At 71.8% G+C, this 57,008-nt stretch carries 52 protein-coding genes and 5 tRNA genes (2 of these 57 running past the window's edge); 37 read left to right on the forward strand and 20 right to left on the reverse strand.

All coding sequences use genetic code 11. The annotated features are described in order from the left end of the window. The 6 genes from ABZ956_RS03380 to ABZ956_RS03405 form a co-directional block, all read left to right on the forward strand. Window positions 1–1,288: the 3' portion of an acetolactate synthase large subunit gene (locus ABZ956_RS03380; RefSeq protein WP_361886165.1), read on the forward strand. 596 nt of this gene lie to the left of the window's left edge; the window shows 1,288 of its 1,884 coding nt (coding positions 597–1,884); the start codon falls outside the window, past its left edge; its stop codon occupies window positions 1,286–1,288. 34 nt (window positions 1,289–1,322) lie between these two features. Then, window positions 1,323–1,847: an acetolactate synthase small subunit gene (ilvN, locus tag ABZ956_RS03385; protein WP_361886168.1), complete on the forward strand. Its 525-nt coding sequence runs from the start codon at window positions 1,323–1,325 to the stop codon at window positions 1,845–1,847. Window positions 1,848–1,958: 111 nt separating this feature from the next. Next, window positions 1,959–2,960 (forward strand): ketol-acid reductoisomerase, encoded by a 1,002-nt coding sequence (gene ilvC / locus ABZ956_RS03390; protein ID WP_361886171.1) that lies wholly within the window; start codon window positions 1,959–1,961, stop codon window positions 2,958–2,960. Between the two features lie 266 nt (window positions 2,961–3,226). Beyond that, window positions 3,227–4,831, forward strand: a complete 1,605-nt coding sequence (serA, locus tag ABZ956_RS03395) for a phosphoglycerate dehydrogenase (RefSeq protein WP_361886174.1) — start codon at window positions 3,227–3,229, stop codon at window positions 4,829–4,831. A gap of 243 nt (window positions 4,832–5,074) precedes the next feature. After that, on the forward strand, window positions 5,075–6,295 hold the full coding sequence (locus tag ABZ956_RS03400; protein ID WP_361886177.1) for a cytochrome P450: 1,221 nt from the start codon (window positions 5,075–5,077) through the stop codon (window positions 6,293–6,295). 20 nt (window positions 6,296–6,315) lie between these two features. Then, a complete protein-coding gene (locus ABZ956_RS03405; RefSeq protein WP_361886179.1) occupies window positions 6,316–6,507 on the forward strand; it encodes a ferredoxin in 192 nt (63 codons plus the stop codon). 3 nt (window positions 6,508–6,510) lie between these two features. Here the strand turns inward: ABZ956_RS03405 and ABZ956_RS03410 are convergent, their stop codons facing one another. After that, window positions 6,511–7,755, reverse strand: coding sequence for a helix-turn-helix domain-containing protein (locus ABZ956_RS03410; RefSeq protein ID WP_361886182.1), 1,245 nt, complete (start codon window positions 7,753–7,755; stop codon window positions 6,511–6,513). Window positions 7,756–7,932: 177 nt separating this feature from the next. Here ABZ956_RS03410 and ABZ956_RS03415 point away from each other — a divergent pair, with 177 nt between their 5' ends. Both ABZ956_RS03415 and pruA read left to right on the forward strand, forming a co-directional pair. Then, the gene (locus tag ABZ956_RS03415) at window positions 7,933–8,859 is read left to right on the forward strand and encodes a proline dehydrogenase family protein (RefSeq protein ID WP_361886690.1); all 927 of its coding nucleotides are present in this window, start codon (window positions 7,933–7,935) and stop codon (window positions 8,857–8,859) included. Window positions 8,860–8,904: 45 nt separating this feature from the next. After that, on the forward strand, window positions 8,905–10,536 hold the full coding sequence (gene pruA / locus ABZ956_RS03420; protein ID WP_361886184.1) for an L-glutamate gamma-semialdehyde dehydrogenase: 1,632 nt from the start codon (window positions 8,905–8,907) through the stop codon (window positions 10,534–10,536). A 77-nt stretch (window positions 10,537–10,613) separates the two neighbouring features. On the opposite strand, the gene ABZ956_RS03425 is transcribed toward pruA, so the two are convergent. The 3 genes from ABZ956_RS03425 to ABZ956_RS03435 form a co-directional block, all read right to left on the reverse strand. Next, window positions 10,614–11,780: a lysophospholipid acyltransferase family protein gene (locus tag ABZ956_RS03425; protein ID WP_361886693.1), complete on the reverse strand. Its 1,167-nt coding sequence runs from the start codon at window positions 11,778–11,780 to the stop codon at window positions 10,614–10,616. A 464-nt stretch (window positions 11,781–12,244) separates the two neighbouring features. Continuing rightward, a complete protein-coding gene (locus ABZ956_RS03430; protein ID WP_361886187.1) occupies window positions 12,245–13,108 on the reverse strand; it encodes a phosphatidate cytidylyltransferase in 864 nt (287 codons plus the stop codon). Beyond that, complete coding sequence (locus ABZ956_RS03435) at window positions 13,105–13,686, reverse strand: CDP-alcohol phosphatidyltransferase family protein (protein WP_361886190.1); 582 nt, start codon at window positions 13,684–13,686, stop codon at window positions 13,105–13,107. Before ABZ956_RS03435 ends, ABZ956_RS03430 begins: the two co-directional genes overlap by 4 nt. 343 nt (window positions 13,687–14,029) lie before the next feature. Here ABZ956_RS03435 and ABZ956_RS03440 point away from each other — a divergent pair, with 343 nt between their 5' ends. After that, window positions 14,030–14,173, forward strand: a complete 144-nt coding sequence (locus ABZ956_RS03440) for a hypothetical protein (protein ID WP_104531542.1) — start codon at window positions 14,030–14,032, stop codon at window positions 14,171–14,173. Window positions 14,174–14,201: 28 nt separating this feature from the next. Here the strand turns inward: ABZ956_RS03440 and ABZ956_RS03445 are convergent, their stop codons facing one another. Beyond that, window positions 14,202–15,776: a metallophosphoesterase family protein gene (locus ABZ956_RS03445; RefSeq protein WP_361886193.1), complete on the reverse strand. Its 1,575-nt coding sequence runs from the start codon at window positions 15,774–15,776 to the stop codon at window positions 14,202–14,204. A gap of 129 nt (window positions 15,777–15,905) precedes the next feature. On the opposite strand from ABZ956_RS03445, the gene ABZ956_RS03450 reads away from it, so the two are divergent. The 4 genes from ABZ956_RS03450 to cimA all read left to right on the forward strand — a co-directional run bounded on the left by ABZ956_RS03450 (window position 15,906) and on the right by cimA (window position 21,614). Next, window positions 15,906–16,961 carry a 3-isopropylmalate dehydrogenase gene (locus tag ABZ956_RS03450; RefSeq protein WP_361886196.1) on the forward strand — a complete coding sequence of 352 codons (1,056 nt, stop codon included), beginning with the start codon at window positions 15,906–15,908 and terminating at the stop codon, window positions 16,959–16,961. A gap of 192 nt (window positions 16,962–17,153) precedes the next feature. Further along, the gene (locus tag ABZ956_RS03455) at window positions 17,154–18,239 is read left to right on the forward strand and encodes a branched-chain amino acid aminotransferase (protein WP_361886199.1); all 1,086 of its coding nucleotides are present in this window, start codon (window positions 17,154–17,156) and stop codon (window positions 18,237–18,239) included. Window positions 18,240–18,431: 192 nt separating this feature from the next. Then, window positions 18,432–19,712: an MFS transporter gene (locus ABZ956_RS03460; protein ID WP_361886696.1), complete on the forward strand. Its 1,281-nt coding sequence runs from the start codon at window positions 18,432–18,434 to the stop codon at window positions 19,710–19,712. 282 nt (window positions 19,713–19,994) lie between these two features. After that, window positions 19,995–21,614 (forward strand): citramalate synthase, encoded by a 1,620-nt coding sequence (gene cimA / locus ABZ956_RS03465; RefSeq protein ID WP_361886201.1) that lies wholly within the window; start codon window positions 19,995–19,997, stop codon window positions 21,612–21,614. A gap of 1 nt (window position 21,615) precedes the next feature. Here the strand turns inward: cimA and ABZ956_RS03470 are convergent, their stop codons facing one another. Then, entirely contained in the window at window positions 21,616–22,263 is a 648-nt protein-coding gene (locus tag ABZ956_RS03470; RefSeq protein WP_361886204.1) for a TetR family transcriptional regulator, read from the reverse strand. A gap of 106 nt (window positions 22,264–22,369) precedes the next feature. Between ABZ956_RS03470 and ABZ956_RS03475 the strand changes: the two genes are divergently transcribed. The 4 genes from ABZ956_RS03475 (at window position 22,370) to ABZ956_RS03490 (ending at window position 28,360) form a co-directional block, all read left to right on the forward strand. Next, on the forward strand, window positions 22,370–23,854 hold the full coding sequence (locus ABZ956_RS03475; protein WP_361886207.1) for an FAD-dependent monooxygenase: 1,485 nt from the start codon (window positions 22,370–22,372) through the stop codon (window positions 23,852–23,854). Window positions 23,855–23,947: 93 nt separating this feature from the next. Next, the gene (locus ABZ956_RS03480; RefSeq protein WP_361886209.1) at window positions 23,948–26,323 is read left to right on the forward strand and encodes a polysaccharide lyase 8 family protein; all 2,376 of its coding nucleotides are present in this window, start codon (window positions 23,948–23,950) and stop codon (window positions 26,321–26,323) included. Window positions 26,324–26,540: 217 nt separating this feature from the next. Beyond that, window positions 26,541–28,124, forward strand: a complete 1,584-nt coding sequence (locus tag ABZ956_RS03485) for an acyl-CoA carboxylase subunit beta (RefSeq protein ID WP_361886212.1) — start codon at window positions 26,541–26,543, stop codon at window positions 28,122–28,124. Window positions 28,125–28,159: 35 nt separating this feature from the next. Beyond that, window positions 28,160–28,360: an acyl-CoA carboxylase subunit epsilon gene (locus ABZ956_RS03490; protein WP_361886215.1), complete on the forward strand. Its 201-nt coding sequence runs from the start codon at window positions 28,160–28,162 to the stop codon at window positions 28,358–28,360. Window positions 28,361–28,436: 76 nt separating this feature from the next. On the opposite strand, the gene ABZ956_RS03495 is transcribed toward ABZ956_RS03490, so the two are convergent. The 8 genes from ABZ956_RS03495 to ABZ956_RS03530 all read right to left on the reverse strand — a co-directional run bounded on the left by ABZ956_RS03495 (window position 28,437) and on the right by ABZ956_RS03530 (window position 38,468). Continuing rightward, window positions 28,437–29,018: an ATP/GTP-binding protein gene (locus ABZ956_RS03495; protein WP_099201035.1), complete on the reverse strand. Its 582-nt coding sequence runs from the start codon at window positions 29,016–29,018 to the stop codon at window positions 28,437–28,439. Then, the gene (locus ABZ956_RS03500) at window positions 28,999–29,532 is read right to left on the reverse strand and encodes a DUF742 domain-containing protein (RefSeq protein ID WP_361886218.1); all 534 of its coding nucleotides are present in this window, start codon (window positions 29,530–29,532) and stop codon (window positions 28,999–29,001) included. Before ABZ956_RS03500 ends, ABZ956_RS03495 begins: the two co-directional genes overlap by 20 nt. An 84-nt stretch (window positions 29,533–29,616) precedes the next feature. After that, window positions 29,617–30,030 (reverse strand): roadblock/LC7 domain-containing protein, encoded by a 414-nt coding sequence (locus ABZ956_RS03505; RefSeq protein ID WP_078848005.1) that lies wholly within the window; start codon window positions 30,028–30,030, stop codon window positions 29,617–29,619. A 10-nt stretch (window positions 30,031–30,040) separates the two neighbouring features. Next, window positions 30,041–33,118 carry a nitrate- and nitrite sensing domain-containing protein gene (locus ABZ956_RS03510; RefSeq protein WP_361886221.1) on the reverse strand — a complete coding sequence of 1,026 codons (3,078 nt, stop codon included), beginning with the start codon at window positions 33,116–33,118 and terminating at the stop codon, window positions 30,041–30,043. Between the two features lie 326 nt (window positions 33,119–33,444). Beyond that, window positions 33,445–34,026, reverse strand: coding sequence for an ATP/GTP-binding protein (locus ABZ956_RS03515; protein WP_360916548.1), 582 nt, complete (start codon window positions 34,024–34,026; stop codon window positions 33,445–33,447). Next, window positions 34,007–34,414: a DUF742 domain-containing protein gene (locus ABZ956_RS03520; RefSeq protein ID WP_360916545.1), complete on the reverse strand. Its 408-nt coding sequence runs from the start codon at window positions 34,412–34,414 to the stop codon at window positions 34,007–34,009. The genes ABZ956_RS03515 and ABZ956_RS03520 overlap by 20 nt, the downstream gene beginning before the upstream one ends. A gap of 103 nt (window positions 34,415–34,517) precedes the next feature. After that, the gene (locus ABZ956_RS03525; protein ID WP_360916542.1) at window positions 34,518–34,940 is read right to left on the reverse strand and encodes a roadblock/LC7 domain-containing protein; all 423 of its coding nucleotides are present in this window, start codon (window positions 34,938–34,940) and stop codon (window positions 34,518–34,520) included. Continuing rightward, complete coding sequence (locus ABZ956_RS03530) at window positions 34,941–38,468, reverse strand: nitrate- and nitrite sensing domain-containing protein (protein ID WP_361886225.1); 3,528 nt, start codon at window positions 38,466–38,468, stop codon at window positions 34,941–34,943. 479 nt (window positions 38,469–38,947) lie between these two features. On the opposite strand from ABZ956_RS03530, the gene ABZ956_RS03535 reads away from it, so the two are divergent. The 10 genes from ABZ956_RS03535 to ABZ956_RS03580 all read left to right on the forward strand — a co-directional run bounded on the left by ABZ956_RS03535 (window position 38,948) and on the right by ABZ956_RS03580 (window position 44,271). After that, a complete protein-coding gene (locus ABZ956_RS03535; protein WP_361886228.1) occupies window positions 38,948–39,154 on the forward strand; it encodes a hypothetical protein in 207 nt (68 codons plus the stop codon). A gap of 87 nt (window positions 39,155–39,241) precedes the next feature. After that, window positions 39,242–40,024, forward strand: a complete 783-nt coding sequence (locus tag ABZ956_RS03540; protein WP_361886231.1) for a fumarylacetoacetate hydrolase family protein — start codon at window positions 39,242–39,244, stop codon at window positions 40,022–40,024. Beyond that, window positions 40,017–41,492, forward strand: a complete 1,476-nt coding sequence (gene gltX, locus ABZ956_RS03545) for a glutamate--tRNA ligase (protein WP_361886234.1) — start codon at window positions 40,017–40,019, stop codon at window positions 41,490–41,492. The genes ABZ956_RS03540 and gltX overlap by 8 nt, the downstream gene beginning before the upstream one ends. Before the next feature lie 198 nt (window positions 41,493–41,690). After that, window positions 41,691–41,762, forward strand: a tRNA-Gln gene (locus tag ABZ956_RS03550). A 58-nt stretch (window positions 41,763–41,820) separates the two neighbouring features. Next, window positions 41,821–41,893 (forward strand) — tRNA-Glu (locus ABZ956_RS03555). 42 nt (window positions 41,894–41,935) lie between these two features. Beyond that, window positions 41,936–42,008: transfer RNA gene (locus ABZ956_RS03560), tRNA-Glu, on the forward strand. 17 nt (window positions 42,009–42,025) lie between these two features. Further along, window positions 42,026–42,097, forward strand: a tRNA-Gln gene (locus ABZ956_RS03565). A 40-nt stretch (window positions 42,098–42,137) separates the two neighbouring features. Then, window positions 42,138–42,213, forward strand: a tRNA-Glu gene (locus ABZ956_RS03570). Between the two features lie 155 nt (window positions 42,214–42,368). After that, window positions 42,369–43,280, forward strand: a complete 912-nt coding sequence (locus ABZ956_RS03575) for an MEDS domain-containing protein (protein WP_361886237.1) — start codon at window positions 42,369–42,371, stop codon at window positions 43,278–43,280. Next, entirely contained in the window at window positions 43,270–44,271 is a 1,002-nt protein-coding gene (locus ABZ956_RS03580) for an MEDS domain-containing protein (protein ID WP_361886240.1), read from the forward strand. Before ABZ956_RS03575 ends, ABZ956_RS03580 begins: the two co-directional genes overlap by 11 nt. Before the next feature lie 86 nt (window positions 44,272–44,357). Here ABZ956_RS03580 and ndgR read toward each other — a convergent pair whose 3' ends face one another. After that, complete coding sequence (gene ndgR / locus ABZ956_RS03585; RefSeq protein WP_040889156.1) at window positions 44,358–45,086, reverse strand: IclR family transcriptional regulator NdgR; 729 nt, start codon at window positions 45,084–45,086, stop codon at window positions 44,358–44,360. A gap of 100 nt (window positions 45,087–45,186) precedes the next feature. Here ndgR and leuC point away from each other — a divergent pair, with 100 nt between their 5' ends. The 4 genes from leuC to ABZ956_RS03605 all read left to right on the forward strand — a co-directional run bounded on the left by leuC (window position 45,187) and on the right by ABZ956_RS03605 (window position 48,466). Beyond that, window positions 45,187–46,629, forward strand: coding sequence for a 3-isopropylmalate dehydratase large subunit (gene leuC / locus ABZ956_RS03590; protein ID WP_361886243.1), 1,443 nt, complete (start codon window positions 45,187–45,189; stop codon window positions 46,627–46,629). Between the two features lie 5 nt (window positions 46,630–46,634). Then, window positions 46,635–47,228: a 3-isopropylmalate dehydratase small subunit gene (gene leuD, locus ABZ956_RS03595; protein WP_361886246.1), complete on the forward strand. Its 594-nt coding sequence runs from the start codon at window positions 46,635–46,637 to the stop codon at window positions 47,226–47,228. Between the two features lie 179 nt (window positions 47,229–47,407). Then, window positions 47,408–47,653 carry a hypothetical protein gene (locus ABZ956_RS03600; protein ID WP_190109960.1) on the forward strand — a complete coding sequence of 82 codons (246 nt, stop codon included), beginning with the start codon at window positions 47,408–47,410 and terminating at the stop codon, window positions 47,651–47,653. A 123-nt stretch (window positions 47,654–47,776) separates the two neighbouring features. Next, a complete protein-coding gene (locus ABZ956_RS03605) occupies window positions 47,777–48,466 on the forward strand; it encodes an HU family DNA-binding protein (protein WP_361886249.1) in 690 nt (229 codons plus the stop codon). A gap of 87 nt (window positions 48,467–48,553) precedes the next feature. Here the strand turns inward: ABZ956_RS03605 and ABZ956_RS03610 are convergent, their stop codons facing one another. Then, window positions 48,554–48,805 carry a hypothetical protein gene (locus ABZ956_RS03610; protein WP_361886252.1) on the reverse strand — a complete coding sequence of 84 codons (252 nt, stop codon included), beginning with the start codon at window positions 48,803–48,805 and terminating at the stop codon, window positions 48,554–48,556. 10 nt (window positions 48,806–48,815) lie between these two features. Beyond that, the gene (gene cofC / locus ABZ956_RS03615; RefSeq protein WP_361886255.1) at window positions 48,816–49,466 is read right to left on the reverse strand and encodes a 2-phospho-L-lactate guanylyltransferase; all 651 of its coding nucleotides are present in this window, start codon (window positions 49,464–49,466) and stop codon (window positions 48,816–48,818) included. Window positions 49,467–49,639: 173 nt separating this feature from the next. Between cofC and ABZ956_RS03620 the strand changes: the two genes are divergently transcribed. The 3 genes from ABZ956_RS03620 to ABZ956_RS03630 are packed head-to-tail and all read left to right on the forward strand — an operon-like array spanning window position 49,640 to window position 52,582. Then, window positions 49,640–50,401, forward strand: coding sequence for a lysophospholipid acyltransferase family protein (locus tag ABZ956_RS03620; protein WP_361886258.1), 762 nt, complete (start codon window positions 49,640–49,642; stop codon window positions 50,399–50,401). Continuing rightward, on the forward strand, window positions 50,398–51,399 hold the full coding sequence (locus ABZ956_RS03625) for an NAD(P)H-dependent glycerol-3-phosphate dehydrogenase (RefSeq protein ID WP_361886261.1): 1,002 nt from the start codon (window positions 50,398–50,400) through the stop codon (window positions 51,397–51,399). The genes ABZ956_RS03620 and ABZ956_RS03625 overlap by 4 nt, the downstream gene beginning before the upstream one ends. 34 nt (window positions 51,400–51,433) lie before the next feature. Further along, the gene (locus ABZ956_RS03630; protein WP_361886263.1) at window positions 51,434–52,582 is read left to right on the forward strand and encodes a D-alanine--D-alanine ligase family protein; all 1,149 of its coding nucleotides are present in this window, start codon (window positions 51,434–51,436) and stop codon (window positions 52,580–52,582) included. Between the two features lie 21 nt (window positions 52,583–52,603). Here the strand turns inward: ABZ956_RS03630 and ABZ956_RS03635 are convergent, their stop codons facing one another. Both ABZ956_RS03635 and ABZ956_RS03640 read right to left on the reverse strand, forming a co-directional pair. Then, on the reverse strand, window positions 52,604–53,107 hold the full coding sequence (locus ABZ956_RS03635) for a DUF3515 domain-containing protein (RefSeq protein ID WP_361886266.1): 504 nt from the start codon (window positions 53,105–53,107) through the stop codon (window positions 52,604–52,606). Window positions 53,108–53,127: 20 nt separating this feature from the next. Continuing rightward, on the reverse strand, window positions 53,128–53,361 hold the full coding sequence (locus ABZ956_RS03640) for an Lrp/AsnC ligand binding domain-containing protein (protein WP_360917608.1): 234 nt from the start codon (window positions 53,359–53,361) through the stop codon (window positions 53,128–53,130). A 146-nt stretch (window positions 53,362–53,507) separates the two neighbouring features. Between ABZ956_RS03640 and ABZ956_RS03645 the strand changes: the two genes are divergently transcribed. Together ABZ956_RS03645 and thiD are read left to right on the forward strand one after the other, a co-directional pair. Next, window positions 53,508–54,479, forward strand: coding sequence for a thiamine-phosphate kinase (locus tag ABZ956_RS03645; RefSeq protein ID WP_361886269.1), 972 nt, complete (start codon window positions 53,508–53,510; stop codon window positions 54,477–54,479). 10 nt (window positions 54,480–54,489) lie between these two features. After that, window positions 54,490–55,326 (forward strand): bifunctional hydroxymethylpyrimidine kinase/phosphomethylpyrimidine kinase, encoded by an 837-nt coding sequence (thiD, locus tag ABZ956_RS03650; RefSeq protein ID WP_361886272.1) that lies wholly within the window; start codon window positions 54,490–54,492, stop codon window positions 55,324–55,326. A gap of 123 nt (window positions 55,327–55,449) precedes the next feature. Here the strand turns inward: thiD and rpmB are convergent, their stop codons facing one another. After that, the gene (gene rpmB, locus ABZ956_RS03655; protein ID WP_003957616.1) at window positions 55,450–55,635 is read right to left on the reverse strand and encodes a 50S ribosomal protein L28; all 186 of its coding nucleotides are present in this window, start codon (window positions 55,633–55,635) and stop codon (window positions 55,450–55,452) included. Window positions 55,636–55,881: 246 nt separating this feature from the next. On the opposite strand from rpmB, the gene ABZ956_RS03660 reads away from it, so the two are divergent. Then, on the forward strand, window positions 55,882–57,008 hold the 5' portion of the coding sequence (locus ABZ956_RS03660) for a DAK2 domain-containing protein (RefSeq protein WP_361886275.1). It continues 559 nt past the right edge of the window; the window shows 1,127 of its 1,686 coding nt (coding positions 1–1,127); the start codon lies at window positions 55,882–55,884; its stop codon lies off the right edge, out of view.

The raw sequence follows: 57,008 nt of genomic DNA on the forward strand, positions 1-57,008 counted from the left end.
GTGGCCGCCCCAGACCGACCTGCCCGGCTACCGCCCCGTCACCAAGCCGCACGCCAAGCAGATCCGCGAGGCCGCCAAGCTGATCGCCCAGGCCGAACGCCCGGTGCTCTACGTCGGCGGCGGCGTGCTGAAGGCCCGGGCCACCGCCGAGCTCAAGGTCTTCGCCGAACTGACCGGCGCCCCCGTGACCACCACCCTGATGGCGCTGGGCGCCTTCCCCGACAACCACCCGCAGCACCTGGGCATGCCCGGCATGCACGGCTCGGTCGCCGCCGTCACCGCGCTGCAGAAGGCCGACCTGATCGTCGCCCTCGGCGCCCGCTTCGACGACCGCGTCACCGGCAAGCTCGACTCCTTCGCCCCGTACGCCAAGATCGTCCACGCGGACATCGACCCGGCCGAGATCGGCAAGAACCGCACCGCCGACGTGCCGATCGTCGGCGATGCCCGCGAGGTGCTCGCCGACCTGATCGTCGCGGTCCAGCACGAGCACGCCGAGGGCCACGTCGGCGACTACGGCGACTGGTGGACGGACCTGAACCGCTGGCGCGAGACCTACCCCCTGGGCTACGACCAGCCCGAGGACGGCAGCCTCTCCCCGCAGCAGGTCATCCAGCGCATCGGGCAGCTCGCCCCCGAGGACACCATCTACACCGCGGGCGTGGGCCAGCACCAGATGTGGGCCGCGCACTTCATCGACTACGAGCAGCCCCGCACCTGGCTCAACTCCGGGGGCGCCGGGACGATGGGCTACGCCGTGCCCGCCGCGATGGGCGCCAAGGCGGGCATGCCGGACCGTACGGTCTGGGCCGTCGACGGCGACGGCTGCTTCCAGATGACCAATCAGGAACTGGTCACCTGCGCGCTGAACAACATCCCCATCAAGGTCGCCATCATCAACAACGGCGCGCTGGGGATGGTCCGTCAGTGGCAGACCCTCTTCTACAACGAGCGCTACTCCAACACCGTGCTGCACGCCGGTCCCGCCGTCTCCAACGGCGGCACCGCCACGGGCCCCGGCGCGGAGCCCTGCGCCGGCACCCGCGTCCCGGACTTCGTCAAACTCGCCGAAGCCATGGGCTGCGTGGGGCTGCGGTGCGAGGACCCGGCGGAGCTGGACTCGGTCATCGAGCAGGCCAACGCCATCAACGACCGCCCCGTCGTGGTGGACTTCATCGTCCACCAGGACGCCATGGTCTGGCCGATGGTCGCCGCCGGCACCTCCAACGACGAGATCCTCGCGGCCCGCGGCGTGCGCCCGGACTTCGACGGCATCGACGACGACTGACCGGCACCGACGACCGAGAGAGAACCCTCAGCTCATGACCAAGCACACGCTCTCCGTCCTGGTGGAGAACACCCCCGGCATCCTCGCCCGTGTCGCCGCGCTGTTCTCCCGCCGCGGCTTCAACATCGACTCCCTGGCCGTCGGGGTGACCGAGCACCCCGACATCTCCCGCATCACGATCGTCGTCAACGTCGAGACGCTGCCGCTGGAACAGGTCACCAAGCAGCTCAACAAGCTCGTCAACGTGCTGAAGATCGTCGAGCTGGAGGACAGCGCGGCCATCCAGCGGGAACTGGTCCTGGTGAAGGTCCGCGCCGACAACGAGACCCGCTCCCAGATCGTCGAGATCGTCCAGCTCTTCCGCGCCAAGACCGTCGACGTCTCCCCGGAGGCCGTCACCATCGAGGCCACCGGCGGCAGCGACAAGCTCGGCGCCATGCTCAAGATGCTGGAGCCGTTCGGCATCAAGGAGCTGGTCCAGTCCGGCACGATCGCCATAGGGCGCGGCGCGCGGTCCATCACGGACCGCAGCCTGCGCGCCCTGGACCGCTCGGCCTGACCCGGCCGTCCCGCACAGCGGTACCCGAAAACCTTTCCGCAACCGCCCGTCATACGGTGGGACATACCACCGGAACACACCGGACACCCCGGCAACAAGGAGATAACCCCAGTGGCTGCCGAGCTCTTCTACGACAACGACGCCGATCTCTCCATCATCCAGGGCCGCAAGGTCGCGGTCCTCGGCTACGGCAGCCAGGGCCACGCCCACGCGCTGTCCCTGCGCGACTCGGGCGTCGACGTCCGCGTGGGCCTCCACGAGGGTTCGAAGTCCAAGGTGAAGGCCGAGGAGCAGGGCCTGCGCGTCGTCACCCCGGCCGAGGCGGCGGCCGAGGCCGACGTCATCATGATCCTCGTGCCGGACCCGATCCAGGCCAAGGTCTACGAGGAGTCCGTCAAGGACCACCTCAAGGACGGCGACGCCCTCTTCTTCGGCCACGGCTTCAACATCCGCTTCGGCTTCATCAAGCCCCCGGCCGGCGTCGACGTCTGCATGGTCGCCCCCAAGGGCCCCGGCCACCTGGTGCGCCGCCAGTACGAGGAGGGTCGCGGCGTGCCCTGCATCGCCGCCGTCGAGCAGGACGCCTCCGGCAACGCCTTCGCGCTGGCGCTCTCGTACGCCAAGGCCATCGGCGGCACCCGCGCCGGCGTCATCAAGACGACCTTCACCGAGGAGACCGAGACCGACCTGTTCGGTGAGCAGGCCGTGCTGTGCGGCGGTGCCTCCGCGCTGGTGAAGGCCGGCTTCGAGACGCTGGTCGAGGCGGGCTACCAGCCGGAGATCGCCTACTTCGAGTGCCTGCACGAGCTCAAGCTCATCGTCGACCTCATGTACGAGGGCGGCCTGGAGAAGATGCGCTGGTCGATCTCCGAGACCGCCGAGTGGGGCGACTACGTCACCGGCCCGCGGATCGTCACCGACCAGACCAAGGCCGAGATGAAGAAGGTCCTCGGCGAGATCCAGGACGGCACCTTCGCCAACAACTGGATGAAGGAGTACCAGGCGGGTCTGCCGAAGTACAACGAGTACAAGAAGGCCGACGAGGACCACCTGCTGGAGACCACCGGCAAGCAGCTGCGCAAGCTGATGAGCTGGGTCGACGACAAGGAGTGAGCCGCGCTCCGCGCGCGCCGGGCGGGCACCGGGTGCCCGCCCGGCGCGCGGGGCCGGTCCGGCGCGCGCGGTGGTCTGCGCCGCGCTCCTTCCCCGATGGGTGACGTTTCCATATCGGCGCAGGCCCGGGCCGCTTCCCCCGATACACTGCGGAGCACAAACGCGTCAGGCTCACAGCGTCGTGCGTCTTCCACGCGGCTGCCCCCTTCACCGCCTTCGGCCGTCGGGACGGCCGTCCGCGAAGGACTAGTGAGGACTGAGACCACGTGAGCCCTGCTTCGTCTCGTAAACCCGTCGTACTCATCGCCGAAGAGCTCTCGCCCGCCACCGTCGAGGCGCTGGGTCCGGACTTCGAGATCCGGCACTGCAACGGCGCGGACCGTGCCGAGCTGCTGCCCGCCGTCGCCGACGTCGACGCGATCCTCGTACGGTCCGCCACGAAGATCGACGCCGAGGCGGTCGCCGCCGCGAAGAAGCTGCGGGTCGTCGCCCGCGCCGGGGTCGGCCTGGACAACGTCGACGTCTCCGCCGCCACGAAGGCCGGCGTGATGGTCGTCAACGCCCCGACGTCCAACATCGTCACCGCCGCCGAGCTGGCGTGCGGCCTCCTCATCGCCACCGCCCGCAACATCCCGCAGGCCAACTCCGCGCTGAAGAACGGCGAGTGGAAGCGGTCGAAGTACACCGGGGTCGAGCTCTCCGAGAAGGTCCTCGGCGTCGTCGGGCTCGGCCGCATCGGCGTCCTCGTCGCCCAGCGGATGTCCGCGTTCGGCATGAAGGTCGTCGCCTACGACCCGTACGTACAGCCCGCGCGGGCCGCCCAGATGGGCGTGAAGCTGCTGTCGCTGGACGAGCTGCTGGAGATCGCGGACTTCATCACCGTCCACCTGCCGAAGACCCCCGAGACGATCGGGCTCATCGGCGACGAGGCGCTGCACAAGGTCAAGCCGACGGTCCGCCTGGTCAACGCGGCGCGCGGCGGGATCGTCGACGAGGAGGCCCTGGCCACCGCGCTGAAGGAGGGCCGGGTCGCCGCCGCGGGCCTGGACGTCTACGCCTCCGAGCCGTGCACCGACTCCCCGCTCTTCGAGTTCGACAATGTGGTCGCCACCCCGCACCTGGGCGCCTCCACGGGCGAGGCCCAGGAGAAGGCGGGCATCGCCGTCGCCAAGTCCGTACGCCTCGCGCTCGCCGGCGAGCTGGTGCCGGACGCGGTCAACGTCCAGGGCGGCGTCATCGCCGAGGACGTCAAGCCGGGGCTGCCGCTGGCCGAGAAGCTCGGCCGGATCTTCACCGCGCTCGCGGGCGAGGTCGCGGTGCGCCTGGACGTCGAGGTCTACGGCGAGATCACCCAGCACGACGTGAAGGTGCTCGAACTGTCCGCGCTCAAGGGCGTGTTCGAGGACGTCGTCGACGAGACGGTCTCCTACGTCAACGCCCCGCTGTTCGCGCAGGAGCGCGGCGTCGAGGTGCGGCTGACCACGGGCTCGGAGTCGCCGGACCACCGCAACGTGGTGACGGTGCGCGGCACCCTCTCCGGCGGTGACGAGGTGTCCGTCTCGGGCACGCTGGCCGGCCCGAAGAACCTCCAGAAGATCGTCGCGGTGGGCGAGCACGACGTGGACCTGGCGATGGCCGACCACATGGTGTTCCTGCGGTACGGGGACCGGCCGGGCGTGGTCGGCACGGTGGGCCGCATCCTCGGCGAGGCGGGCATCAACATCGCCGGCATGCAGGTCTCGCGGGCGGCGGAGGGCGGCGAGGCGCTGGTCGCGCTGACGGTCGACGAGTCGATCCCGGCACCGGTGCTCGCGGAGATCGCCGAGGAGATCGGCGCGGCGTCGGCCCGTGCCGTGAACCTGACGGACTGACGGTCACGAACCCACCCGGGCCCGGCCGCCCCCCCGCGGGGTGCGGCCGGGCCCGTCGCGTGCGCGGCAGGGAGCTCGCCACGGGCATGTGGCGTGTCGTCGAGGGGACGGCACCGGATACCTTGCCCTCGGCGAAATAGCGTTGCGCGAGAGCGGTCTGACGGGGCGTACTGGACGTAACCGGGATGTATTCGCTGTACTGGTTGCCCGAGGACACCAGTACGCATGTCTGGGAGGTTTCTCATGACAGTGACCGGCACCCACTCCACCGCCTCGTCGGCGCCCGCCTTCCCCCAGGACCGCACCTGTCCGTACCAGCCGCCCGCCGGCTACCCCGAGCTCGCGGCGCGCGGGCCGGTGGGCCGCATGACCCTCTACGACGGCCGCGAGGTGTGGGCCGTGACCGGACACGCCGAGGCCCGCGCCCTGCTGGCCGACCCACGTCTCTCCTCCGACCGGAAGAATCCTTCCTTCCCCGTGATCGCGCCGCGCGCGGAGGACCAGGCGAGCGTCGACATCCCGCTCCTGGGCTTCGACGACCCCGAACACGCCCGCCAGCGCCGCATGCTGATCCCGCGGTTCAGCCTCAAGCGCGTCGCCGCCATGCGCCCGCACATCCAGGAGATCGTGGACGGCCGCATCGACGCCATGCTCGCCGGCGGTGACCAGGCCGAACTCGTCTCCGCCTTCGCCCTGCCCGTGCCCTCGATGGTCATCTGCCACCTCCTCGGCGTCCCCTACGCCGACCACGACTTCTTCGAGGCCCACTCCCGGGCCCTGCTCACCTCCGCCACCGTCGAAGAGGCCGCGGCCGCGCGCGAGGAGCTACGTGGGTACCTCCACCGCCTCGTCGACGCCAAACAGACGGCCGCCACCCCCGGCGACGGCCTCCTCGACGAACTCATCACCGAACAGCTCACCGAGGGCCGCCTCGACCGCGACGAACTCGTCATGACGGCCCTGATCCTGCTGGTCGCCGGCCACGAGACCACCGCGAGCATGATCTCCCTCGGCACGTTCACCCTCCTCGAACACCCCGCACAGCTGGCCGCGTTGCGCGCCGACCCCGCCCTGATGCCCGGCGCCGTCGAGGAACTGCTGCGCTACCTGTCCATAGCCGACGGCATGATCCGCGTCGCCACCGAGGACATCGAGCTCGCCGGCCACACCATCCGCGCGGGCGACGGCGTCCTGCTGACCACCTCCGTCATCAACCGCGACTCCGCCACCTACGAACACCCCGACACCCTCGACGTCCAGCGCTCCGCCCGGCACCACGTCGCCTTCGGCTACGGCGTCCACCAGTGCCTCGGCCAGAACCTGGCCCGCGCGGAGATGGAGATCGCCCTCACCACCCTTTTCGCCCGTATCCCCACCCTGCGCCTCGCCGTTGCTCCTGACGAGGTGCCCTTCAAGCCCGGCGACACCCTGCAGGGCCTCTACGCACTGCCGGTCACCTGGTGACCGGAGAAACGGAGTACCGCATGCGCGTCAGTATCGACTCCGACCTCTGCATCGGCTCGGGGATGTGCGCCCTGACCGCGCCGCAGGTCTTCACCCAGGACGACGACGGGTTCGGCACCGTACTGCCCGGGCGCGAGGACGGCGCCGGCGACCCGCTGGTGAAGGAGGCGGTCCGCGGCTGTCCGGTCCGGGCCGTCACCCTCGAGGAGTAGGGCTCACGGCCGCCGCAGCCGGGCCGCCTTGAGCGTCATGTGCAGCAGCAGGCGGTCCTCGCCGTCGTCCAGGTCCAGGCCCGTGAGCTGCTCGACGCGGCCCAGGCGGTAGTAGAGGGTCTGCCGGTGGATGCCGAGGGCCGCCGCCGCACGGCCGGCCTGGCCCGCGCAGTCGAGGTAGACCTCGGCCGTGCGGGCCAGCTCGGTGTGCGCCGGCGCCAGCAGCGGCAGCACCGCCGGGTCCGCCGTGCGCTCCGCCGACAGCCCGGTCAGCACCCGGTACGGGCCGATCCCCGCCCACTCTGCCACCGGCCCCAGCCTGCGCTCCGCCACCGCCGCCCGCGCCGCCGACAGGGCCTCCGCCCAGGCGTCCGGCAGCTCCGCCAGCCCCTTGCGGGGCGTGCCGATGCCGGCCGCGGCCAGTGCCGGCGCGCTCTCGGGGCGGCCGGCCCGCGGCGAGCGCAGCAGCCGGTCGGCCGCCGCCGTGGCCGGGGCGGGGGAGGAGACGGCACGCAGCCGGATCAGGGCCGCCAGGGCCGCCGAGCCGTCCGGCAGCGCCCCCGGCACCGCGCACATCGCGGCCACCCCCGACTGGGCGGCCAGCGCCGAGCCCCCGGCGTCCGGGCCCGGCTGGTCCGTATCGCCGTCCTCGCCCGCCGCCCGCCACGGCGCCACCGCGACCACGGCCAGCGGACCGTCCGCCGAGGAGCCCAGGGCCTCCCGCAGCGCGCCGCGCGCCACCTCGCGGGCGGCCGGCCGGGCGGTCAGCAGCTCCCGCAGCAGCTCGCCCAGCTCGGCGCCGGCCCGGGCCTCGGCCGCCAGCAGCGCCCCGATCCGCGCGGCGCTCTCCATGGCCTGCGCCAGGCGTGGATCGGCGAACGGCACGCTCAGGTCCAGCCCGGACAGATGGCCGTCGTCCAGCAGCCAGACGTAGCCGTGCACCACCCCGCGGTAGCGCACCGGCAGGCAGATCCGGCCCCGGAACACCCCGGCCGCCGGGTCCGGCGGGATCCGCAGCGGCGCCTGGGCCCCCGCGATGCCGAACGCCTCGAACCACGCCCGCACCGCCGCCGTCGAGCGCCGCTGCAGGATCGAGCGGGTCCGCACCGGGTCCATCATCAGGTCGAGATCCTCGTCCCCCTCGTGCGCGCCGAACGCGATGAGGACGAAGTCCCGGTCCTCCAGCGTCGCGGGAGCGCCGAGCGCCGCCGAGATCTCGTCCACGAGCTGCTGATACTCGCCACGCATGCGCGCCGTGCTCCCTTCTGTCGCCGCCGGCCCTCATTGTCATACATCTGTCTGAGATGCCGGCCACGAATGCGTGACAGCTGTCGATGGCCGCGCGGTGGCGTGAACCCTACCTTTCACGTTGAGTTACTTATGCCGTCTTCCCAGGTGGGGACGGCCGTCACCGTGGAGGTGCCCGTGCTGGGTCCCGTGATTCTCGCCGCGTCGCGCAGCGACAGGATGCGCCGCTTCGTGTCGGCCGCCCCGGGCACCAAGCAGGTCGTCGACCGCTTCATCGCCGGTGAGACGGTCGACCAGGTCATTCCGATCGTCGAGGACTCCACCGCCAAGGGCCTCGAGGTCACCCTCGACGTCGTGGGCGAGGACATCACCACGGTCGAGCAGTCCTACGCCGCGCGCGACGCCTACCTGGAGCTGATCGGACGTCTCAAGGAGCTCGGCCTGGGCGAGCGGGCCGAGATGTCGGTCAAGCTCTCCATGTTCGGCCAGGCCCTGGAGGGCGGCCACGAGCTGGCGCTCGCCAACGTCCGCCCCGTCGTCGAGGCCGCCGCCGCCATCGGCACCACGGTCACCCTGGACGCCGAGGACCACACGACCCTCGACTCGATGTTCGCCATCCACGAGGAGCTGCGGAAGGACTTCCCGCAGACCGGCTGCGTCATCCAGGCCTACCTCTTCCGTACCGAGGACGACGCCCGCCGCCTCGCCGCGGCCGGCAGCCGGGTGCGTATCGTGAAGGGTGCGTACAAGGAGCCCGCCTCCGTCGCATACCAGGACAAGGCAGAGATCGACAAGGCGTTCGTCCGCATCGTCAAGATCCTCATGGGTGGCCTGGGCTACCCGATGATCGGATCGCACGACCCGCGCCTGATCGCCATCACCCAGGAGCTCGCCCGGCAGGCAGGGCGCAAACTGGACGAGTACGAGTTCCAGATGCTCTACGGCATCCGCAGCGACGAGCACGTCCGCCTGGCGGCCGACGGCCACCGGATGCGCGTGTACACGGCGTACGGAACCGACTGGTACGGCTACTTCATGCGCCGCCTCGCCGAGAAGCCGGCGAACCTGCTGTTCTTCGCCCGCTCCATCCTCACCAAGGGCTGAGCCCCCCGACCCCCGTCAAGAGCCCCGAAGGAGACACGGAACCTCATGGACGCCGTAACCCAGGTCCCCGCCCCGGTCAACGAGCCGGTGCACAGCTACGCCCCCGGCTCCGCCGAGCGTGCCCGCCTCGAGGCCAAGCTCAAGGAGCTGGCGGCCAACCCGATCGACCTGCCGATGACCATCGGCGGCGAGAAGCGGATGGGCGGCGGCGAGCCGTTCAAGGTCGTCCAGCCGCACAACCACGCGGCCGTGCTCGGCACCTTCCACCACGCCACGCAGCAGGACGCGCAGGACGCCATCGACGCCGCGCTCGCCGCGGCCCCGGCCTGGCGCGCGATGTCCTTCGACGACCGCGCCGCGATCATCCTGCGCGCCGCCGAGCTGCTGGCCGGCCCCTGGCGCGAGACGCTGGCCGCCTCCACCATGCTGGGCCAGTCCAAGACCGCCCAGCAGGCCGAGATCGACACGCCCTGCGAGCTCGTCGACTTCTGGCGCTTCAACGTGCACTTCGCGCGCCAGATCCTCGCCGAGCAGCCGGTCGCCAACTCCGCCGGCGTGTGGAACCGCACCGACCACCGCCCGCTCGAGGGCTTCGTCTACGCGATCACGCCGTTCAACTTCACCGCCATCGCCGGCAACCTGCCGACCGCCCCGGCCCTCATGGGCAACGTGGTCGTCTGGAAGCCGTCCCCCACGCAGACCCACTCCGCCGTGCTGCTCATGCAGCTCCTGGAGGAGGCCGGCCTGCCCAAGGGCGTCATCAACCTGGTGACCGGCGACGGCATCGCCGTCTCCGAGGTGGCCCTGAACCACCCCGAGCTGGCGGGCATCCACTTCACCGGCTCGACCAAGACCTTCCAGTACCTGTGGAAGACGGTCGGCAACAACATCGAGAAGTACAAGTCCTACCCGCGCCTGGTCGGCGAGACCGGCGGCAAGGACTTCGTCGTCGCCCACCCCAGCGCCGACCGCGCCATCCTGAAGACCGCGCTGACCCGCGGCTCCTTCGAGTTCCAGGGCCAGAAGTGCTCGGCCTCCTCCCGCGCCTACATCCCCCGCTCCATCTGGGAGGACGGCTTCAAGGAGGAGTTCGCGGCCGAGGTCGACGGCATCACCATGGGTGACGTCACCGACCTGTCGAACTTCATCGGCGCCGTCATCGACGAGCGCTCGTTCGCCAAGAACAAGGCGGCCATCGACCGCGCCAAGTCCGACCCGACCTGCACGATCGTCGCGGGCGGCTCGTACGACGACTCGGTCGGCTACTTCGTCCGCCCGACCGTCATCGAGTGCACGGACCCGGAGAACGAGGTCTTCACGACCGAGTACTTCGGCCCGATCCTGGCCGTCCACGTCTACGAGGACGCGGACTTCGACGCGATGCTGGCCCAGATGGAGTCCGTCTCGGCGTACGCCCTGACCGGCTCGGTCATCGCGCAGGACCGTTACGCGGCCGCCGACGCGATGGACAAGCTCCGCTTCGCCGCGGGCAACTTCTACATCAACGACAAGTCGACCGGTGCCGTCGTGGGCCAGCAGCCCTTCGGCGGCGGCCGCGCCTCGGGTACGAACGACAAGGCCGGTGCCGCGTCGAACCTGACGCGCTGGACCTCGGCCCGCTCCATCAAGGAGACCCTGGTCCCGCCGACCGACTACACCTACCCGCACATGGGCTGACCTGCCCCTTGCGAACTCCGCCCCCGCACCGGCCCCCCAGCCGGGCGGGGGCGGTGCGGGGGCGGGGCCGGCCGCCCCTAGCGCCAGGCGGTGACGATCAGCGCCAGGCCAGCCGTGAAGCCGCCGCCCAGCAGGACCAGGTACAGCGGGTACAGCCGGCGCAGCCGCCGCCCCAGCACCCCGAGGGCCGCGAAGCCCAGCCCCACGCTCAGCGTGCGGACCGAGCGCGCGGCGGCCGCGGCCGCCACGAAGTCGCCGGGCGGGATGTGCGCACGGCCCGCGGCGGCCGCGTAGACCTTGAAGGGCACGCCGTTCCAGGGCTGGTGGCCGACCGCCGCGGCGCCCTCCACCGTGAGCTGGCGGGTGGCTTCGGCGTGCATACGGGCCGTGGTGAGGGGCGCCGGCAGCCGCGCCCCCGCCCCTGCCAGCTGCAGGGCGAGCAGTCCGCCCGCGAGGGTCCCGGCCAGGGCGGCGAGCGAGAGCCGCAGCGCGGCGCGGGGCGCTGCCGCGCAGGCGAGCGCCAGCAGCAGCTCCGGCATCAGCGGCCAGCTCAGCGCCTCCGCGAACGCCCAGGCGAAGGCCGGCGGCAGCCCCCACCGGGAGGCGGCGACCGCCGCGACGCGGCGGCGCACAGCGCTGTCGCGTTCCGCCGGCCGGGCGGCCGCCTCACCGGCGAGCTCCGCCACGGCCGTACGGGCCCGGTCGGCGGACACGGCGCCGTACAGGGGCCGCCCGATCCGCACCCGCACCAGGGCCGGGCGCAGCCGGCCACCCTTGGGCAGCAGCCGGTCCGTGCCGGCGATCCCCACCGGCACGACGGGCACCCCGGCCCGCTCCGCGAGCAGCAGCGCACCCCGGTGGAACTCCCCGAGCTCCCCGTCCCGCCCCCGCGTGCCCTCGGGGAACAGCACGACGGCCCGGCCGGCCCGCAGTTCGCCGGCCCTCGTCAGCAGATCACCGAGCCCACCGCCGGACCGTCGCACCGGAAACCCGGCGGCGAGGTGCCGGCAGACGCGGCGCCGCCACGGTGTGGCGAACCAGTAGTCGGCGGCGGCCCCGATCAGCGGCGCGTGCCGCGCGTCGAGCGCGGCGAGGAGAGCGGCGGTATCGGCATGCGAGGAGTGATTGGCGACGACCACACACCCCCCACGCGGCAACCGCCCCTGCCGTGAGATCCCCCCGGAACACACCAACGCCGCCCACCACAGCGCACGCCGCAACCACGCGGCGACGACCGCGCGCAGGTAAGGGGCGGTGCGGTGGCCGCGCGGGGATGCCCCGTCATGCCGGGCCGCTGCGGCGGGCCCGCCGGCCCGGACAGTCGCACGGCGGCGGTCCCGTCGACGCGTGTGGGTCGCCGGCTGGTCGGTCCGGGCGGAGTGCCCGGCCGGCGCTGTGGGACGCCGGCGCCCGCGAAGGCCCCGCCAGGGGGTGGCCCGCTGCTGCGGCCCGGTCGCCAGGGTCCACCGGGCCCGGACGGTCGCCCGGCGGTGTTCCCGTCGCCGCGCGTGGGTTGCCGGCTGGTCGGTCCGGGCGGAGTCCCCGGCCGGCGGCGTGGGCTGCCCGTGCCTACGAAGGTCGCTCCAGGAGGTGGCCCGCTGCCGCGGCCCGGCCGGCAGGGGCCACCCGTACCTCGCCCGCCACCGCGCCCGCGCCCGGCCGCGGCCGGGTGCCGTCCGGTGTATCGCGCCGTCGGCGCGGCCGCGTGTCACAGGGTCACCGCCATGGTGAGCAGGAGGGTCAGCAGGAGGGAGTCGACGCGGTCGAGGAGGCCGCCGAAGCCCGGGAGCCAGGAGCCCGCGTCCTTGATGCCGGCCTCGCGCTTGAGCATGGATTCCAGCAGGTCGCCCAGGACGATGCCGCACACCACCACGAGCCACAGCTTCTCCGTGAACGCGCCGGCCACGCCCAGCGCCGCCGCCACGGCCATGCCGGCGCCGATGACACCGCCCCAGGTCTTGGCGGGGGAGTGGGGTGAGAGCGGGCGGGCCAGGGCGCCGCCCAGGCGGGCCAGGAGCATGCCGCCGCACCAGGCACCGATATCACCGAAGGCGACGGCCACCCCGACGGCCACCGCGGTGCCCTGCAGCAGCACCAGGCCCGTGAGCGCCACCGGGATCCACAGCATCGCGAACACCGTGCGCGCCGCCCGCTCGCCGCCCCGGGACGTGTCGCCGGAGAAGAGCGCCGGCAGCACCGCGGCACAGAAGAGGAGGCCGAACAGCGGCAGGCCGAAGGCGCGCGGCCCCACCCACGACAGGAGCGGCAGCAGCACGGCCGCGGTGGCGAGCACCGCGTGCTCGCCCCGCCCCAGGCGGGCCATCCGGACGTACTCGCCGACCGCTGTCAGGCCCAGGGCCATGGCCAGCAGCGCCCCGCCCAGCGGGCCCAGTGCCAGCGCCCCCAGGAAGAGGGGCGCGGCCAGGAGCCAGGTGAGCCAGCGGCGGCGCAGCTCGCGCCGCATCCGCACGCGCGCGGGCAGCACCGCGACGGCCACACCGCCCACGGCCAGGGCACCGGCGACCACCGGGACGACGGGGGCCAGGACGCCGAGGGCGCTGTGGACGCTCATCGCGCCTGCCCCAGTTCCCGGTGGAGCCACCCCAGGCGCAGGGCCGCGGTCAGCGCCGAGCCCACCGCCACCACGACGAGGACCGGCACGGCCCAGCCCGTCGCGGCGGCCACGGCCGCCAGCAGGCACCGCTCGGTCTTGCCGACGGGCCCGCCGTTGCGCCGGGGCGCCCCGGCGGCCGTGCCCGCGAGCGACACCCACGACGGCAGGGTCGCGGCCAGCGCGGCGACCGCCACCAGCCACAGCGGGGCGAGCGTCAGGAAGCCGGCGAGGACGAGCAGGTCCGCGGCGCGGTCGCCGAGTTCGTTGAGGACCACGCCACGGCGGGTGGTGCGCCCGGTGTCGCGGGCGAGGGCGCCGTCGAGGTTGGCGAAGGCGAGCCGGGCCGCGAGCAGCGGGATCACGGGCGCGGCGGCCAGCGGTGCGGGCAGCAGCGCGAGCGCCGCCCCCGCGCCGGCCGCGCAGAGCACGCCGGCGGCGGTCAGGGCGTCCGGGGACACCCCGCGCCGGGCGAGCGCGGCGCGCAGCCCGCCGAGGCGGGCCGCGTACCAGGGCTTGAGTGCGTACAGGCCGTTCATGGGCGCCACTCTCGCCCACGCGCCGCGGCGGCGGATCGGCGCGGGTACTCAGGCACGTACTCAAACGGCTGTCTGAGTGTCACCCGTCCGCACGGCCCGGCCGGGGCGCCGGAGCGGGGAGCCGTCTCAGATAGTAGGAAGTCCGAGTAATCATGCAGACAGCGCGCCCGGCCTGTCCTAGCGTGGTGAACAGCCGAACCTTCCGCTCCATCGAGCGACGGCGGTCGTGGCCCGGTGCGCCGGCGCAGGTGATCCCTGCCGCACCCAGACCCCCGCCCCTTCTCCGGCTTCTCATCCGACCTTCTCGGGGCTTGGCAGGACTCAGCAAGAGGAGACGTGACCCATGGCCGAAACCGCCGTTCGCAGGACCCGCCGCATCGCCCGCACGTCCGACAGCGCCCAGCGTCAGGCCGACCGGGCCAACGCCGCCGCCGCGCTCCAGCGCGCGCTCGACCGCCGCGACAACGGCGGCGTCACCGGCCACTGACCCGCGTGGGCCGCGCGGGCGCGCGGCCTTACGACCCGGTGGAGCGCACCACCTCGAAGTGGTCGATCCGCGCGCCGCTCTCCGCCAGGGCCGTCACCCTCAGCCGGGGGTGGCGGCCCGGTTCGGCCTCGACCGCGAGGAAGGAGTGGCCGGTGTAGCGCACCCGCGACCACTCCACGGTCTCCGGGCTCTTGGCCCGGCCCTTGCGCCAGTGGTAGCTGGTGACGCTGTCGAGGTCCTTCACATGGCCCTCGTAACTGTCCGTCACCCCGAAGTCGTACAGCGCCTTCCCGGCGCCCCCGGCGGTGACGTAGACGATGCCGTCCCGGACGGAGTCGACGCTCGCGCCGATGGGCACCGTGCGGTTCACCCGCCGGCCCCTGATCGCGTCGGTGCGCTCGTAGACGTGGTTGTGGCCGTTGATGACGAGATCCACCTGGTGCTTCTCGAACAGCGGCACCCACGCGTCGCGCACCCCGCCGTCCGAGGCGTGGGCGCGCGTGGTGGAGAAGGCGCAGTGGTGGAAGAAGACCACGACGAAGTCGACGTCGGACTGCCCGCGCAGCTCACCCAGGCGCCGGTCGAGCCATGCGGTCTGCCGGCCGTGGCTGTAGCCGGTGTTCGCGGCGATCTCGTACGAGACGTCGTTGCCGTCCAGCGCGACGACGGCGGTGTTGCCGTAGACGAAGGAGTAGACCCCCGGTGCACGCCGGGGGTCGAAGCCGTTGTCCGGCAGCGTCCAGCGGGCGCTCTGGCCGCCGTAGCCGTTGGGGGAGTACCAGGCCTCCATGTCGTGGTTGCCGGTGGTCACCATCCACGGCACCCGGGCGGCCACCGTCTCGGTCTGGGCGAGGAACTGGTCCCACACCCGCGCGTCGTAGACGTCCGCCGGCTTTCCGGCGCCGCTGTCGTCGGCGTAGCAGAGGTCACCCGCGTGCAGGTGGAAGGCCGGGTTCTGACCCAGGATCAACTGATCGTTGGCCAGGGCGTGGTAGCCGACGCCCTGGTCGCCGAAGGCCGTGAAGACGAACGGCTCCGGCCGCGCGGGCGCCGTCGAGAACGCCCCCACCACGGGGCCGCGGCGGGGGTCGGTGGGGTCGAAGCCGTCGTGGCCGACGCCGTAGTAGTAGGTGTGCCCGGGGGCGAGGTTGTCCAGGGCGACGTGCAGGTAGAACTGTTCGACCGCCGGGAGCTTCTTGGTCAGGGCCGGGGTGTGCAGCGCGCGCACCTCGGCCGGGACGAGCTCGCTCAGCTCCCAGGGCCTGATGCCCACCCGCACGTACGGGCGCCGGACCGCGAAGGGCACCTGCCAGGAGATCCGCATCTGTGAGCGCGGGTCGGCACCGAACGCCAGGTGGCGCCCGAACGGCGCGACGCGCGAGCCGTCGACCTTGGCCGTGGCGGGCGCGGTGAGCAGGGCCGGGGACCGCTGCCCGGCGCTCGCGGGGCGTGGCAGGCCCGTGCCCGCCACGGCCCCGGCCGTCAGCGCGCCCGCCCGCAGCAGGCCGCGCCGGGTGAACTTTCCGCGCAAGTACTCGTGCTGCTCCGGCATCGTCATCCGGCTCGCGAGGCGGCCGGGGATGCCTACCCGTGGGGTGTCCATGCCGGGAAGGTCCCAGGGGGCGGCGGCCCGGACACGTACTTCCCGTGAATGTGGCCTGTCCGGCTGGCATTGTGTCCATATCGTGGACGGCGCGTGTCACAAGGCGGGACGGGCGAGTACGGTCCCGGTATGTCTCGCAGCATCAGCCTCGCAGTGATCCCCGGTGACGGAATCGGCCCCGAAGTCGTGGCCCAGGGCCTGAAGGTCCTCACGGCCGTGCTCCCTTCGGACGTCAAGCTCGAGACCCGGGAGTACGACCTCGGTGCCCGCCGCTGGCACGCCACCGGCGAAACCCTGCCGGACGACGAGCTCGCCTCCCTCGCGCGGCACGACGCGATCCTGCTCGGCGCCGTCGGCGACCCCTCCGTGCCCTCCGGCGTGCTCGAGCGCGGGCTGCTGCTGAAGCTGCGCTTCGCCTTCGACCACTACGTCAATCTGCGCCCCTCGAAGCTGTTCCCCTCCGCGACGAGCCCGCTGGCCGGGCGCCCCGACATCGACTTCGTCGTCGTCCGCGAGGGCACCGAGGGTCCCTACGTCGGCAACGGCGGCTCGCTGCGCACCGGCACCCCCGCCGAGGTCGCCACCGAGGTCAGCGTCAACACCGCCTACGGCGTGGAGCGCGTGGTCCGCGACGCCTACGAGCGCGCCCAGGCCCGCCCGCGCAGGAAGCTGACCCTGGTCCACAAGAACAACGTCCTCGTCCACGCCGGCCACCTGTGGAAGAACATCTTCGACCGCGTCGGCCAGGAATACCCCGAGGTCACCACCGACTATCTGCACGTCGACGCCGCGACGATCTTCTTCGTCACCGACCCCGGCCGCTTCGACGTGATCGTCACCGACAACCTCTTCGGCGACATCCTCACCGACCTCGCCGCCGCCGTCACCGGAGGCATCGGCCTCGCCGCGTCCGGAAACATCAACCCCGGCCGTACCTTCCCCTCGATGTTCGAGCCCGTCCACGGCTCCGCGCCCGACATCGCCGGCACCGGAAAGGCCGACCCCACGGCCACGGTCCTCTCCGTCGCGCTCCTGCTGCGCCACCTCGGCTTCGAGGCGGAGGCGGTGCGCGTCGAGTGTGGCGTCGCCGAGGACATGACGGCCCGCGACGGCACGGCCCGTACCACGGACCAGGTCGGCGACGCCCTGGTATCGCGGGCACTCGCCGCTTCGGTAGCCCCCTGACACCGACCGCTGTGCCACCGCGCGGTCGGATGCCACCATCGATTACCGGCCGCGCGCACGTTTTCCGTCGGGCCCCCTACGAGCGATAATCGAACGTGGGGCCGCGATATGAGGCGAAGCTCGGACGTCCCGATCCCCTCGGGACGACAGTGAGCGCGGTCCGCCACACACCAAGGTGAAGGACACGCATTCATGACGACGCCCACGATCGAGCTCAAGCCTTCCTCGCACCCGCTCTCCGACGCGGAGCGCGAGCGGATCCTGGCCAGCCCCGGCTTCGGCCGCCACTTCACCGACCACATGGTGACGATCAAGTGGACCGAGGGCCGCGGCTGGCACGACGCCCAGCTCGTTCCGTACGCGCCGCTGTCGATCGACCCGGCGAACATGACCCTCCACTACGCCCAGACGATCTTCGAGGGCCTCAAGGCGTACCGTCAGCCGGACGGCACGGTCGCCACGTTCCGCCCCGAGGAGAACGCCAAGCGCTTCCAGGCATCCGCCCGCCGCATGGCCATGCCCGAAATGCCGGTCGAGACCTTCATCGAGGCGTGCGACGCCCTGGTCAAGCAGGACAAGGCGTGGGTGCCCGACGCCGGCGAGGCCTCGCTCTACCTGCGCCCGTTCATGATCGCGACCGAGGTCGGGCTGGGCGTCCGCCCCGCCAACGAGTACCTCTTCGTCATCATCGCCTCGCCCGCCGGCGCCTACTTCCCCGGCGGGGTCAAGCCGGTCTCGGTCTGGCTCTCCGAGGAGTACGTGCGCGCCTGCCCGGGTGGCACGGGCGCGGCGAAGGCCGGCGGCAACTACGCCGCCTCCCTCGTCGCCCAGGCGCAGGCCGCGGCCCACGGCTGCGACCAGGTGGTCTGGCTCGACGCGCTCGAGCGCCGCTGGATCGAGGAAATGGGCGGCATGAACCTGTACTTCGTGTACGGGAACAAGATCGTCACCCCGGAGCTCACCGGCTCCCTGCTGCCGGGCATCACCCGCGCCTCGCTGCTCCAGATCGCCGCCGACCTTGGGTACGAGGTCTCCGAGGGCCGCATCTCCGTCGACGACTGGAAGAACGGCAACGCCGACGGCACCCTCACCGAGGTCTTCGCCTGCGGCACCGCCGCCGTCATCACCCCGGTCGGCTCGGTCAAGTCCACCCGCGCCGACTGGAGCGTGGCCGACGGGCAGCCCGGCGAGGTCACCATGAAGCTGCGCCGGGCGCTGCTGGACATCCAGACCGGCGCCGCCGCCGACACCCACGGCTGGATGCACCCCCTGGGCTGAGGCCGCCCGGGCGTACGCGTGCGTTGCGCCGTGAACGCAACGCACGCAAGTACGCGCAAACGTTGCCGGCCGGACCCTTGTCCGGCACCGGCCGTTCCGCCACCGTGATCATCCATGGAACAGGGACACGGCCGGGGGCCGGGCCAGGGGCGGCAGCACTGGAAGAAGATCTGGGTCGGCTCGGCCGGCAACATGGTCGAGTGGTTCGACTGGTTCGTCTACGCCAGCTTCGCCACGTACTTCGCGGGCTCCTTCTTCCCCGAGGGCAATGACACCGCGAAGCTCATGAACACCGCCGGCATCTTCGCCGTCGGTTTCTTCATGCGACCGGTCGGCGGCTGGCTGCTGGGCCGGGTCGGGGACCGCAAGGGCCGCAAGGCCGCGCTCACACTGACCGTCACGCTGATGTCGGCGTCCGCGGTGCTGATCGCCGTCGCCCCCACCTACGCGGTCGCGGGCTACGGCGGCGTCGCCGTCCTGCTCGTCGCCCGCCTGCTGCAGGGCCTGTCGGTCGGCGGGGAGTACGCGGCCAGCGCGACCTACCTCACCGAGGCATCGGCGCCGGGCCGGCGCGGCTTCGCCTCCAGCTTCCAGTACGTGTCGATGACGGCGGGCCAGATCCTGGGCCTGGGCCTCCAGATCGTCCTCCAGCGCACGCTCACCAGCGACGAACTGCACAGCTGGGGCTGGCGCATCCCCTTCGTCGTGGGCGCGCTCGGCGCCGCCGTCATCTTCTACCTGCGGCGCAACATGCTGGAGACGGAGGCGTACGAGGAGAGCGGGACCGCGCGGGAGGAGCGGGGCACCATCAAGGCCCTGCTGCGGCACAAGCGCGAGGCGTTCCTGGTGATCGCGCTCACCATGGGCGGCACGGTCGCCTACTACACGTACACCACCTACCTGACCAAGTACCTCTCCAACACCGCCGGCCTGCCCAAGCAGACCGCGACCCTCGTCAGCTTCTGCGCGCTGATCGTCTTCGCCTGTCTGCAGCCGCTGGCCGGCGCGCTCTCGGACCGCATAGGCCGCCGCCCGCTGCTGATCACCTTCGCGGTGGGCTCGACCTTCCTGACCGTGCCGATCATGACGCTGCTGCGGCAGGCGGGATCGTTCTGGCCGGCCCTGGGGCTGTCGCTGCTGGCGCTGGTGGTCATCACCGGCTACACCTCCATCAACGCGTGCGTGAAGGCGGAGCTGTTCCCCACCGGCGTACGGTCCCTCGGCGTGGCCCTGCCGTACGCGATCGCCAACGCCCTCTTCGGCGGCACGGCGGAGTACGTCGCCCTGTGGTTCAAGAAGGGCGGCATCGAATCCGGGTTCTACTGGTACGTGGCGGGCTGTGCGGCCGTGTCGCTGGTGGTCTACCTGACGATGCGCGAGACGCGCGACATCGACCTGAAGCGGGTGGGCGAGGAAGCCCGCCCGGCGCTCGACGACCACGCCGGACCGAAGGACGGCGTGCCCGCATCCTGAGACGCGACCGCAGCACGGACCGGACGTGTGCCAACATGCCCGCATGCTCCCGTTCGCCACGATTATCGGCAACAGGCGCGCCGGTCCGCAGTGACCGCCTCGTACCACCCGTACGACGCGGACACCGTCGTCCCAGACCCGCGCGCAGACCTCTCGCACCCGCGAGAGGTTTTTGCGTTTTCCGGCCCACCACGCCGGAGGCGCAGGGCGAGGGATCATTAAGGGGGACGGTGGAACCGGTCATTCCGGTAGACCGACATCCTCACAGGAGTCAGAGCAGCAATGACGGACGCAACAGACGGCCCCGACGGCGGCCTCGACGACAGTTTCCACGTCTTCGACACCACGCTGCGCGACGGCGCCCAGCGCGAGGGCATCAGCCTCACCGTCGCGGACAAGCTGACCATCGCCCGGCACCTGGACGACTTCGGCGTCGGCTTCATCGAGGGCGGCTGGCCCGGCGCCAACCCCCGGGACACCGAGTTCTTCCAGCGCGCCCGCGAGGAGATCGACTTCCGGCACGCCCGGCTCGTCGCGTTCGGCGCCACCCGCAAGGCCGGCGTCCGCGCCGAGGACGACCCGCAGGTCGCCGCGCTGCTCGACTCCAGGGCCCCGGTCGTCACGCTCGTGGCCAAGTCCCACGACCGCCACGTGGAGCTCGCCCTGCGCACGACGCTGGACGAGAACCTCGCCATGGTCCACGACACCGTCTCCTACCTGCGCTCCCGCGGCCGGCGCGTCTTCGTCGACTGCGAGCACTTCTTCGACGGCTACCGCGCCAATCCCGGCTACGCCACCCAGGTCGTGCGCACCGCCCACGAGGCCGGCGCCGACGTCGTCGTCCTGTGCGACACCAACGGCGGCATGCTCCCCGCCCAGGTCGAGGCCGTGGTGCGGACCGTGCTCGCCGACACCGGCGCCCGCCTGGGCATCCACGCCCAGGACGACACCGGCTGCGCCGTCGCCAACACCCTGGCGGCCGTGGACGCGGGCGCCACGCACGTACAGTGCACCGCCAACGGCTACGGCGAGCGGGTGGGCAACTCCAACCTCTTCCCGGTCGTGGCCGCCCTGGAGATCAAGTACGACCGCCGGGTGCTGCCGGCCGGCAAGCTGGCGGAGATGACCCGCATCTCGCACGCCATCGCCGAGGTCGTCAACCTCACCCCCGCCACCCACCAGCCGTACGTCGGGCTCTCCGCCTTCGCCCACAAGGCCGGGCTGCACGCCTCCGCGATCAAGGTCGACCCGGACCTCTACCAGCACATCGACCCGGAACGGGTCGGCAACACCATGCGGATGCTCGTCTCCGACATGGCGGGCCGCGCCTCCGTCGAGCTCAAGGGCAAGGAGCTCGGCATCGACCTCGGCGGCGACCGCGAGCTGATCGGCCGCGTCGTCGAGCGGGTCAAGGAGCGCGAGCTGGCGGGCTATACGTACGAGGCCGCCGATGCCTCGTTCGAGCTGCTGCTCCGCGCGGAGGTCGAGGGCCGGGCGCGCCGCTACTACCGCGTCGAGTCCTGGCGGGCGATCGTCGAGGACCGCCCCGACGGCACGCACGCCAACGAGGCGACCGTGAAGCTGTGGGCCAAGGGCGAGCGCATCGTGGCGACCGCGGAGGGGAACGGCCCCGTCAACGCCCTCGACCGCGCGCTGCGCGTCGCGCTGGAGCGCATCTATCCGCAGCTGGCCTCGCTGAAGCTGACGGACTACAAGGTCCGCATCCTGGAGGGCAGCCTGGGCACCGGCTCCATCACCCGGGTGCTGGTCTCCACCAGCGACGAGCACGGCGAGTGGTCCACCGTCGGCGTCGCGGAGAACGTCATCGCCGCGTCCTGGCAGGCACTGGACGACGCCTACGCCTACGGGCTGCGCCGCGCGGGCGTCGAGCCGCAGGAGTGAGTCACAGGCCCTGAGCCGAGAGTCCGGCGCCGAGCAGGTCGAAGGCCCGCCCGGCGTCGGCGTGGGCCGCGCGCAGGACGTCGTCGGTGAGGGAGCCGCCGGACGTCAGGCGCAGCCAGTTGTCGCGGGCCAGGACGTGGTGGACGGCGATGATCTGCGCGGCCGCCAGCCGCGCCGTCACCCCGTTCGTCCCGTCCGTCTCCGCCAGTGCCTCGGCCAGGGCCCGTTCGTCCTCGTCGGCGTAGCGGCCCAGCCGCGCCTGCAGGCTGGGCGTCGAGTAGAGCATGTCCCGGAAGGCCAGCACGGCCGGCACGTCGCACAGGCCCGTGATCGGGTCGCGGGCGTCGAGCCGGGCGTGGAAGTGCGCGCGCAGGGCGGCCAGCGGCGCCTGCCCGGCCGCCCGGCCGCGGACGACGCGGGCCGCTTCCCCCTGGTGGTCGGCGATCCGGTGGAGGGCCAGGTCCTCCTTGGCGGGGAAGTAGCGGAACAGCGTCGGCTTGGACACCTCGGCCGCCGCCGCCACCTCCGCGACCGACACCTGGTCGAAGCCGCGCTCCAGAAAGAGCGCGATGGCGGCGTCGGACAGCGCCTGGCGGGTGCGCTGCTTCTTGCGTTCGCGCAGCCCGGTGGTCTCCGTCTCCTCGTTCACGCCCCCACCCTACCAGCCCAAGGTTTACCCGGAATCTTTTGTTACTCGGTTGCGTTTTTCTCCCGGCCGGTCTTTCATGGGCACACCGACCGACGGAGGAAGACGCATGACCACCACCGCTGTCCTGATCGTGGGCGCCGGCCCGACCGGGCTCACCCTCGCCTGCTCGCTCGCCCGCGCCGGCGTGCCCGTACGAATCATCGACAAGTCCCCGCGGTTCCACCGGGAATCGCGCGGCAAGGGCCTCAACCAGCGCAGCCGCGAGCTCTTCGAGGACCTCGGGGTGGGGGAGGCGGCCACGGCCTCGGGCATCGAGCACATCACCCTGCGCAAGTACCGCGGCGGCGTCGCCATCGCCGACGACGTCACCTTCGGCGACCGCGTCCCCACCCCCGACGCCCCGTACGCGAGCGGCCTGATCATCCCGCAGTGGCGCACCGAGGAGATCCTGCGCGACAAGCTCGCCACCTACGGGGTCGAGGTCGAACTCGTCAGTGAACTCGCCGGGTTCGTCCAGGACGAGGACGGGGTGACGGCCACGCTCACCGACGGCCGCCGCATCCGGGCCGCCTACCTCGCCGGCTGCGACGGCGGCCGCAGCCCCGTCCGCAAGGCGCTCGGCGTCGGCTTCGAGGGCACGACGGAGGCCGAGGAGTGCATGGTGATCGGGGACGTACGCGCCGACGGCCTCGATCCCGCCTACTGGCACCAGTGGTTCGACGTGGACGGCGGCATCATGCTCTGCCCCTTCCGGGACGGCGGCCACTGGCAGCTCCAGGCGGCGCCCGAGCAGGCGGTCGACGGGCGGATCGTGCCGCCGTCGCTCGAGTCCTTCCAGCGGATGTTCGACCGGCACGCCCGCCTGGCCGGGGTGAAGCTGACCGATCCCACCTGGTTCTCCACCTTCCGCGTCAACGTCCGCATGGCCGACCGGTTCCGGGTGGGCCGCGTCTTCCTCGCCGGGGACGCGGCGCACGTGCACTCCATCGCCGGCGGACTGGGCATGAACACCGGCATCCAGGACGCCTTCAACCTGGGCTGGAAGCTGGCCTTCGTGCTGCGCGGCCTGGCCGGCCCGGACCTGCTGGACACCTACGAGGAGGAACGGCAGGCCGTCGCCGCCTGGACGCTGAACCTCACCGACGAGCGGATGCGGGCGGTCCGCGAGGGCGTGCGCGCACCGGGCGTCGGCACCGAGGCGGTCATCACCGACGACATCACCACCCTCGGCGTCGGCTACCCCGGGAGCAGCCTGGCCTGGGGCGGCCCGACGGCGGGCCACCGCGCCCCCGACGCCCCGTGCCGCGACGCCGCGACAGGCCGCCCCACCCGCCTCTTCGAGGTCTTCGCCGGGCCGCACTTCACCCTGCTGGGCTTCGGAACAGCCGCCGCGGCGGCCCTGGCCGAGGCCGGGGCCGTCTACGGCGACCGGGTCCGGACGTTCCGCCTCGCCGATGACGAGGGGCATGCGGGCCGGGCGTACGGGGTGGATGGGGACGCTCTGGTGCTGGTGCGGCCCGACAACCACATAGCGCTGACCACGGCCGCGGAGGGGGTGGCCGAGGTCGTGGACAACCTGCGACGGCTCTGATTTTCAGCCCGTCTGGGGGCACCTCCCAGCGGTAGCTGGGGGAGGTTGAGGACCGGGGTCCGGGGCGGAGCCCCGGTTTCGGGGAGGGGCGGGGTGGGGGAAGAAACCGCCGTGGCCCCCGACTGGACCCGCCGCACCTTCCTCACCGCCGCAGGCTCCATAGGAGCCCTCGGCCTCGCCGCCCCCGGCGACGACGACTTCGCCGCCCTCCGAAGACGCTGGCGCGCCCTCACCCTCGGCACCGGATTCGACCCCACCGCCGAGCCCTACGCCTCCGCCCTGCGCCGCACCGGCGAGCTCGCCCGCGCCCACCGGGCGAGCATGCGCCCCGCCCCCGGCTCGCTCTGGCCCGACGCGCCCTTCGACCCGCCCGCCGGCATCACGCAGAGCTATGCCCGGCTGCACACCATGGCCCAGGCCCACGCCCAGCCGGGCACCGGCCTCACCGGCGACACCGGCCTCGCCGCCGACGTCCTCGCCGGGCTCGACCACCTCGACGCGCGCGTCTACCACCCCGGCACCACCCGGTACGGCAACTGGTGGGAGTGGCAGATCGGCAGCCCCCGGCTGCTCCTGGACACCCTCGCCCTCCTCCACGGCGAGGCGGGCGAGGCCCGGCGCCGCCGCTTCCTCGCCGCCGTCGACCACTTCGTCCCCGACGCCATGCTCGGCGACTACACCGGCACCAGCACCGGCGCCAACCGCGTGGACCTGTGCCGCGTCGTCGCCCTGCGCGGCGTCCTCGGCGCCGCCCCCGCGAAGATCGCCCTGGCCCGCGACGCCCTCTCGCCGGTCTTCCCCTACGTCACCCGGGGCGACGGCCTCCACGCGGACGGCTCCTTCATCCAGCACACCTGGGTCGCCTACTCCGGGACGTACGGCTATGTCCTGCTCGACGGCCTCGGGCGGCTGTTCGCGCTGCTGCGTGGATCCCCCTGGGAGGTCACCGACCCCGCCCGGCAGATCATCCACGACAGCGTCGAGCGGGCGTACGCACCGCTGATCCACGACGGCCTGGTGATGGACAGCGTCTCGGGCCGCGCCATCAGCCGGGGCCTGCAGAGCGCCGACCCGCGCGGGCTGCCCCAGAGCGACCACCAGCGCGGCCACGCCCTCATCGCCGCCATCGCCCTGCTCGCCGAGGGCGCGCGGCCGGCGGAACGGGACCGCTGGCACCGGATGATCAAGGGCTGGATCGCCCGGGACACCACCCTTCCCGTACGTACCGACCCCCGCTTCCCGGTCGCCGACCTCGCCCGGCTCGCCGCCGTCGACGAACGCCCCCTGCCCGCCGCGCCCGAGCCCGTCGGCCACCGGCTCTTCCCCGCCATGGACCGGGCCGTCCACCGGCGCCCCGGCTGGACCGCGAACATCGCCATGGCCTCCGACCGCATCACCCACTACGAGAACGGCAACGGCGAGAACCCGCGCGGCTGGCACACCGGCGCCGGGATGGTCCTGTGGTGGGCCGGCCCGGACGGCGGCGGCCAGTACACGGACGCCTTCTGGCCCACCGTCGACCCCTGCCGGCTGCCCGGCACCACCGTCAGCACCCGCCCGCTCGCCGACAACGAGGGCGGCGGCTGGGGTGCCCCCCGGCCCGCCGTCCGCTGGGTCGGCGGCGTCACCGACGGGCAGTACGCGGCCGTCGGCCAGCACCTCAAGGGGCTCGGCTCCACCCTGGAGGCCCGCAAATCCTGGTTCTGCGCCGCGGACGCCCTCGTCTGCCTCGGCGCCGGGATCGGCGCCCGGGACGGGCACGGCGTCGAAACGATCGTCGACAACCGCCGGCTCGGCGCCGACGGCACGGCCGCCCTCACCGTGGACGGCGAGCTCCAGCCCGCCCGGGACGGCTGGTCGCGCTCCTTCGCCCGCGCGCACTGGGCCCACCTGGCCGGGCACGGCGGCTACGTCTTCCCCGGCGGCGCCCCGCTGGAGGCGCTGCGCACGGCCCGCACCGGCTCCTGGCGGGACATCAACGCCGGCGGCTCGCCCACCCCGCTCACCCGCCGCTACCTCACCCTGTGGCATTCCCACGGCACCGACCCCGAGGACGCCGCGTACGCCTACCTCCTCATGCCCGGCGCCACACCCCGCACCCTCGCCGCCCGCGCCGCCGACCCCCGCTGGCTCACCGTCCTGGCCAACACCCGCGACCGCCAGGCCGTGCGCGTCCCCTCCCTGGGCCTGACCGCCGCCAACTTCTGGCAGGCCGGCACCGTAGGCCCCCTCACCGTCACCACCCCCGCCTCCGTACTCCTGCGCCACCGAGAACGCACCGCCACCCTCCACCTCGCCGCCCCCTTGCGCACCGGCGAGCCCGTCGACCTCACCTGGGCACACCCGGTGCGCCGCGTCACCGCCCACGACGCCTCCGTGCGCGTGCTGGCCACCGGGGCCGCGCTACGCTTGCGGATCACGCCGGGGACGGCGTGCGCGTCGCACGGCTGCCGCGTCGAGGTGCGCTGAGCCGGACACCCCCGAACGGCGGTACCTGGTCAAGCCATATATATGACGTCTTGGCCCGTCCATATTTGTGGGGTACTCACAGCGTGGGACGCCCGCTCGAACGCGGACAACTGATAAGGGTGCTGTGCAGTTCTGTTCCGCCTGCCCACGAAATCGCGCACTACGTTGTGTGGAACCGACATGATGTTCCGGCGCTCCCGCCGCGTACCGTCTATCCATGAGCAATCTCGAAGGTGCGCCCGTAGAGGCGAATGACGTCCGTGGGCGCGTCGCCGAGCTGCACGCCATCCGCGAGCAGGTTCGGCGCGGCCCGAGCGAGCGGGCCACCCAGGCACAGAAGGCCAAGGGCAAGCTGACCGCTCGCGAGCGCATTGATCTCCTGCTGGACGAGGGCTCTTTCACCGAGGTGGAGCCGCTGCGGCGGCACCGCGCCACCGGTTTCGGGCTGGAGGCCAAGCGTCCGTACACCGATGGTGTGATCACCGGGTGGGGGACCGTGCACGGGCGGACCGTGTTCGTCTACGCACACGACTTCCGGATCTTCGGCGGCGCGCTGGGCGAGGCCCACGCCACCAAGATCCACAAGATCATGGACAAGGCCATCGCGGCGGGTGCGCCGCTGGTCTCCCTCAACGACGGCGCCGGCGCCCGCATCCAGGAGGGCGTCTCCGCCCTCGCCGGATACGGCGGCATCTTCCAGCGCAACACCAAGGCGTCCGGCGTCATCCCGCAGATCAGCGTGATGCTCGGCCCCTGCGCCGGCGGGGCCGCCTACTCCCCGGCCCTCACGGACTTCGTCTTCATGGTCCGCGAGACCTCGCAGATGTTCATCACCGGCCCCGACGTGGTGCGCGCGGTGACGGGCGAGGAGATCACCCAGAACGGCCTCGGCGGCGCCGACGTGCACGCCGAGACCTCCGGCGTGGCCCACTTCGCCTACGACGACGAGGAGACCTGCCTGGAGGAGGTCCGCTACCTCCTGTCCCTGCTGCCGCAGAACAACCGCGAGAACCCGCCCCGCGTCGAGTCCGCGGACCCCGCCGACCGCACCGGCGAGGTCCTGCTGGACCTGGTGCCGGCCGACGGCAACCGCCCGTACGACATGCGCAAGGTCATCGAGGAGCTCGTCGACGACGGTGACCACCTCGAGGTCCACGAGCGCTGGGCCACCAACATCATCTGCTCCCTGGCCCGCCTGGACGGCCAGGTCGTCGGCATCGTCGCCAACCAGCCGCAGTCCCTCGCCGGCGTCCTCGACATCGAGGCCTCCGAGAAGGCCGCGCGGTTCATCCAGATGTGCGATGCCTTCAACATCCCGATCATCACTCTTCTGGACGTACCCGGGTTCCTCCCCGGCGTCGACCAGGAGCACGGTGGAATCATCCGGCACGGCGCCAAGCTGCTGTACGCCTACTGCAACGCCACGGTGCCCCGGATCTCGGTGATCCTTCGCAAGGCCTACGGCGGTGCGTACATCGTGATGGACTCGCAGTCGATCGGCGCGGACCTCACCTACGCCTGGCCCACCAACGAGATCGCGGTCATGGGCGCGGAGGGCGCGGCCAACGTGATCTTCCGCAAGCAGATCGCCGAGGCGGACGACCCCGAGGCCATGCGCTCCCGCATGGTCAAGGAGTACAAGGCCGAGCTGATGCACCCCTACTACGCCGCCGAGCGCGGGCTGGTCGACGACGTGATCGACCCGGCCGAGACCCGGTCGGTGCTCATCCGCTCGCTGGCCATGCTCGCGTCCAAGCACGCGGACCTGCCCTCGCGCAAGCACGGCAACCCGCCCCAGTAACGCACGTCCCGTACTTCAGCAATCGGAGACCTCGCATGAACGACACGCTCGTACGCGTCGAGAAGGGCACCGCGGACGCCGAGGAACTGGCCGCCGTGACCGCCGTCCTCCTCGCCCGCGCCGCCGCCGGGAACCAGTACGCCGCCCGGGCCCCGCGCCCGCGCCGCACCACCGCCGTCTGGCGCCGCCTGGAGCGCAGCTCCGGCTTCAGAGCGCCGCACAGCTGGCAGGGCTGAGACGCCCCCGGCACGCAGCGGACAGCGAAAAGGTCCCCGCACTCCCGAGGAGTGCGGGGACCTTTTCGCATCCGAGCTAGCGCAGGCGCGCCATGAGGGCGTGCTCCACGAGCGTGATGAGGGCGCTCTTCGCTTCGTTGCGGTGGCGCGCGTCGGTCGTGATGATCGGCGCGTCGGGGCCGATCTGGAGGGCCTCACGGACCTCCTCCGGCGTGTACGGCTGGTGTCCGTCGAAGCCGTTGAGGGCGATGACGAAGGGCAGGCCGCTGTTCTCGAAGTAGTCGACCGCCGGGAAGCAGTCCGCGAGGCGGCGGGTGTCGACGAGGACGACGGCGCCGATGGCACCGCGCACCAGGTCGTCCCACATGAACCAGAAGCGGTCCTGTCCGGGGGTACCGAACAGGTACAGGATCAGGTCCTGGTCCAAGGTGATACGGCCGAAGTCCATGGCCACGGTCGTCGTGGTCTTGTCCGGCGCGTGGGTGAGGTCGTCGATGCCCGCCGAGGCGGAGGTCATGACGGCTTCGGTGCGCAGCGGGTTGATCTCCGAGACCGCGCCGACGAACGTGGTCTTGCCCACGCCGAAGCCACCCGCCACTACGATCTTCGCGGAGGTGGTGGAGCGGGCTGCCTCGCCGCTAGAGGTTCCGAAGTCCACTGAGCACCCTTTCGAGCAGTGTCACGTCAGGCTGGCCGCCGGCGGACGCATCGCCGCCGGGCTGATGAATGGCGACGAGTCCGGCCTCCGCCAGATCGGCGACGAGGATTCGGGCGACGCCGAGCGGAATGGAAAGCAGTGCCGAGATCTCGGCGACCGACTTGATCTCACGGCACAGATGGCAGATGCGCTGATGTTCAGGCAACTGCCCTTGGAGCTGGGCGGGCTGGGCCGTGGTGTGCACCAGTGCCTCGATGGCGAGCTGGTAACGCGGCCTGGTCCGGCCGCCGGTCATCGCATAGGGACGGACCAGCGGGTTGTGCTTGGCGCCGCCGCCCGCGGGGGACGACGGTGTGCGCCGGTGCTGCTGAGGCTGGGCCGGTACCTGCGCGGGGCGCTGCTGTTCCGGCATGGCCTGGTGGTGGCTTGGCGTGGAGGGGAAGTTGTAGCGGTTCAACGGGGGTTGAGCCTGCTGGTCATTGCCATACGGGTAACCGCCTGGGGGCGTTGCCACGTCTCCTCCTCCGACTTGCCTGTCTGCTGCTGGTCGCGCCACCGCACCTTATGGCGCGGTGGCGCGAAACGCACTGCCTCTTTGTTAGTTGAGAAGGCTCCCCTGCAGTTCGGACCGCAGCTCGGGCGTCAGCACATTGCCCGCGCGGTCGACCAGCAGGGCCATCTCGTAGCCCACGAGGCCGATGTCGCACTCGGGGTGCGCCAGCACGGCCAGGGAGGATCCGTCGGAGACGGACATGATGAAGAGGAAACCGCGCTCCATCTCCACCACGGTCTGGTTGACCGCGCCGCCCTCGAAGATGCGCGAGGCACCCGCGGTCAGCGAGGTCAGGCCGGAGGCTACCGCCGCCAGCTGGTCGGCGCGGTCCCGCGGAAACCCTTCGGACATCGCCAGAAGGAGTCCGTCGGCGGAGACCACGACGGTGTGGGACACCCCTGGGGTGTTGTCCACGAAACTGGTGATCAACCAGTTCAGGTTCTGCGCCGCCTGGCTCATCGGGCTCACACTAACGCTCCTGATCGTAGGTGCCGCCGGGGCCGAAGCCCTGGTCGTGTTGCTGATGCTGCTCATGCGCGGGGAACTCGCCTGTGTCCGTTCCCGCGTTGCGCCCCTGCTGGATGCCGCGACGCAGGTTAGCCAACCTGCCGCGGACGTCTTCCGGGGCGCGGGAGATCTGGGGGCCGTCCTGTGCGGCCGTCGCCGCCTTGCCCTCGACCAGATTGGCCTTGGGGACCCGGCGGGGGAGACCGGAGGGAGTGACGCCGCCGGCCTTCGGCTCCTTGAGCTGACCGGCACGCTGCCACAGCTCGTCGTTCGCCGACCGCCAGTCGGAGTTGTCGCCCTCCCGAGGCTGTGCGTCCGCCTGCCGGGACTGCTCCGGTTCCGCGCTGCCGTCCCTCGTGGCCTCCTCGCCCGTATCGGCTTGCTGCCACCGCTTGTCGCGGCGCGGCAGACCGGACCCGGTCAGCGAGGGGGAGCCGCTCGAGGCGGGGCCCGGACGGTCGAACTCTACGCGCTCCGGCTGGGCCGTGTCAGCGGACGGCTGGGATTCCGATTCCGCTCCGTAACCCTGCCCGTACCCATGCTGGTAGGGACCTGGCTCGCTCCACTCCCCTTGGTAGGCGGGGGCGTTGAAGTCGCCGTAGGGCTCGCGGGCGTCAACACCCCGGTCCGCGTAGCCGGATTCCGGGTAGCCGGCCTCCGGGTACTGCTGCTGCGGATCGGCCGCCTGGCCGACACCGGTCTGCTGCTGCGGGGGTATGTGCTCCTGCGGCAGGGCGTGCGGCTGCTCGAACTGCTGCTGGGGGACCTCGTCGCGGAAGAGCGGGCGCTGGTCGGAGGTCTGGGCCTCCAGCGCGGCACGCCGTTCCTTGCGCATCAGGGAGCGGCCGACCGGGTCCAGCGCGGCGGCGGGCTCCTGCCGCGGCTCGTAACGGGAGTCGTCGAAGCCCAGCTCCGCGGCGGTGCGCGGACGCTGCCCCGTGACCGGCTGCTGCTGGTCGGGCACCATGCGGGAGACCGTGAAGTCGTCCTCGGCGAGGTCGTCGCCGCCACCGCCGTGCGTGATCGCGTCCGGCAGCATCACCAGGGAGGTGGTGCCGGCCTGCTCGCCCGAGGGGCGCAGCTGGACGCGGATGCCGTGCCGTGCCGCCAGGCGGCCGACCACGAACAGACCCATGCGCTGGGCGATCGAGACGTCCACCGTCGGCGGGTTGGCGAGCTTGTGGTTGATGTCCGCGAAGTCCTCGGCGGTCAGGCCGATGCCCTTGTCGTGGATCTCGACCATCACCCGGCCGTCGGGCAGCCGGGTCGCGGTGACGCGGACCTTGGTGTGCGGGGAGGAGAACGTGGTGGCGTTCTCCAGCAGCTCGGCCAGCAGGTGCACGAGGTCGGTCACGGCCAGGCCGTGGATCTCGGCCTCCGGGACGCCGGCCAGCTCGATGCGCTCGTACGCCTCCACCTCGGAGGTGGCGGCCCGCAACACGTCCACCAGCGGGATCGGCTGATCCCAGTGGCGGCCGGGCTCCTCGCCCGCGAGGATGAGGAGGTTCTCGCCGTTGCGGCGCATACGGGTGGCCAGGTGGTCCAGGCGGAAGAGGTTCTCCAGCTGGTCCGGGTCCGCCTCGTTGTTCTCCAGGTCGGTGATGAGGGTCAGCTGGCCCTCGATCAGTGCCTGGTTGCGGCGCGAGAGGTTGGTGAAGATCGCGTTGACGTTGCCCCGCAGACCCGCCTGCTCGGCGGCGAGCCGCACGGCCTCGCGGTGGACCTGGTCGAAGGCGCGGGCGACCTCGCCGATCTCGTCCTTGGTCGTGATCGGGATCGGCTGGACGCGGGTGTCCACCCGGCCCGGGTCGGTGCGCGAGAGCTGGTCGACCAGCGCCGGCAGGCGCTGCTCGGCGATGTCGAAGGCCGCGCCGCGCAGCCGGAGCATGTTGCGGCTCATCGAGCGGGCGATACGGCCCGCCACGAGGAAGGCGATCAGCAGCGCGACGATCATGATCGAGGAGTTGACGATCGCGTCCCGCGCGGAGTCCGAGGAGATGGTCTCGGCCTCTTCCACGGCGTGGTCGGCGAGGTGCTCCTCGATCGTGCGGTACGCGCTGAACTTCCCCGACGCGGTGGTCTGCCAGGCGTCGGCGGTGACGCCCTTGGTCTTCAGCTGCGCGGCGGTGGCGCCGGACATGATGGCCAGGGCCATCTTGTTCTGCTCCTCCACCTGCGCCTCGGTGGCCAGGGCCCTCTTCAGGCGCTTGATGTCCTCGTCCGTACCGCCGGACTCGAACTCGCTGAGGGCGACGTACTCGAGGAAGTTGTAGGAGGAGAAGGACGTCAGCAGTGCCTGACGGTCCGCGGCCGTGCCCGGCTTGATCAGCAGGTGGGTGCCGATCGAGCGCTGCAGCGACTCGGCCGCCTTGGCGAGCGAGATCGCGTAGACGGCGCGGCCGTAGGAGGTGACGTTGCCGGTGCCCAGGCCCAGCTCGTTGGTGAAGGCCATGAGCGGGCGCTGGATGGCGCCGTAGCCGTCCTCGGTCTTCGCACCCTCGAACGCGCTGGTGTAGGCACCCTTGCGCAGCGCGGGCAGCATCGGCTCGGCGGCCCGGACCGCCTTGAGGCGGCGCTGCAGGCTCGGGGTGTCCGGCATGCTCTTGACGCGCTTGTCGAACGTCGCCCGGGCGATGTCCGTGGCGGCCCGGGTCTTCTTGATGACCGGGTCGTCGGTGTTGCCCTCGAGCAGCGGCTTCGCGGTCAGGTCACGCTCGTCGATGACGGCGTGGGCGTAGGTGGCCGCGGCCTGGACGACGCGTGCGGTGTTCGCCGCGTCCCGGGCCTCGAGCCAGTCGTCCGCCGAGACCTTGACCTTGAGGCCACCGAAGACCAGGGCGATGATCACCGGGATCAGCAGAATCGCGTTCAGCCGGACCGGCACACGCCAGTTGCGGGGCGAGAATCTGCCGCCGCTGCCTTCGGGGGTGGCGGGGGGTTCGGGCATATCGGAAGGCGGCACCGCTGTGCGCGACGGCGGGGTGAAGGCACCCCGCTCGTCCCGCGCCTGCTGCGCGGCGCCCGTCTTTCTTCGCCTCACTCGACCAACAACCTCTCGGCGTCGGCACCTGTGCTGTGCCGTTTATCTGCTGAGCCGTGACTGCTCAGTCCGGGAATTCCAGCACGTCGGACAGGTGCATTCCAAACAACGGACAGAGCCCGTGAAGGCCGCGATTTGCCCGACATAAAACGGGCATTAAGGCCGAGCCGCGTCAAATGGCGGGCCGTATGTGCGCAGAGCGAAGTCGGCCGGACGCGCCCAGTGGTCGCGTCCGGCCAATTCTCTGTCGAAATGTTATGAACTTTGAAGGGCGTCGTGGTCAATGCCACAACTTACACACCGTCACAACTTTCGGTCGAACAACACTATTTCAGCCGCGCCATGAGGGCGTGTTCGACGAGCGTGATGAGCGCGCTCTTCGCTTCGTTGCGGTGGCGCGCGTCGGTCGTGATGATCGGCGCGTCGGGGCCGATCTGGAGGGCCTCACGGACCTCCTCGGGGCTGTACGGCTGGTGCCCGTCGAAGCCGTTGAGGGCGATGACGAAGGGCAGACCACTGTTCTCGAAGTAGTCCACGGCCGGGAAGCAGTCGGCCAGCCGCCGGGTGTCGACCAGGACCACGGCGCCGATGGCACCGCGCACCAGGTCGTCCCACATGAACCAGAAGCGGTCCTGTCCGGGGGTGCCGAACAGGTACAGGATCAGGTCGTCATCGAGCGTGATGCGGCCGAAATCCATCGCCACGGTCGTCGTGGTCTTGTCCTGAACGTGGCTCAGATCGTCGATGCCGGCCGAGGCGGACGTCATGACCGCCTCGGTGCGCAGCGGACTGATCTCCGAGACCGCGCCCACAAATGTGGTCTTGCCGACGCCGAAGCCGCCCGCCACCACGATCTTCGCGGACGTGGTGGAACGGCCGACGCCCCCGCTAGAGCTTCCGAAGTCCACTGAGCACCCTTTCGAGCAGTGTCACATCCGGCGTACCGCCGGCCTCGCCGCTGCCACCCGGCTGGTGGATCGCCACCATGCCGGCCTCCGCCAGGTCGGCGACCAGGATCCGGGCCACGCCCAGAGGCATGTTCAGGAGCGCGGAGACCTCCGCGACCGACTTGACCTCCCGGCACAGGTGGCAGATCCGCTGGTGCTCGGGGAGCAGGCCCCCGAGGTGGGCCGGGTCGGCCGTGGAGCTGACCAGCGCCTCGATGGCGAGCTGGTAGCGCGGCCGGGTGCGGCCCCCCGTCATGGCGTAGGGGCGGACCAGCGGCTGGTCGGCGCCTTCTTCCCCGTACGACGCATGGTGTGCGCCGTACGGGCCGGGCGAGGCGGGCGGGGTCATGAATCCTCCGGACGGGACAGCAGGAAGGCAATAATGCCGTCGAGCGGGGGCCGGTGGGGGGTTTTCGGCCGTACGGTCGGACGGGATCTGCGGTGTGCGGTGGTCAGTTCAGCAGGCTGCCCTGGAGCTCGGACCGCAGCTCGGGCGTGAGGACGTTGCCCGCACGGTCGACCAGGAGGGCCATCTCGTAGCCCACGAGGCCGATGTCGCACTCGGGGTGCGCCAGCACGGCCAGGGAGGATCCGTCGGAGACGGACATGATGAAGAGGAACCCCCGCTCCATCTCCACCACGGTCTGGTTGACCGCGCCCCCCTCGAAGATGCGGGACGCGCCGGCCGTCAGCGAGGTCAGCCCGGAGGCCACCGCCGCCAGCTGGTCGGCACGGTCCCGCGGGAACCCTTCGGACATCGCCAGAAGGAGCCCGTCGGCGGAGACCACCACCGTGTGGGACACCCCGGGGGTGTTGCCCACGAAGTTGGTGATCAACCAGTTCAGATTCTGCGCCGCCTGGCTCATCGGACTCAACTAACGCTCCTGCTGGTAAGTGGGGCCAACATTGTGACTGCCGGTGGTCGAGCCGTTGCCGGCCTGACGTCCCTGCTGGATGCCCCGGCGGAGATTGGTCAGCCGGCCGCGTACGTCATCGGGCGCACGCGAGACCTGCGGACCGGTCGGAAGGGACTGGGTCTCGGCGGTTCCCTCGACGAGGTTGGCGCGCGGCACCCGCCGCGGCAGCCCGGACGGCGTCTTGCCGCCCGCCGCCGGCTCGCGGACCTGCTCGGCCCGGCGCCAGCGCTCGTCGTTGGGGGAATCGCGCCAGGGGTCCTGCTGGCCGCTCTGCGGAGCGGCGGGAGCCTGCGGGGCCTCCTGCCGCGCGGGCTTGGCGAGCGGGGCACGGCGCTGCGGCGGCCGCGCGGAGTCGGCCGGCTGCTCCGGCACGCCGGCCGGGGCCTCGCCACGGAACCAGTGCGACTCGAGGTCGTCGAACAGCGGCGTACGGCCGTCCCCGGCGCCCGCGTCCGGCAGGGCGTCGCCCTGCGGCTCGGGCCGCGCGAACTGGCCGGTGCCGCTGCCGCTGCCGTCGCCGAACTGCGGCTGCGCGAACTGGCCGGTCGTGGACTGCGGACCGCCGGGCAGCTCGAAGCGGCCCGTGGTGCTGTTCCGCGGCTCGCCCTGGGCGGGCGCGGCGAACTGGCCGGTGGTGCCGCTCGCGTCGGCGGGCAGCGCGAACTGGCCGGTGCCGCTGTCGCCACGCGCCTCGTCCGCGGCGGGGACCGCCGGGAACCGGGAGGTGTCGCCGGGACCCGCGGCCGGGGCCGCGTCGGCGGGCCGGGCGAAGGAGCCGGTGTCGGCGGGCCGGGCGAACTGGCCCGTCCCCGACGACGGCGGCTCGGTCGCGTCGGTGATCGGCGCGAACTGGGCGGTGTCACCCGGACCGCCGCCCGGCGTGGGCTTGGCGAACCGTCCCGTGGTGGAGCCGTTGGCGCGCTCGGAGTGGTCCTCGTGACCGCGCGGTGCGTCCTGGCCGCCACGCGGCGAACCGTCGGAGGCCAGCGGCCAGTCGTCGGCGGGAGCCTGCGGCTGCGGGCCCTTGCGGCCCGGACCACCGGCGGCGGGCGCGTCGTTGCCCCAGCTCGGGCCGGCCGGGCCGGAGCCCGCGCCGCGGGCGGGGAGCTGCGGACGGCCGGCGCCACCGGCGGGCGGCACCGCGGCCGGGCCGCCGCCACGGGTCGGCAGACCCGGGGCGCCGCCCTTGCCACCGCGCGGGGTGGTGTCGAAGAGGCTGCCCGCGGCGGCACCGCCGGAGGGGCCGGAGCCCGGTCCGGGGCGCTGCGGCAGTCCGCCTTCCGGCGCGCCGGAGCGCGGCGTCAGCGCGGCGCGCGGGGCGCCCGCCGGCGCCTGGCGGCGCGGCTGGCCGGAGTTGCCGGCGGGGCCGCCGCCGGGAGCACCGGGGCCACCCGCGCCCGGGGCCGGCTTCTTGTGGCCCTGGGCCACGTCGACCGGCAGCATGACGAGCGCGGTGGTGCCGCCCGAGTCGGACGGGCGCAGCTGGATGCGGATGCCGTGTCGCAGGGACAGGCGGCCGACCACGAACAGACCCATGCGTCGCGAGACCGAGACGTCCACGGTCGGCGGGCTGGCGAGCCGCTCGTTGATCGCCGCGAGGTCGTCGGGCGAGAGGCCGATGCCGGTGTCGTGGATCTCGACCAGCACCCGCCCGTCGGGCAGCGCGTGACCGGTGACCTTGACCTTGGTCTGCGGGGAGGAGAACGAGGTCGCGTTCTCCAGCAGCTCGGCGAGGAGGTGCACGAGGTCGTTGACCACGCGGCCGGCGACCTCGGTCGGCGGCACACCGCTGAGCTCGATGCGCTCGTACTGCTCCACCTCGGAGGCCGCGGCGCGCAGGACGTCGACGAGCGGCACGGGCCGGGTCCACCGGCGGCCGGGCTCCTCACCCGCGAGGACGAGGAGGTTTTCGCCGTTACGGCGCATACGGGTCGCGAGGTGGTCGAGCCGGAAGAGCGAGGAGAGCTGGTCCGGGTCGGCCTCGCGGCTCTCGAGCTCGGAGATGAGCGAGAGCTGACGCTGGATGAGGCCCTGGCTGCGGCGCGAGAGGTTGGTGAACATCGCGTTGACGTTGCCTCGCAGAAGGGCCTGCTCGGCGGCGAGACGGACGGCCTCGTGGTGCACCTCGTCGAAGGCCGCGGCCACCTTGCCGATCTCGTCCCGGCTGTGCACACCGACCGACTCCACGGTGGTGTCGACGTCCTGCGGGTCGGTCTCGGAGAGCTGCTTGACGAGCTCGGGCAGGCGCTCCTGGGCGACCTTCTGGGCGGTGTCCTGCAGTCGCCGCAGCGACCGCACCATGGAGCGGGCCACCACGAAGGCGCCGACGAGCGAGATGCCGAGGACGAGCACGATGAGGGCACCGTTGAGGATGGCCTCCTGCTGGGCGTCCTCACGCAGCTCCTGGGCCTTCTGCTCCATCTGCGAGAGCAGGGTCAGCTCGATCTTGGCCATCTCTTCGAGCTTGACGCTGTCCTGGTCGTACCAGTCGCGGTACGAGGTCTTCTCGTTCTTGAACGCGTCGGTGTTGCCGAAGGCCCGCTCGGCGAAGGTGTTCGCGGAGGTGACGTTGGTGTCGCCACCGTTGATCGCCTTGAGCAGGTCGGCGGAGTCGCCGGCCCGGATGGCGGTGAAGCGGCGCAGGGCCTCTTCCTCGTTCTCCAGCGCCGTCTTGCCGTACTGGTGGTCGTTGGCGCTCAGGCTCGCGCCCTTGGGGTTGGCGAGCGCGGCGCTGATGACCGCACGCTGGATGGAGGCGTACTCCTTGGCGGAGGAGAACGTCGCCAGCGCACGGGTCGAGGTGATCATCTCGCTGTTGCTGGTGGCCTGGGCCATGTCCTGGGACAGGGACAGCAGCGAGGTGATGAGCGCGTTGTAGTTGCTGACCGTCTGCGAGAGGTACTCGCGGTCGGTGTACGCCTTCTCCCGGACGGCCTTGATCTTGTCGAGCTGCTTGGTGATGTCGACGAGGGTCGTCCGCACACCGTCGAGCGTCGTGTCGTTCGACTTGGCCTTGCTGGTGGTTTCCCGGAAGGCCTGGATCCGCTGATCGGTCTTGATCCGCGGGGCGATGACCTGGTCGTCCTTGGGGTTGTTGGCGACGATCGGGCCGGCGGACTTGTCGCGCTCCTCCTGGAGGGCGTCGGCGAGCTGGGTCGCCTTGGTCGTCATCTCCGTGAGCAGCTTCATGTGGTCGAGCTGCTCGACGTCCTGAAGCGAGGTCTGGATACGCAGGCCACCCAGGGTCGTCGCGGCGACGACGGGGAGAGCGAGCAGGGAGACCAGTCGGGTACTGATTCGCCAGTTGCGCAGGGCTATTCGTGAGCCCGGCCCACTGGGGCCCTTCGTCTTCGCCTTGGGCTGTTCGGCAGGCTCGCTGCCGTTCTTTGCCTCGGCGGGCGCGCCGACGGTCGTGCCGCGGTCGGTCGCACCGCGCGGCTCCGGCTCCGCCGCAGCGCTGCCATCCCTCTTGAAACGTCCCTGCACTAGCGTCGCAACCTCTGGACCAGGCGTCCCCCCGGGTGAGCGGGAGGACGGTGTCGAGTCGTGGGGGGACCGCGGTGCCCCCCTGGCGGTCCCCGGAATTCCAGCACAGTGCCGGATCTCCCAACAAGGCCGGTGGGGGTAGCCCTCCCGGCCGTGACGCTCGGTGAGGGAAAGCGTGACGCACGGTAGAAGATTGGGTGCGCTATGTCGGACTTATGGCAATGAGTCACATGGTCCGTCTCAGGGGTCTCGGCGTGTCCCAGTCGCCATGATCAGGAGCGGAACGTCTTATTCAGCCCTGCAATGTCCGTTTCGCGGAGGCGGAATGGCCGCCCGTTATGCCGCATATTTCGGTTGCGTCGTGAGCAAACTCACAGTAAAGCCGGGACTTGTCCAGCATGCGGAAGGGGAAAGGCGCGCCTAGCCTGGTCCTTTACACAGCGGCGAAAACGCCAAGAACCGACAACGCGAGGCCCCCCGTGAAGACTGCGAACCCGTCGACGCCGTCCCGCAAGACCGCCAACCCGCGCCGCACCACGCTCGCGCACCTCAAGGCCGTCGAGACGACCGGCCTCTTCGCCGTCGCCGAGCGCCCGCAGCACGCCGTGGAGCTGCCGACGGTCACGGCCAACCCCCGCCGCACCGTTCTCATGGTCGCGCCGCAGGCGCAGACGCCCCAGGACTAGGCCCGGCGCGCACGGGTCGCACACGCCCCCCGCGATAGCCTGAGGTGGTCAGACTCCGGCCATTCAGACAAGGGGCACGAGCTTCCCGTGCGCATCGCAAGGTTCTCCATCGACGGAAACGTCGCCTTCGGCGTCGTAGAGGGGGACGCCTCGACCGAGGGCGGTCCCGTCCTCGACATCATCAAGGGGCACCCCTTCGCGGAATTCGAGCGCTCGGGGCAGAAGATCCCGCTGAGCAAGGTGCGGCTGCTGCCGCCCGTGCTGCCCAACAAGGTCGTCGCCGTCGCCCGCAACTACGCCGAGCACGCCGCCGAGCTGGGCAACGAGCTCCCCGAGGGGCCCGTCACCTTCTTCAAGCCCTCCACGGCCGTCATCGGCCCCGGCGACCCGATCGCCTACCCCTCCTTCTCCAGCGAGCTCCACCACGAGGCCGAGCTCGCCGTCGTCATCGGCCGCATGTGCCGCGAGGTCCCGCGCGAGCGCGTCAAGGACGTCATCCTCGGCTACACCTGCGCCAACGACGTCACCGCGCGCGACGTCCAGCGCCGCGAGAAGCAGTGGGCCCGTGCCAAGGGCTTCGACACCTCCTGCCCGCTGGGCCCCTGGATCGAGACCGAACTCGACCCCGCCGACCTCGGCATCATGTGCACCGTGAACGGCGAACAGCGCCAGCTGGGCCGCACGGCCGAGATGGCGCACTCCATCGAGGACCTGATCGTCAACATCACCGAGGCGATGACGCTGCTCCCCGGCGACGTCGTCCTCACCGGCACCCCGGCCGGCGTCGGACCCCTGAACGTCGGCGACGAGGTCGCCGTCACCATCGAAGGCATCGGCACTCTCACCAACAAGGTGATCAAGCGTGGCTAACGCGAACGTCCGCGTACGTTTCTGTCCCTCGCCGACCGGCAACCCCCACGTGGGACTGGTCCGCACCGCCCTCTTCAACTGGGCGTTCGCCCGCCACCACGGCGGCACCCTGGTCTTCCGCATCGAGGACACCGACGCGGCGCGCGACTCGGAGGAGTCGTACCAGCAGCTGCTGGACGCCATGCGCTGGCTGGGCCTGGACTGGGACGAGGGCCCCGAGGTGGGCGGCCCCCACGCGCCGTACCGCCAGTCGCAGCGCATGGACCTCTACAAGGACGTCGCCGCCAAGCTGCTCGACGCCGGTCACGCGTACTACTGCTACTGCACCACCGAGGAGCTCGACGAGCGCCGCGAGGCCGCCCGGGCCGCCGGCCGGCCGTCCGGCTACGACGGCAAGTGCCGCGAGGTCGACGCCGAGCAGAAGGCGCAGTACGAGCGCGAGGACCGCAAGCCGATCGTCCGCTTCCGGATGCCCGACGAGCCCGTCACCTTCACCGACCTGGTCCGCGGCGAGCTGACCTTCACGCCGGAGAACGTGCCCGACTACGGCATCGTCCGCGCCAACGGCGCCCCGCTCTACACGCTCGTCAACCCCGTCGACGACGCGCTGATGGAGATCACCCACGTCCTGCGCGGCGAGGACCTGCTCTCCTCCACCCCGCGCCAGATCGCCCTCTACCGGGCGCTCGCGGAGATCGGCGTCGGCAACGGCACCACCCCGGCCTTCGGCCACCTGCCGTACGTCATGGGCGAGGGCAACAAGAAGCTCTCCAAGCGCGACCCGCAGTCCTCCCTGAACCTCTACCGGGAGCGCGGCTTCCTGCGCGACGGGCTGCTCAACTACCTCTCCCTGCTCGGCTGGTCCCTCTCGGCCGACCAGGACATCTTCACGATGGACGAGATGGTCGCCGCCTTCGACGTCGCGGACGTCAACGCCAACCCGGCCCGTTTCGACCTCAAGAAGTGCGAGGCGATCAACGCCGACCACATCCGCCGGCTCGACCCGAAGGCGTTCATCGACGCCTGCGGGCCCTGGCTGAAGGCCCCGCACGCCAACTGGGCGCCGGAGAAGTTCGACCAGGCCGCCTGGGAGGCGATCGCCCCGCACGCCCAGACCCGCCTGACCGTCCTGTCCGACATCACCGCCAATGTCGACTTCCTCTTCCTGGACGAGCCCGTCGAGGACGAGGCGTCCTGGGCGAAGGCCATGAAGGAGGGCTCGGACGCGCTGCTGCGCACCGCCAGGGAGAAGCTGGCGGCGGCGGAGTGGAACGCGGACGCCCTCAAGGCCGCCGTCGTCGCCGCGGGCGAGGAGCACGGCCTCAAGCTCGGCAAGGCCCAGGCCCCGGTCCGGGTGGCCGTCACCGGCCGCACCGTCGGCCTCCCGCTCTTCGAGTCCCTCGAAGTGCTCGGCCGCGAGCGCACCCTGACCCGCGTGGACGCCGCCCTGGCCAAGCTCACGGCCTGACGCCCGTCACACCCGCCCCAAGGGGCCCGGCAGCCCGCTGAGGGCCGCCGGGCCCCTCGCGCTTGCGCGAAGGGCCTATCGATTTTGGACCCCAGTCCACCTTCGGGTAATGTTCTTCCTGCGCCGCCCGAGAGGGCCGAGAGGCCGGAGCGGGAGGCGCGAGCCGGACAAAGCCCCTTCCGGGGGGTGAAGTTACGGTGGGGTATGGTGTAATTGGCAGCACGAGTGATTCTGGTTCACTTAGTCTAGGTTCGAGTCCTGGTACCCCAGCAAGAGAAAATCGCTTCGAATTCTCTTGATAAACTTACGAAGCAAAAGCGAAGTGCAAGCCCCCGTTGTGTAGCGGCCTAGCACGCCGCCCTCTCAAGGCGGTAGCGCCGGTTCGAATCCGGTCGGGGGTACTGATTTCCGAACAGGGTTCGCCCTGAAAGGGAATCGCTAGGGCCCCCGTTGTGTAGCGGCCTAGCACGCCGCCCTCTCAAGGCGGTAGCGCCGGTTCGAATCCGGTCGGGGGTACTGGTTTAAAACCACCATGGGCTATGGTGTAATTGGCAGCACGAGTGATTCTGGTTCATTTAGTCTAGGTTCGAGTCCTGGTAGCCCAGCGCAGATTGCTTTTCGAGTCTGCAAAGAGAACAAAAGCAGGCCCCCGTTGTGTAGCGGCCTAGCACGCCGCCCTCTCAAGGCGGTAGCGCCGGTTCGAATCCGGTCGGGGGTACCACAGGAAGAATGCCTTTCGCTTCGGCGGAGGGCATTTTTTCATGTTGCCGTGCTTTCAGGTTGCCGCGTTTTTGGGTTCCCAGGACCCGAGGCCCCGAGGTTCCGGGGCTTTCATGCCTCCTTCCCCCCTCTCCGGGGCGGCGGGATAATCCCCGCATGGTCCATCCCAACGGCGTGCGCCGCCGGGTCCACGTCGGTGATCTGCGACCCGGCGACCACGCGTGCCTGCTCTTCGAATCCGACGAGGAGCGGGCATCGATCCTCCGGGACTTCGTCCTCGGCGGGCTGGACGCCGAGGACAAGATCCTCTACCTGAGCGGCGCGGAGGACCCCGCCGGCCCCGGCGCCCTGTGGGAGGAATGCCGGCTCACGAGCGTGCTCTGCGGCCTGACCGGCCGCGTGGAGGTCGTGCGACTGGCCGAATTCCTCTCGGAACAGGGCCAATTGGAGCCCGCCGCGCTGCTGCGCAGGCTGCGCAGCGCCGCCGAGCGCTCCCGCGAGGAGGGCTACCGGGCGCTGCGGGTCGCCGGCGACCTGTGCGCGGCCCTGCACGGGGAGGACAGCGCCTTCGGCGCCCCCGGGGTCGCCCGGCTGCTGCGGTACGAGGCACTGCTGGCGGAAGAGTTCAGCTCCAGCGGCGCGCTGGCCGTATGCCAGTACGACATCCGCCGCTGCGAGCCCGCCGCCCTGGACGCCTTCGCGTCCGTGCACGCCGGGAGCGTCGAGGCGGACCCCCTCATCCGTACGGCCGAGCTGGTCGTCGCGCGCACCTACCGCCCGCAGGGGCTGCGGATCGAAGGCGTGGTGGACGCCGACGCGCACCGGCGGCTGCGGGACGCCCTGCGCTCGGTGGCGGCCGTGCGCGGCGACGTCCGCCTGGAGATGTCGCGGGTGGAGTTCCTGGACCTGGGCGGCCTGCGGCTGCTGATGACCTTCGCCCGGGCCCGTGCCGCCCGGCACGCCACCGTCGAGCTCAGCGGGCTGCCGCCGCACCTGAGGCAGGTCATCACCCTCGTCGGCTGGGACCGTACGCCAGGGCTCCGGCTGGGGGACGTGCATGCCTGCTGAGGACCTCCCCGCCGACACAGGCGGCTTCGTCCACCACGCCTGCCTGTACGGCACCGACGAGGAGTTCCTGGCGATGGCGGTGCCGTTCGCCCGGGCGGGGCTGGCCGCGGGGGAGCCCGTGCTGGCCGCGACGACGCCCGCCAACATCGAACTGCTGCGCGGCGCCCTGGGGGAGGGGGCCCATGGGCTGGACACGGCCGAGACCGCCTACTTCGGCCGCCGCCCGGTGGAGCGGGTCTCCGCCTTCCTGCGCTACCACGACCACCGCGCCCGGCCCGGACGCCGGACCCGCATGATCGCCGAGCCGGTGTGGGGTGGGAAGTCGGCCCGCCAGGTCGCCGAGTGGAAGCGGATGGAATCCGGGCTCAACGTGCTGCTGGCCGGCCTGCCGGTGTGGATGATCTGCCCGTACGACACCAGGACCGTGCCCCAGGACGTGGCCCAGGCCGCCTGCGCCACGCATCCCGCGCGGCTGGACGGCGAGCGGCTGATCCCCTGCGCCGCCTACGCCGACCCCGCGACGTACGCGGCCGGGGTGCCGCTGCCGCGCGCTCCCGCACCGCCCGGCGCCGCCCGGACGGGCCCGACGGCCTCGGCCGCCGACGTCCGGCGCTTCGCCCGCGAGCGGGCCGCCGCGGCGGGCCTGACCGGCGAGCGGCTGGCCCTGGCCGTGCTGGCCGTCTGCGAGGCCGCGGGCTATCTGCTGGCCACCGGGGACTCCCGGGTGGCCCTGCGGGCCTGGGAGGAGCCGGGTGCCGTGGCGTACGAGCTGGTACGGACCCGGCCGCGGGGCGCCGCGGAGGCGGTGCCGGTGTTCGCGGGGTTCCGGCCGCCGGGGGATGCGGCCGGGCCGGAGGACGGCCTGTGGCTGGCCCGGTCGCTGAGCGAGTCCCTGGACGTCCGGGCGAGGGGCCCGCTGACCCGCCTCATGCTGCGCGTGGCCGGGCCCAGGGACGCGGAGAGACTTCCCCCACCCCGCCCCTTCCCGTAACCGGGGGCTCCGCCCCCGGACCCCCGGTCCTCAAGCTCCCCCAGCTACCGCTGGGAGGTGCCCCCAGACGGGCTGGATGTTCCCCCTCAGCCGTTGCGGCGCAGGGCCTCCGTCAGGCGTACCGCCGCGTCCAGCACCGCCTGGGCGTGCATGCGCCCCGGGTGCCGGGTCAGGCGCTCGATCGGGCCCGAGACGGACACGGCCGCCACCACCCGGTTCGAGGGCCCCCGCACCGGCGCCGACACCGACGCCACGCCCGGCTCGCGCTCGCCGATGGACTGGGCCCAGCCCCGGCGCCGTACGCCCGAGAGCGCGGTGGCCGTGAAGCGCGCGCCCTGCAGGCCGCGGTGCAGCCGCTCGGGCTCCTCCCAGGCCATGAGGACCTGGGCCGCCGAGCCGGCCTTCATCGGCAGCGTGGAGCCCACCGGCACGGTGTCCCGCAATCCGGACAGCCGCTCGGCCGCAGCCACACAGATGCGCATGTCGCCCTGGCGCCGGTAGAGCTGCGCGCTCTCGCCCGTCACGTCCCGCAGGTGGGTCAGGACCGGGCCGGCCGTGGCCAGCAGCCTGTCCTCGCCCGCCGCCGCGGCCAGCTCGCTGAGCCGGGGGCCGAGGATGAAACGGCCCTGCATGTCGCGCGCCACCATCCGGTGGTGCTCCAGGGCCACCGCGAGCCGGTGCGCCGTCGGACGCGCCAGTCCGGTCGCCGTGACCAGCCCGGCGAGGGTCGCCGGACCGGACTCCAGAGCGCTCAGTACCAGAGCCGCCTTGTCGAGAACGCCCACACCACTCGAGGCGCCACCAGAGTTGTCCATGCAACGATACTTGCGTCTCACACTGTGAAACGCAAGTTCAATTTTTCCCGGGAAGCGCCAACCTGGAACGGACAGCCCCCAGCTCACAGGAGAGACAGCGATGGGACGGACACTCGCGGAGAAGGTCTGGGACGACCACGTCGTCACGCGCGCCGAAGGCGAGCCCGACCTCCTCTACATCGACCTGCACCTGCTCCACGAGGTCACCAGCCCGCAGGCCTTCGACGGCCTGCGCAAAGCGGGCCGTCCGGTCCGCCGGCTGGACCTGACCATCGCCACCGAGGACCACAACACCCCCACCCTCGACATCGACAAGCCCATCGCGGACCCCGTCTCCCGCACCCAGCTGGAGACGCTGCGCCGCAACTGCGCCGAGTTCGGCGTGCGGCTGCACCCGCTGGGCGACGTCGAGCAGGGCGTCGTCCACGTCGTGGGACCGCAGCTGGGCCTCACCCAGCCCGGCACCACCGTCGTCTGCGGCGACAGCCACACCTCCACCCACGGCGCCTTCGGCGCGCTGGCCTTCGGCATCGGCACCAGCCAGGTGGAGCACGTGCTGGCCACCCAGACGCTGCCGCTGTCCCCCTTCAAGACCATGGCCATCACCGTCGAGGGCGAGCTGCCGGACGGCGTCACGGCCAAGGACCTGATCCTGGCGATCATCGCCAGGATCGGCACCGGGGGCGGCCAGGGCTACGTCATCGAGTACCGCGGCTCCGCCATCGAGAAGCTCTCGATGGAAGCCCGGATGACCGTCTGCAACATGTCCATCGAGGCGGGCGCCCGGGCCGGCATGATCGCCCCCGACGAGACCACCTTCGCCTATCTCCAGGGCCGCCCCCACGCGCCCAGCGGTGCCGACTGGGACGCGGCCGTCGCCTACTGGCGCACCCTGCGCACCGACGACGACGCCGTCTTCGACCGCGAGGTGGTCATCGACGCCACCGAGCTGTCCCCGTTCGTCACCTGGGGCACCAACCCGGGCCAGGGCGCGCCGCTGTCCTCGGCGGTCCCCGACCCGGCTTCGTACTCCGATCCCTCCGAGCGGCTCGCCGCCGAAAAGGCCCTGGAGTACATGGGGTTGACGGCAGGTCAGGCGCTGCGCGACATCCGCGTGGACACCGTCTTCGTGGGCTCGTGCACCAACGGCCGGATCGAGGACCTGCGCGCCGCGGCCTCGGTCGTCGAGGGCCGCGAGGTCGCCGACGGCGTCCGGATGCTGGTGGTCCCCGGCTCCGTCCGGGTGGCCCTGCAGGCCGTCGAGGAAGGGCTGGACAAGGTGTTCACCGCGGCCGGCGCCGAGTGGCGGCACGCGGGCTGCTCCATGTGCCTGGGCATGAACCCCGACCAACTCGCGCCCGGCGAGCGCTCCGCGTCGACGTCCAACCGCAACTTCGAGGGCAGGCAGGGCAAGGGCGGCCGGACGCACCTGGTCTCCCCGCAGGTCGCCGCCGCCACCGCGGTCCTGGGCCGGCTGGCCTCCCCGGCCGACCTGCCGGGCCTGCCCGGCGCCACCGACGTACGCACCACCGTGGAGGTCTGAGACCGATGGAAGCTTTCACCACGCACACCGGCCGGGCCGTCCCGCTGCGCCGGAGCAATGTCGACACCGACCAGATCATCCCCGCGCACTGGCTGAAGAAGGTCACCCGCGACGGCTTCGAGGACGGGCTCTTCGAGGCCTGGCGCAAGGACGAGGAGTTCGTCCTCAACCGCCCCGAGCGGGCGGGCGCCACCGTCCTGGTCGCCGGCCCCGACTTCGGCACCGGCTCCTCCCGCGAGCACGCGGTCTGGGCGCTGCAGAACTACGGCTTCAAAACCGTCGTCTCGTCCCGCTTCGCCGACATCTTCCGCGGTAACTCGCTCAAGAACGGGCTGCTCACGGTGGTCCTGCCGCAGGAGACCGTCGAGGCGCTCTGGAAGCTCACCGAGGCCGACCCCACCGCGGAGGTGACGGTGGATCTCGTGGACCGGCAGGTACGGGCCGAGGGCATCACGGCCGATTTTGAGCTTGACGAGAACGCCCGGTGGCGACTCCTGGAGGGCCTGGACGACATCGGTCTGACCCTCCGGCACGAGGCCGACATTGCCGCGTTCGAGGCCGGAAGGCCCTCGTACAAGCCCTCCACGGCCCGGATCTGAGACCGATTCCGGCTCGTTTGGCCCAGTGTCGGACGGCTTCGAGCCGCTGCGAGCGCCCCCGGATTTTCGCTGCTCACCCAGGGTTTGGCATGATGCGCCCCCTGTCTTCGGACAGGGGGCGCGTTGCATTGTTGAGGGCCCGTGAAGCGACAACTCGCCTCAGATGGCACAATCGGTGCATGGAACGCGACAGCCAACTCGAGCTTTACCGGCTCGTCGCCGACCAACTGAAGGAAGCGCACACAAGGGTGCGCGCACTGCAAGTCCCGGAGGGCGTACGGATGGCGCTGTCCCGGCAGCTGCTGGCCATCACGGCCTCGGCGAAGCACGATCTCTCAGGCGCGGCAAGGCGTCTGGACCGGCTGATGAACGACCTCGACGAGGGCCGTTTCCCCCAAGAGCCCGACACCGACGGAACTCCGTGATGGGTCGAGTTCGTTGCGGCACAAGGGTGATTAGACCGTTTCGTGTTTGATTTGCGGTATATATCTGCCTAACGTGCGAAAAAGCTGGAGCACATTCCAGCCAATGTCTCCGAAGGGGAAGACGTGAACAAGGCGCAGCTCGTTGAAGCGATTGCCGACAAGCTCGGTGGCCGTCAGCAGGCCGCAGACGCGGTCGACGCGGTACTCGACGCGATCGTCCGCGCGGTTGTCGCCGGTGACCGTGTCTCGGTCACCGGTTTCGGCTCGTTCGAGAAGGTCGACCGTCCCGCCCGCTACGCCCGTAACCCGCAGACGGGTGAGCGGGTTCGGGTCAAGAAGACCTCGGTGCCGCGCTTCCGTGCGGGCCAGGGCTTCAAGGACCTGGTGAGCGGCTCGAAGAAGCTGCCGAAGGGCGGCGAGGTCTCCGTCAAGAAGGCGCCCAAGGGCAGCCTGACGGGTGGCAAGGTCACCGCCAAGGCCGCGGCCAAGAAGGCCACCGCCAAGAAGGCGGCCGCGAAGAAGGTCACCGCCAAGAAGGCGGCGCCGACGAAGGCAGCGGCCGCGAAGAAGACGACCGCCGCCAAGAAGGCGACGACCGCGAAGAAGGCGGCGCCCGCCAAGAAGGCGGCTCCGGCGACCAAGGCCGCCGCCGCGAAGAAGGCGACCCCGGCGAAGAAGGCCGCGGCGGTCAAGAAGACCGCGGCCGCGAAGAAGACCGCTCCCGCCAAGAAGGCCGCCGCCACCAAGGCCCCGGCCCGCAAGACCACCGCGCGCAAGACCACCGCCAAGAAGACCGCCGCCAAGAAGAAGTAAGGCAGCGAACGTACGGCGTAACGCGCCGGGCCGGGCTCCCTTCGGGGAGCCCGGCCCGCGGTGCGTACGGCCCCGTGGGGCCCGTCGTCAGAAGGTCTGCAGCGTCACCAGGGTGATGCGGCGCCCCGCCACCGGCCCCGCGGCGTCCGCGACGCCCCCCTCGCCCCGCGCGCTCCCCTCGGGCGCCGCGAACTCGATCCGCACCCGCTGCCCGGGCCGCAGCAGCCGCAGCCCGCCGGCGTCGAACGCCGCCCCGTCGAAGGGCACGGGCGTGCCGTCGTCCAGGAGAACGCTCCCGGAGCGGGTCGAAGGATCGAAGGTGTACGCGGTGGCCTGCATGGCCAGCAGCCTAGTCGGCCACCCGCCCGGCCGGCGGCACACGGGCCGCGACGGCCGCCGTGCGGGGCCCCACGCCCAGCGCGAGAGCGGCCCGCAAATCCTCTTCCGTGTCCACGTCCCGGCGCACGGAATCCACGTCCGCCACGGTGATCTCGCGGGCTCCCGAAGCGCTGTGACGGGCGCGCGAACGCCCCTCGAACGCCGGAGCCAATTCCATTCCCGGGGCCGCGGCCAGCAGCGTCGTACCGATTCCGGCGGCATCCGCGAGAAAAGCGCGGGGGAATTCGGCGGCGGAATCGAGCACCCGCCCGAGTTCCGCCGGGCGCAGCGCCGGCAGATCCGCGTTGAGGGTGGCCACCGCCGAATGCGGCCGGTGGGCCCGTACCGCGCGGGCAGCGTGCGCCAGCGCCGCGTTCAGACCGCCGTCCCCGGGCGGCTCGGCCAGCACCCGGGCGCCCAGCGCGGCCACCTCCGCGGCCGCCAGCGGGTCCGCCGTGACGACCGCCACATCCCGCACGCGCCCACAGGCCAGCGCCGCCCGCACCGTGTCCTGGGCGAAGGCGAGCGCGAGCACCGGCCCCGGCAGCCGGCCGGCCCCCGCCGTGAGGCGGCTCTTGGCCACGGCCAGCGGCTTCAGCGGCACCACCAGCGTCCAGAGCACATCCGCCCCCTCCCTCTCGTACCCGGCCCATTGTCACCCGCTGCCGCGACCGGGCGCGGAGCGGCGGGGTTACGGTGTTCTCGACAGACCGGGTACCTGGGGCGACACTTGTCCGGCCCCCGGGTGAGCAGCACGCCCGAAGCAGCTTCAGGTCCCAACAGAAGGGTGTCCGAGTGTCCCGCCACAGAATCGGCTTCTGGTACCGCTTTACGGCGGTGTTGGCAAAACCGCCGCTCGTGGTTCTGTTCAAGCGGGACTGGCGCGGAATGGAGCACATTCCGGCCGACGGCGGATTCATCACCGCGGTCAACCACAACTCCTACCTCGACCCGCTGTCGTACGCCCACTTCCAGTACAACACCGGCCGGGTCCCGCGTTTCCTCGCCAAGGCCGCCCTCTTCAAGGGCAGCTTCGTCGGCGCGGTGCTGCGCGGCACCGGGCAGATTCCCGTCTACCGCGAGAGCACCGACGCCGCCAATGCCTTCCGGGCCGCGGTGGACGCCATCAACAAGGGCGAATGCGTGGCCTTCTACCCCGAGGGCACCCTCACCCGCGACCCGGACATGTGGCCCATGGAGGGCAAGACGGGCGCCGCCCGCGTCGCCCTGCTGACCAAGGCCCCGGTCATCCCCGTCGCCCAGTGGGGCGCCAACGAGGCCATGCCGCCCTACGCCAAGGAGAAGAAGCTGCGGCTCTTCCCCCGCAAGACCCTGCGGGTCCTGGCCGGCCCGCCCGTGGACCTCTCCGCCTACTACGGCAAGGAACCCACCGGCGAGGTCCTGCGCGAGGCGACCGACGTCATCATGAAGGCCATCACGGAGCTGCTCGCCGAACTCCGCGGCGAGCCGGCCCCCGCCGAGCCGTACACCCTCAAGAAGGCCCGCGCCGCGGTCCGCAACCACCGCCGCGAGCGGCCGCAGGAGGACAGCAAGTGACGCGTTGCGCCGTATACGGCACCGGTTCCTGGGGCACCGCCTTCGCGATGATCCTCGCCGACGCGGGCTGCGAGGTCACCATGTGGGGCCGCCGCGCCGCCCTCGTGGACGCCATCAACACCGGCCGCACCAACCCCGACTACCTCCCCGGCGTCGAGCTCCCCGCCTCGGTGCGCGCGACCACCGACCCCGCCGAGGCGGCGCGCGACGCGGCCTTCACCGTGCTGGCCGTCCCCTCCCAGACCCTGCGCCAGAACCTCACCCGGTGGGCGCCCCTGCTGGCCGCCGACACCGTGCTGGTCTCCCTGATGAAGGGCATCGAACTGGGCACGGCCAAGCGGATGAGCGAGGTCGTCGAGGAGGTCGCCAAGGTCTCCCCGGACCGGGTCGCCGTCCTGACCGGCCCCAACCTCGCCAAGGAGATCGCCGCCCGGCAGCCCGCCGCCGCCGTCGTCGCCTGCCACGACGAGTCCGTCGCCAAGCGCCTCCAGGCCGCCTGCCACACCGCGTACTTCCGCCCGTACACCAACACCGACGTGGTCGGCTGCGAACTGGGCGGCGCCGTGAAGAACGTCATCGCCCTGGCCGTGGGCATCGCCGACGGCATGGGACTGGGCGACAACGCCAAGGCGTCCCTCATCACCCGCGGCCTGGCCGAGACCACCCGGCTGGGCCTGGCCATGGGCGCCGACGCGCACACCTTCGCCGGCCTCGCGGGCATGGGCGACCTCGTGGCCACCTGCGCCTCGCCGCTCTCCCGCAACCGCACCTTCGGCGCCAGCCTCGGCCGTGGCATGACCCTGGAGGAGACCATCGCGGTCACCAAGCAGACCGCCGAGGGCGTCAAGTCCTGTGAGAGCGTGCTCGATCTGGCCCGACGTCACCATGTCGACATGCCGATCACCGAGACCGTGGTGGACATCGTCCACGAGGGCAAGCCGCCCATGGTGGCCCTCAAGGAACTCATGTCACGCAGCGCCAAGCCCGAGCGGCACTGACGCACCTCCTGCCACCAGGTACTCTCGACGCGTTATGAGCAGCGAGAACTCCCCCCAGAGCCCTGACCGGAAGCCGCGTGTCGCGGTCGTCTTCGGCGGCCGCAGTTCCGAGCACGCCATCTCCGTGGTCACCGCAGGCGCCGTGCTGCGCGCCATCGACCGCAGCAAGTACGACGTGCTGCCGATCGGCATTACCACCGACGGCCGTTGGGTACTCACCGCCGACGACCCCGAGCGGATGACGATCGCCGGGCGCACGCTGCCCAGCGTCGAGCAGCTCACCGACTCGGCGGAGGGCGGCGTGGTCCTGCCCGTCGACCCCGCCAGCCGCGAGGTCGTCTACACCGAGCCGGGCGCCGTCCCCAAGGCGCTGGGCGAGGTCGACGTCGTCTTCCCCGTGCTGCACGGCCCCTACGGCGAGGACGGCACCCTCCAGGGCATGCTGGACCTGGCCGGCCTCCCCTACGTCGGCGCGGGCGTCCTCGCCTCCGCCGTCGGCCAGGACAAGGAGTACATGAAGCGGGTCTTCATCTCCTACGGGCTGCCCGTCGGCCCGTACGAGGTGATCCGGCCCCGCGAGTGGGACACCGATCCGGCCGCCGCCCGCGAGAAGATCGTGGCCTTCGCCGGCGAGCACGGCTGGCCGCTGTTCGTGAAGCCCGCCCGCGCCGGTTCCTCCATGGGCATCACCAAGGTCGACGACGTCTCCGGCCTGGACGAGGCCATCGCCGAGGCCCGCCGCCACGACCCGAAGATCCTGGTCGAATCGTTGCTGCGCGGCCGCGAGATCGAGTGCGGCGTGCTCGAGTTCGAGGACGGCCCGCGCGCCAGCGTGCCCGCCGAGATCCCCCCGGTCAGCGCGCACGACTTCTACGACTTCGAGGCCAAGTACATCGACTCCGCCTCCGGCATCGTGCCCGCCCCGCTGAGCGAGGACGACACGCGCCGGGTGCAGGAGCTGGCCGTCCAGGCCTTCGAGGCCGTCTCCTGCGAGGGACTGGTCCGCGCGGACTTCTTCCTCACCGAGGACGGCGAGTTCGTGATCAACGAGATCAACACCATGCCCGGCTTCACGCCCATCTCCATGTACCCGCGCATGTGGCAGGAGACCGGTGTCGAGTACCCCGAGCTGGTCGACCGTCTCGTCCAGGCCGCCCTGCGGCGGCCGACGGGGCTGCGCTGAGCACCTCGCCGGAGAGGGCCGTCAGGAGATGATCCCCTCGGGGATCGTCTTCAGGACGGCGCCGGAGAGGTCGGTGAGCGCGCTCAGGTCGCCGCCCTCCCCGACGATCTTCTTCGGAAGCGTCACCTCCACCCACGCCTCACGCCGGACGGTGGTGCAGCGCACGCTGCCGTCCGGCTGCCGCTCGGGCAACCAGCCGACGTCGTTGACGTCCATCGAGTCAGTGGCGGGATTCCGCTTGAGCAGCTCCGGCTTGGCCACCCCGCAGCGCAGGGAGATCGCCGGTTCGCCGTCGGTGCCGCCCCATATGGCGGTGAGCTCCGAGACGGGCTCGACGGTACGCCGCCCGAGCCCGCCCACGGTGCGGGGCAGCTCCTGGTGCAGCGCCCGGCAGAGCGCGGCCTGCCGCTCCGGCGGTGTGGGCACCGCCGGGCCCGCCCCGGCGTCCGGGCCCGAACAGGCCACGGCCGCGAGGAGCACGGCGAGAGAGGGCAGGCCGAGAGGCCGGCGGAGCGAAGACTTCACCGGCCGAGCATACGGGGGAGCTAGATATGGACGACCGGGCAGGTCAGCGTGCGGGTGATGCCCTCCACTTTCTGGACCTGCGCGACCACCATCCGGCCGAGCTCGTCCACGGTGTCGGCCTGGGCGCGCACGATGACGTCGTACGGCCCCGTCACGTCCTCGGCCTGGATCACTCCCGGGATCTTGCCGATGACTTCGGCCACGGTCGACGCCTTGCCGACCTCGGTCTGGATCAGGATGTACGCCTGTACCACGGAACCTCCAGGGCGGCTTCGAGGATCATGTGGGGAGAAGAGACGCCACGGTACCGCGTCGCCGCACGGTGCGGGGAGACCCGCGCGGCCTGCGCGGCGCGGGACACGTCACGAACAGGGCAACCGACACTCCGAGGAGGAGCTCAGTGAAAGGCACCGTGGGCGAGTTGGGGGAGTTCGGGCTCATCAGAGAGCTGACCTCCCGGCTCACCACCACCCCGGCGGTCCGGCTCGGGCCGGGTGACGACGCCGCGGTGGTAGCGGCGCCCGACCGCCGGGTCGTGGCCAGTACGGACGTCCTCCTGGAAGGACGCCACTTCCGCCGCGACTGGTCCACCGCCTACGACGTCGGCCGCAAGGCCACCGCGCAGAACCTCGCCGACATCGCCGCCATGGGCGCGGTGCCCACGGCGGTCCTGCTGGGCCTGGTCGTCCCCGCCGAGCTCCCCGCCACCTGGCCGACCGAGCTCATGGACGGGATCCGCGACGAGTGCCAGGTCGCGGGCGCGGCGGTGGTCGGCGGGGACGTGGTGCGCGGTGAGACGATCACCGTCGCCATCACGGCGCTGGGCGACCTGCGCAACCACGAACCGGTCACCCGCTCCGGCGCCCGGGCCGGCGATGTCGTCGCGGTCACGGGCTGGCTGGGCTGGTCCGCGGCCGGGCTCGCCGTGCTCTCCCGCGGCTTCCGCTCGCCGCGCGCCTTCGTCGAGGCCCACCGGCGGCCGGAACCGCCGTACCACGCCGGCCCCGCGGCCGCCGCGCTCGGCGCCACCGCCATGACGGACGTCAGCGACGGCCTCATCGCCGACCTCGGGCACATCGCCGAGGCCAGCAAGGTCCGCATCGACCTGCGCACGGCGGCCATCGACGTGCCGACCCAGATGCTCGACATCGGACAGGCCGTGGGCGTCGACCCGCTGCAGTGGGTGCTGACCGGCGGCGAGGACCACGCCATCGTGGCGACCTTCCCGCCCGACGTGAAGCTGCCGGCCCGCTGGAAGGTCATCGGCGAGGTCGTCAACCCCTCCGCGCTGCCCCAGGTCACCGTGGACGGCGCCCCCTGGGACAAGGCGGGCGGCTGGGACCACTTCGGGGAGATGGAACCGGGGGAGTAGATTCGGCGCCATGCCGATACCTCCCCGCGTACTGACCGTCGCCGGATCCGACTCCGGCGGCGGTGCGGGCATCCAGGCCGACCTCAAGACGATGCTGGCCCTCGGCACGCACGGCATGAGCGTGGTCACCGCCGTCACCGCCCAGAACTCCCTGGGCGTCCAGGGCGCGTGGCCGCTGCCCGCCGAGGCCGTACGGGCCCAGTTCCGCAGCGTCGCCGACGACATCGGCGTCCAGGCCGTCAAGACCGGCATGCTCGCCTCGGCGGAGCTGGTGGAGACGGTCGCGGAGCTCTTGGCGGAGGTGGACGCCCCCGTGGTCGTCGACCCGGTGGGCATCTCCAAGCACGGTGACGCCCTGCTGGCCGCCTCCGCGCTCGACGCGGTCCGCACGAAGCTGCTGCCGGCCGCCACCGTCGCCACCCCCAACCTGGACGAGGTCGCCTGGCTCACGGGCGTACGCGTGACCGGCGAGGCCGACCTGCGCCGCGCGGCGGACGCCGTACTGGCCCACGGCCCCCGGTGGGCGCTCATCAAGGGCGGCCACCTCGCCGGCGACGCGGTCGACCTGCTGACGGACGGCACCGAGGAACACTGGCTACGGGCGCCACGCCACGACAACCGGCACACGCACGGCACGGGGTGCACGCTGGCGAGCGCGATCGCGGCGGAGCTGGCGAAGGGGCGGGACGTTCCGGAGGCGGTGGAGCAGGCCAAGGTCTACGTCACCGGCGCCATAGCGGCCGGCTTCGCGCTGGGCCGGGGCATAGGCCCGGTGGACCACGGGTGGAAGCTTCCCCGGTCCTCAATCGCCGGACGGGCTGGAAAATCCAGCCCGTCCGGCGCTTGAGGACAAAGGGGGTCCGGGGCGGAGCCCCGGTTTCGGGAAGGGGCGGGTAGGGGAAAACAAAAAGCCGGCCCCCCGAAGGGGACCGGCTTCAAAGGTCGGCGAGGCTGCCGCGCTACTAGCTAGTTAGCGCGAGACCTTGCCGGCCTTGATGCACGAGGTGCAGACATTGAGGCGCTTCGGCGTCCGACCGACCACGGCACGCACACGCTGGATGTTCGGGTTCCAGCGACGGGACGTACGGCGGTGCGAGTGCGAAATGTTGTTGCCGAAGCCCGGCCCCTTGCCGCAGACGTCGCAGTTGGCAGCCACGGGTCACTCCAAAGACTTCAGATGCACTTACGGGAAATCCCGGCGTACCGATGTCGGTGGTGACTGGCTTGCCAGGGGGTATGGCCTGATTCTCATCAGGCAACCGGAGCAGCATACAACGACCGCTCCTGGACAACGAAACTACCATGACCGCCCCGGACCCCGCCCGGGCCGCCCCTCCGGCACCCCGGCCGGACTACTCTGCTCCAGCACTGCCCCCGCCCCCAGAGTCCGAGGAGGACACAGGTGCCGCCCACGCTGGACGCCGACGCGGTACGCACCTGGTGCGCCCTGGCGCTCGACGCGCTCGGCCGCAACCGCGAGGAGATCGACGCGATCAACGTCTATCCCGTCGCGGACGGCGACACCGGCACCAACCTCTACCTGACCGTCGAGTCCGCCGCCCGCGCGGTCGACGCCGCCTTCGAGGGCCACGCCACCACCGGCCCCGCCTCCCGCCCGGACCTGGCCGAGGCCATCAGAGCCATGGCCCACGGCGCGCTCATAGGCGCGCGCGGGAACTCCGGCACCATCCTCGCCCAGCTGCTGCGCGGCATGGCGGAGGTCCTGGTGACGGCCGGTGACAAGGATCACCGACCCGGCGGCCCCGGCGGCCCCGACGACGCGGCGTTGCTGCGGCGAGCCCTGCGGCGCGCGGTGGAATCCGCTTACGAGGGCGTCGCCCGGCCCGTGGAGGGCACCGTCCTGACCGTCGCCGCGGCCGCCGCCGAGGCCGCCGCCACCACCGCCGGCGGCGGCGCGGCCGTCGCCCGGGCCGCGTACGAAGGGGCCCGTACGGCCCTGGAAGCCACCCCCGGCCAGCTGGAGGTCCTCGGCCGGGCCGGAGTGGTCGACGCCGGCGGCAAGGGCCTCGTCGAGGTCCTGGGCGCCCTGGCGAGCGCCCTGGCCGGCGCCGGGACGGGGCCCGTCGCGGCCGCTGCCGCCCGGCCGGCCGCCACCCCCCACCCCTGGCAGAGGGAAGGCTGCCCGGCCGATTTCGGCACCGGCGCGCGGGGCGGCGAACCCGCCTTCGAGGTGATCTACCTGCTGGAGGCGGACGACACCGCCGTGGCCCGCCTGCGCACCCGGCTCGACGCGCTGGGCGAGTCCCTGGTCGTCGTCGGCGGTGACGGGCTGTGGAACGTCCACGTCCATGTCGACGACGCCGGTGCCGCCGTCGAGGCCGGCGTCGAGGCCGGACGCCCGTACCGCATCCGCATCACCCACTTCGCCGCCGCCGACCAGGAACGCACCCGCGTCCGCGAGCCCGCCCAGCGGGCCGTCGTCGCGGTCGTGCCCGGCACCGGCCTGGCCGCCCTGTGCGAGCAGGCCGGGGCGACCGTGGTGGCCGTACGGCCGGGGGAGCCCCCCGC

Origin of the sequence: Streptomyces sp. NPDC046261, assembly GCF_040646235.1 — a bacterium.
GTDB lineage: Bacteria > Actinomycetota > Actinomycetes > Streptomycetales > Streptomycetaceae > Streptomyces.

Coding starts and splice junctions, on each gene's coding strand:
- ABZ956_RS03440 (WP_104531542.1), top strand. CDS start 14,030: ATGGCCGAAACCGCCGTTCGCAGGACCCGCCGCATCGCCCGCACGTCC.
- thiD (WP_361886272.1), top strand. CDS start 54,490: ATGCCGATACCTCCCCGCGTACTGACCGTCGCCGGATCCGACTCCGGC.
- ABZ956_RS03520 (WP_360916545.1), bottom strand. CDS start 34,414: ATGACCCCGCCCGCCTCGCCCGGCCCGTACGGCGCACACCATGCGTCG.
- ABZ956_RS03405 (WP_361886179.1), top strand. CDS start 6,316: ATGCGCGTCAGTATCGACTCCGACCTCTGCATCGGCTCGGGGATGTGC.
- ABZ956_RS03630 (WP_361886263.1), top strand. CDS start 51,434: ATGAGCAGCGAGAACTCCCCCCAGAGCCCTGACCGGAAGCCGCGTGTC.
- ABZ956_RS03400 (WP_361886177.1), top strand. CDS start 5,075: ATGACAGTGACCGGCACCCACTCCACCGCCTCGTCGGCGCCCGCCTTC.
- ABZ956_RS03410 (WP_361886182.1), bottom strand. CDS start 7,755: ATGCGTGGCGAGTATCAGCAGCTCGTGGACGAGATCTCGGCGGCGCTC.
- cimA (WP_361886201.1), top strand. CDS start 19,995: ATGACGGACGCAACAGACGGCCCCGACGGCGGCCTCGACGACAGTTTC.
- pruA (WP_361886184.1), top strand. CDS start 8,905: ATGGACGCCGTAACCCAGGTCCCCGCCCCGGTCAACGAGCCGGTGCAC.
- ABZ956_RS03610 (WP_361886252.1), bottom strand. CDS start 48,805: ATGCAGGCCACCGCGTACACCTTCGATCCTTCGACCCGCTCCGGGAGC.
- ABZ956_RS03580 (WP_361886240.1), top strand. CDS start 43,270: ATGCCTGCTGAGGACCTCCCCGCCGACACAGGCGGCTTCGTCCACCAC.
- leuC (WP_361886243.1), top strand. CDS start 45,187: ATGGGACGGACACTCGCGGAGAAGGTCTGGGACGACCACGTCGTCACG.
- ABZ956_RS03455 (WP_361886199.1), top strand. CDS start 17,154: ATGACGACGCCCACGATCGAGCTCAAGCCTTCCTCGCACCCGCTCTCC.
- ABZ956_RS03460 (WP_361886696.1), top strand. CDS start 18,432: ATGGTCGAGTGGTTCGACTGGTTCGTCTACGCCAGCTTCGCCACGTAC.
- ABZ956_RS03490 (WP_361886215.1), top strand. CDS start 28,160: ATGAACGACACGCTCGTACGCGTCGAGAAGGGCACCGCGGACGCCGAG.
- ABZ956_RS03575 (WP_361886237.1), top strand. CDS start 42,369: ATGGTCCATCCCAACGGCGTGCGCCGCCGGGTCCACGTCGGTGATCTG.
- ABZ956_RS03450 (WP_361886196.1), top strand. CDS start 15,906: ATGTCTCGCAGCATCAGCCTCGCAGTGATCCCCGGTGACGGAATCGGC.
- ilvN (WP_361886168.1), top strand. CDS start 1,323: ATGACCAAGCACACGCTCTCCGTCCTGGTGGAGAACACCCCCGGCATC.
- ABZ956_RS03600 (WP_190109960.1), top strand. CDS start 47,408: ATGGAACGCGACAGCCAACTCGAGCTTTACCGGCTCGTCGCCGACCAA.
- ndgR (WP_040889156.1), bottom strand. CDS start 45,086: ATGGACAACTCTGGTGGCGCCTCGAGTGGTGTGGGCGTTCTCGACAAG.
- ABZ956_RS03485 (WP_361886212.1), top strand. CDS start 26,541: ATGAGCAATCTCGAAGGTGCGCCCGTAGAGGCGAATGACGTCCGTGGG.
- ABZ956_RS03435 (WP_361886190.1), bottom strand. CDS start 13,686: ATGAACGGCCTGTACGCACTCAAGCCCTGGTACGCGGCCCGCCTCGGC.
- ABZ956_RS03475 (WP_361886207.1), top strand. CDS start 22,370: ATGACCACCACCGCTGTCCTGATCGTGGGCGCCGGCCCGACCGGGCTC.
- leuD (WP_361886246.1), top strand. CDS start 46,635: ATGGAAGCTTTCACCACGCACACCGGCCGGGCCGTCCCGCTGCGCCGG.
- ABZ956_RS03505 (WP_078848005.1), bottom strand. CDS start 30,030: ATGAGCCAGGCGGCGCAGAACCTGAACTGGTTGATCACCAGTTTCGTG.
- ABZ956_RS03445 (WP_361886193.1), bottom strand. CDS start 15,776: ATGGACACCCCACGGGTAGGCATCCCCGGCCGCCTCGCGAGCCGGATG.
- ABZ956_RS03430 (WP_361886187.1), bottom strand. CDS start 13,108: ATGAGCGTCCACAGCGCCCTCGGCGTCCTGGCCCCCGTCGTCCCGGTG.